Annotated in this window: 43 protein-coding genes (1 of these 43 running past the window's edge); 14 read left to right on the top strand and 29 right to left on the bottom strand. The window is 72.9% G+C overall.

The window, feature by feature from the left end; genetic code table 11:
• Positions 1–160: 160 nt before the first annotated feature.
• On the bottom strand, positions 161–340 hold the full coding sequence (locus tag ADK41_RS41655) for a hypothetical protein (RefSeq protein WP_158717663.1): 180 nt from the start codon (positions 338–340) through the stop codon (positions 161–163).
• Complete coding sequence (locus ADK41_RS12830; RefSeq protein ID WP_030824562.1) at positions 337–1,347, bottom strand: hypothetical protein; 1,011 nt, start codon at positions 1,345–1,347, stop codon at positions 337–339. Before ADK41_RS12830 ends, ADK41_RS41655 begins: the two co-directional genes overlap by 4 nt.
• A 132-nt stretch (positions 1,348–1,479) precedes the next feature.
• On the opposite strand from ADK41_RS12830, the gene ADK41_RS12825 reads away from it, so the two are divergent.
• A complete protein-coding gene (locus tag ADK41_RS12825; protein WP_030824558.1) occupies positions 1,480–2,136 on the top strand; it encodes a TetR/AcrR family transcriptional regulator in 657 nt (218 codons plus the stop codon).
• 515 nt (positions 2,137–2,651) lie between these two features.
• Here ADK41_RS12825 and ADK41_RS12820 read toward each other — a convergent pair.
• The 12 genes from ADK41_RS12820 to ADK41_RS12765 form a co-directional block, all read right to left on the bottom strand.
• Positions 2,652–3,467 (bottom strand): histidinol-phosphatase, encoded by an 816-nt coding sequence (locus ADK41_RS12820; protein ID WP_030824555.1) that lies wholly within the window; start codon positions 3,465–3,467, stop codon positions 2,652–2,654.
• Between the two features lie 4 nt (positions 3,468–3,471).
• Positions 3,472–4,260 (bottom strand): SDR family NAD(P)-dependent oxidoreductase, encoded by a 789-nt coding sequence (locus ADK41_RS12815; protein WP_030824553.1) that lies wholly within the window; start codon positions 4,258–4,260, stop codon positions 3,472–3,474.
• On the bottom strand, positions 4,257–5,258 hold the full coding sequence (locus ADK41_RS12810; protein WP_158717662.1) for a hypothetical protein: 1,002 nt from the start codon (positions 5,256–5,258) through the stop codon (positions 4,257–4,259). The genes ADK41_RS12815 and ADK41_RS12810 overlap by 4 nt, the downstream gene beginning before the upstream one ends.
• The gene (locus ADK41_RS12805) at positions 5,255–6,445 is read right to left on the bottom strand and encodes a methionine adenosyltransferase (RefSeq protein ID WP_199821866.1); all 1,191 of its coding nucleotides are present in this window, start codon (positions 6,443–6,445) and stop codon (positions 5,255–5,257) included. The genes ADK41_RS12810 and ADK41_RS12805 overlap by 4 nt, the downstream gene beginning before the upstream one ends.
• A 49-nt stretch (positions 6,446–6,494) precedes the next feature.
• On the bottom strand, positions 6,495–7,511 hold the full coding sequence (locus tag ADK41_RS12800; protein WP_030824545.1) for an NAD-dependent epimerase/dehydratase family protein: 1,017 nt from the start codon (positions 7,509–7,511) through the stop codon (positions 6,495–6,497).
• Positions 7,508–7,954 carry a type II toxin-antitoxin system RatA family toxin gene (locus tag ADK41_RS12795; protein ID WP_030824543.1) on the bottom strand — a complete coding sequence of 149 codons (447 nt, stop codon included), beginning with the start codon at positions 7,952–7,954 and terminating at the stop codon, positions 7,508–7,510. The genes ADK41_RS12800 and ADK41_RS12795 overlap by 4 nt, the downstream gene beginning before the upstream one ends.
• A gap of 66 nt (positions 7,955–8,020) precedes the next feature.
• On the bottom strand, positions 8,021–9,190 hold the full coding sequence (locus tag ADK41_RS12790) for an acyl-CoA dehydrogenase family protein (protein WP_030824541.1): 1,170 nt from the start codon (positions 9,188–9,190) through the stop codon (positions 8,021–8,023).
• Positions 9,191–9,379: 189 nt separating this feature from the next.
• Positions 9,380–10,033 (bottom strand): HAD family hydrolase, encoded by a 654-nt coding sequence (locus ADK41_RS12785; RefSeq protein WP_051843114.1) that lies wholly within the window; start codon positions 10,031–10,033, stop codon positions 9,380–9,382.
• Positions 10,034–10,077: 44 nt separating this feature from the next.
• Entirely contained in the window at positions 10,078–10,863 is a 786-nt protein-coding gene (locus tag ADK41_RS12780; RefSeq protein ID WP_030824536.1) for an ABC transporter permease, read from the bottom strand.
• Entirely contained in the window at positions 10,856–11,857 is a 1,002-nt protein-coding gene (locus ADK41_RS12775) for an ABC transporter ATP-binding protein (protein ID WP_037803928.1), read from the bottom strand. Before ADK41_RS12775 ends, ADK41_RS12780 begins: the two co-directional genes overlap by 8 nt.
• Entirely contained in the window at positions 11,847–12,407 is a 561-nt protein-coding gene (locus ADK41_RS12770; RefSeq protein WP_234318704.1) for a hypothetical protein, read from the bottom strand. The genes ADK41_RS12775 and ADK41_RS12770 overlap by 11 nt, the downstream gene beginning before the upstream one ends.
• Positions 12,404–13,444 (bottom strand): hypothetical protein, encoded by a 1,041-nt coding sequence (locus ADK41_RS12765; protein WP_030824527.1) that lies wholly within the window; start codon positions 13,442–13,444, stop codon positions 12,404–12,406. The genes ADK41_RS12770 and ADK41_RS12765 overlap by 4 nt, the downstream gene beginning before the upstream one ends.
• Before the next feature lie 239 nt (positions 13,445–13,683).
• On the opposite strand from ADK41_RS12765, the gene ADK41_RS12760 reads away from it, so the two are divergent.
• Positions 13,684–14,958, top strand: coding sequence for an aspartate aminotransferase family protein (locus ADK41_RS12760; protein ID WP_030824525.1), 1,275 nt, complete (start codon positions 13,684–13,686; stop codon positions 14,956–14,958).
• A 64-nt stretch (positions 14,959–15,022) separates the two neighbouring features.
• Positions 15,023–15,967 carry a class I SAM-dependent methyltransferase gene (locus ADK41_RS12755; protein ID WP_078661906.1) on the top strand — a complete coding sequence of 315 codons (945 nt, stop codon included), beginning with the start codon at positions 15,023–15,025 and terminating at the stop codon, positions 15,965–15,967.
• 29 nt (positions 15,968–15,996) lie between these two features.
• Here the strand turns inward: ADK41_RS12755 and ADK41_RS12750 are convergent, their stop codons facing one another.
• The 9 genes from ADK41_RS12750 to ADK41_RS41650 all read right to left on the bottom strand — a co-directional run bounded on the left by ADK41_RS12750 (position 15,997) and on the right by ADK41_RS41650 (position 24,624).
• Entirely contained in the window at positions 15,997–16,725 is a 729-nt protein-coding gene (locus ADK41_RS12750; RefSeq protein WP_234318702.1) for a helix-turn-helix domain-containing protein, read from the bottom strand.
• Positions 16,726–16,823: 98 nt separating this feature from the next.
• Entirely contained in the window at positions 16,824–18,110 is a 1,287-nt protein-coding gene (locus ADK41_RS12745; RefSeq protein WP_030824519.1) for a DegT/DnrJ/EryC1/StrS family aminotransferase, read from the bottom strand.
• The gene (locus ADK41_RS12740) at positions 18,107–18,634 is read right to left on the bottom strand and encodes a (d)CMP kinase (RefSeq protein ID WP_199822374.1); all 528 of its coding nucleotides are present in this window, start codon (positions 18,632–18,634) and stop codon (positions 18,107–18,109) included. Before ADK41_RS12740 ends, ADK41_RS12745 begins: the two co-directional genes overlap by 4 nt.
• Positions 18,631–19,602: a hypothetical protein gene (locus tag ADK41_RS12735; protein ID WP_030824515.1), complete on the bottom strand. Its 972-nt coding sequence runs from the start codon at positions 19,600–19,602 to the stop codon at positions 18,631–18,633. Before ADK41_RS12735 ends, ADK41_RS12740 begins: the two co-directional genes overlap by 4 nt.
• Positions 19,599–20,633: a phosphotransferase enzyme family protein gene (locus tag ADK41_RS12730; protein WP_030824513.1), complete on the bottom strand. Its 1,035-nt coding sequence runs from the start codon at positions 20,631–20,633 to the stop codon at positions 19,599–19,601. The genes ADK41_RS12735 and ADK41_RS12730 overlap by 4 nt, the downstream gene beginning before the upstream one ends.
• On the bottom strand, positions 20,626–21,738 hold the full coding sequence (locus ADK41_RS12725; RefSeq protein WP_051843112.1) for an inositol-3-phosphate synthase: 1,113 nt from the start codon (positions 21,736–21,738) through the stop codon (positions 20,626–20,628). Before ADK41_RS12725 ends, ADK41_RS12730 begins: the two co-directional genes overlap by 8 nt.
• A 507-nt stretch (positions 21,739–22,245) precedes the next feature.
• Positions 22,246–23,025, bottom strand: coding sequence for an SDR family NAD(P)-dependent oxidoreductase (locus ADK41_RS12720; protein WP_030824508.1), 780 nt, complete (start codon positions 23,023–23,025; stop codon positions 22,246–22,248).
• A gap of 25 nt (positions 23,026–23,050) precedes the next feature.
• Positions 23,051–23,533 carry an NUDIX hydrolase gene (locus ADK41_RS12715; protein WP_030824507.1) on the bottom strand — a complete coding sequence of 161 codons (483 nt, stop codon included), beginning with the start codon at positions 23,531–23,533 and terminating at the stop codon, positions 23,051–23,053.
• Positions 23,530–24,624 carry a hypothetical protein gene (locus ADK41_RS41650; RefSeq protein ID WP_030824505.1) on the bottom strand — a complete coding sequence of 365 codons (1,095 nt, stop codon included), beginning with the start codon at positions 24,622–24,624 and terminating at the stop codon, positions 23,530–23,532. Before ADK41_RS41650 ends, ADK41_RS12715 begins: the two co-directional genes overlap by 4 nt.
• A 1,334-nt stretch (positions 24,625–25,958) precedes the next feature.
• On the opposite strand from ADK41_RS41650, the gene ADK41_RS12705 reads away from it, so the two are divergent.
• From ADK41_RS12705 to ADK41_RS12680, 6 genes are all read left to right on the top strand, one after another.
• On the top strand, positions 25,959–27,185 hold the full coding sequence (locus tag ADK41_RS12705; RefSeq protein ID WP_234318698.1) for a low temperature requirement protein A: 1,227 nt from the start codon (positions 25,959–25,961) through the stop codon (positions 27,183–27,185).
• A gap of 567 nt (positions 27,186–27,752) precedes the next feature.
• Positions 27,753–29,633 (top strand): amidohydrolase, encoded by a 1,881-nt coding sequence (locus ADK41_RS12700; protein WP_234318706.1) that lies wholly within the window; start codon positions 27,753–27,755, stop codon positions 29,631–29,633.
• A 98-nt stretch (positions 29,634–29,731) separates the two neighbouring features.
• A complete protein-coding gene (locus ADK41_RS12695) occupies positions 29,732–30,394 on the top strand; it encodes a hydrolase (RefSeq protein ID WP_030824496.1) in 663 nt (220 codons plus the stop codon).
• Positions 30,395–30,441: 47 nt separating this feature from the next.
• On the top strand, positions 30,442–30,978 hold the full coding sequence (locus tag ADK41_RS12690; RefSeq protein ID WP_030824491.1) for a DoxX family protein: 537 nt from the start codon (positions 30,442–30,444) through the stop codon (positions 30,976–30,978).
• The gene (locus tag ADK41_RS12685) at positions 30,959–31,696 is read left to right on the top strand and encodes a YoaK family protein (protein ID WP_030824488.1); all 738 of its coding nucleotides are present in this window, start codon (positions 30,959–30,961) and stop codon (positions 31,694–31,696) included. The genes ADK41_RS12690 and ADK41_RS12685 overlap by 20 nt, the downstream gene beginning before the upstream one ends.
• On the top strand, positions 31,693–33,351 hold the full coding sequence (locus ADK41_RS12680; RefSeq protein WP_051843111.1) for an MFS transporter: 1,659 nt from the start codon (positions 31,693–31,695) through the stop codon (positions 33,349–33,351). Before ADK41_RS12685 ends, ADK41_RS12680 begins: the two co-directional genes overlap by 4 nt.
• Before the next feature lie 422 nt (positions 33,352–33,773).
• Here ADK41_RS12680 and ADK41_RS12675 read toward each other — a convergent pair whose 3' ends face one another.
• The 4 genes from ADK41_RS12675 to ADK41_RS12660 all read right to left on the bottom strand — a co-directional run bounded on the left by ADK41_RS12675 (position 33,774) and on the right by ADK41_RS12660 (position 40,206).
• Positions 33,774–34,790: a helix-turn-helix domain-containing protein gene (locus ADK41_RS12675; RefSeq protein ID WP_051843110.1), complete on the bottom strand. Its 1,017-nt coding sequence runs from the start codon at positions 34,788–34,790 to the stop codon at positions 33,774–33,776.
• Between the two features lie 392 nt (positions 34,791–35,182).
• The gene (locus ADK41_RS12670) at positions 35,183–36,436 is read right to left on the bottom strand and encodes a sugar ABC transporter substrate-binding protein (RefSeq protein ID WP_078661903.1); all 1,254 of its coding nucleotides are present in this window, start codon (positions 36,434–36,436) and stop codon (positions 35,183–35,185) included.
• A gap of 199 nt (positions 36,437–36,635) precedes the next feature.
• On the bottom strand, positions 36,636–37,367 hold the full coding sequence (locus tag ADK41_RS12665) for an alpha/beta fold hydrolase (protein ID WP_234318695.1): 732 nt from the start codon (positions 37,365–37,367) through the stop codon (positions 36,636–36,638).
• A gap of 94 nt (positions 37,368–37,461) precedes the next feature.
• Complete coding sequence (locus tag ADK41_RS12660; RefSeq protein WP_030824480.1) at positions 37,462–40,206, bottom strand: helix-turn-helix transcriptional regulator; 2,745 nt, start codon at positions 40,204–40,206, stop codon at positions 37,462–37,464.
• 711 nt (positions 40,207–40,917) lie between these two features.
• On the opposite strand from ADK41_RS12660, the gene ADK41_RS12655 reads away from it, so the two are divergent.
• The 5 genes from ADK41_RS12655 to ADK41_RS12635 all read left to right on the top strand — a co-directional run bounded on the left by ADK41_RS12655 (position 40,918) and on the right by ADK41_RS12635 (position 46,132).
• Positions 40,918–41,754, top strand: a complete 837-nt coding sequence (locus ADK41_RS12655; RefSeq protein ID WP_030824478.1) for an alpha/beta fold hydrolase — start codon at positions 40,918–40,920, stop codon at positions 41,752–41,754.
• Positions 41,755–41,962: 208 nt separating this feature from the next.
• Entirely contained in the window at positions 41,963–42,571 is a 609-nt protein-coding gene (locus ADK41_RS12650; RefSeq protein WP_030824475.1) for a dihydrofolate reductase family protein, read from the top strand.
• A gap of 40 nt (positions 42,572–42,611) precedes the next feature.
• Entirely contained in the window at positions 42,612–42,911 is a 300-nt protein-coding gene (locus tag ADK41_RS12645) for a hypothetical protein (protein WP_030824472.1), read from the top strand.
• Positions 42,912–43,409: 498 nt separating this feature from the next.
• Positions 43,410–45,323: an SMI1/KNR4 family protein gene (locus ADK41_RS12640; RefSeq protein ID WP_030824469.1), complete on the top strand. Its 1,914-nt coding sequence runs from the start codon at positions 43,410–43,412 to the stop codon at positions 45,321–45,323.
• A gap of 281 nt (positions 45,324–45,604) precedes the next feature.
• Complete coding sequence (locus ADK41_RS12635; RefSeq protein WP_030824466.1) at positions 45,605–46,132, top strand: hypothetical protein; 528 nt, start codon at positions 45,605–45,607, stop codon at positions 46,130–46,132.
• Positions 46,133–46,178: 46 nt separating this feature from the next.
• Here the strand turns inward: ADK41_RS12635 and ADK41_RS12630 are convergent, their stop codons facing one another.
• Together ADK41_RS12630 and ADK41_RS12625 are read right to left on the bottom strand one after the other, a co-directional pair.
• Positions 46,179–46,364, bottom strand: coding sequence for a DUF397 domain-containing protein (locus ADK41_RS12630; protein WP_030824463.1), 186 nt, complete (start codon positions 46,362–46,364; stop codon positions 46,179–46,181).
• Positions 46,361–46,432 carry the end of a helix-turn-helix domain-containing protein gene (locus ADK41_RS12625; protein WP_030824460.1) on the bottom strand. It continues 819 nt past the right edge of the window, so 72 of the gene's 891 nt are visible here — the last part of the coding sequence; the start codon falls outside the window, past its right edge; its stop codon occupies positions 46,361–46,363. Before ADK41_RS12625 ends, ADK41_RS12630 begins: the two co-directional genes overlap by 4 nt.

Genomic DNA, 46,432 nt, shown 5'->3' with positions numbered 1-46,432 from the left:
AGTGATCGCGGCGGGCAGGCAACCGCCGAGGACGCGTTCCAGCGGCGAGGCGGTGTCCACGACGGTGACCGGGATGCCGCGGGCGGCGCAGGCACCGGCGGCCCCCCGGATGAGCGTCGAACCCGTCCCGGTGAGCGCGTTCGAGTAGGTGGCGCAGGCGCTACGGCAGGTCCGGGCCGACTGCCTCCGCGATCGGCCGGCAGTCGCCCGCGACGCCCGGCATCAGTAATCCGCGCAGGTACGACACGCCGTTGGCCCGCAGGGCGCGGCGGCGGTGGACCGGTGCGAGGTCTGCGGCGAGTTCGGCGAACACCGCTTCCCTCTGCTCGGTGTCTGTCACCTCTGGTACCGCTGCGCCACTGCCGCGAAGGCGGCCTTGGGTTCCCATTCCATGTCGGGGTAGGTCTGCCCCCGGCGCCCTTCGAGGAGTTTGACGATGCCCAGGCCGGCCCGGTCCAAGTCGTCCCTGGGGTCGCCGTCCGGGCGGTGCGGGTAGCCGGGCAGGGCGAACAGGAACACGAACGCGCTGTCCACGCCCTCGGTCTCGAAGATCTCCAGCAGTTCGCTCAGATATGCGGCCTGACCGGCCTCGTCACGCTCGTACACGCCGTTCAGCCGTACAGGGGCCTTGGTCCTGGGGTCGTGCTCGACCACTTCCAGCACCCGCCCACCGCGGTCTCCCGCGCCGCGGTAGGCCGCGGTGCCGAACCCGGTGACGGCGAGTGGCTTCGGGCCCCGGGCCAGGGTGCGCACCGCGTCCCGGAACCGGTCGGCGACCTCGGCGGAGCGGATCAGCTCGAACGTCACCACGTCGAAGGGAGTCCAGTCGACCTGCTCGAACTGGATGGACGCGTAGGTGAGCCCGCCCTGGAAGCGCTCGCGGACCGTGGCCGCGGCGTCGCGGAGGAACGCGTTGATGCGCACGCCGAGTTCGCGCATCGCTTCGGCCCGCCGCCCGGGTTGGCTCATCAGCTGCTCGACCCGTTCCTCGGGGCTGTCTCCGGGCAGGAACCCGCGGTTCATCACGCTCAGCTCGACCCCTGCGACGAACACGACTGTGGCCCCCTGCCGCCGGAGCCGTTCCGCTCGCTCGGCGCAGTCGCGGAAGAGAGCGAGGATCCGCTCCGGATCCAGCTCCAGCGGATAGGGCGAGAACCAGACCTCCAGGCCGAGCTCGGCGGCGGCACCGGCGGCCAGCTCCAGCCGGTCCGGGTCGCCGCCGATGATCTGGACCGCGTTGCAGTGCAGGTCGTCGCGGATGATGGCGAGCTCGCGCCGGACCACCGCGGGGTCGAAGTGCTCGCGGGACATCCGGCCGTGCACGACGAATCCGGTGTCGTAGGTCATCCCTCTTGCCCGCATGGTGACGTCCTCTCTGTCGGTCTCGGTCGGGTCGAGACTGACAAGAAAAATGCGTACGCGCAAATTTACGCGAGCGCAACTTTGCGGGCGCGCAGCGCCGTATGGAACGCTGACGTCGTGACGACACCACCACGAGGGCTGCGGGAGCGGAAGAAGCAGGCCACGCGCGAGGCGCTACGCGAGGCGGCCCTGCGCCTGGCCGTGGAGCGCGGACCCGACCAGGTGCGGGTCGAGGACATCGCCGAGGCGGCCGGGGTCTCGCCGCGCACCTACAACAACTACTTCGCCAGCCGCGAGCAGGCGATCGTCTCCGCCGTCACCGCGGACCGGGAGGCGCGCATCGCGGCGGCGGTCGCGGCCCGGCCCGCAGGAGTGCGCCTGGCCGACGCCGTCACCGAAGCGGTGGTCGAGCAGTACACGAACACCGGCGAGCGCGAGCACAAGGCGCTGCTGCTGATCACCACCCGGACCGCGCTGCGCGACGCGTTCCTCGACACCGCCGCCGGCATCGAGCCCCCTCTCACGGCGGTGATCGCCGAGCGCCTGGACGACGCCGAAGCGCACACGGCCCGCGTCCTCGCGGCAAGCGTGGCCGCGGCAGTTCGCATCGCGCTGGAAGGCTGGCTCCGGCCGGCCGGGAAGGCAGAGGCCGCCGAGAGTCTCGCCGCCGGGGGACTGGTCGTGCCCTCCGGCTCACTGCCCGACCGGCTCCGCACGGCGCTGGCCCCGCTCGCGCCCGCGTTCGACGCCGCCGAACAACACACCCAGCCGTGAAGCCGACCCGACTACGGCCACGCACCAGCCGGCCGCGCCGCCGCCCTGAACGGACAGCACTCCCAGAGCCTGTCCGGCGGGCACGGGGCGGGACCCGCACCGCGCCGTGCCCGGCAGCGACGCTCCCCCGCACTCCCGCCGGACTCCGCGTGACCGTGGGCCGTTCGACAGCCGAGGTCCACCTGGCCGGCGAGCAGGTCCTCACCCTGAGGTTCTCCCCGCCCGGCGGCGGACCGTGGCGGCTGCGGGCCCGTACGACGGGGTCAGGGCGCAGCGAGTTCGCCGTCGTGGCCTGGAACCCGGCCCCGCAGGACATCCGACAGGGAGCCCGGCCGGCGCCCCGGGCAGCACAGTGTGCTTGATTCCCAGGCCGCACGCGGCCTGAAGGCCGACCCACCCGCACGCCGACGGGCCCCGCGCCCCCGTACCGCGTGGCGCGGGGCGACAGCCCCGCGTCCTGCCCGAGAGGCGGACGGTCCCCGGCGGCGCCTTGGGGACTTCTCCGCCGGCCGGCGTCAGGCCAGGGGGACCGTGCGGGGCACGCCCCGGCGGAACACCGTCCAGGTGCGGAAGCCGATGTCGTGCAGCACGCGCACCACGTCCGGGTACTGGTCGCAGACGCGCTCGGGGACGTGCGCGTCGGAGGCGAAGGTGAGGGGCACGCCGAAGTGGTGGGCGCGCTCCAGGAGGTCGTGCTCCGGGTACCAGCCGCCGTGCATCTTGGTGCCGCCCGAGGTGTTGACCTCCATCACGGCGCCGGCGTCGCGGATCGCCCGGAGCATCTCGTCGGCCGCGGCCGGCGCGGGGACGGTCCCCAGCCGCGGGTGGTTGCCCTTGAGGGCGTCCACGTGCCCCATGACCTGGAAGAGCCCCGAGCGCGCGCACTCCGCCACCGCACGGAAGTACCGTCCCTTGATCGCGGCCAGTTCGTCCTCGCCGTCCTCGAGGGTCTCCCAGCGGGTGGTGTCGAAGATGTCCCGGCCCTCGAACATGTGGACGGAGCCGATGACGTAGTCCAGCGGGTACCCGGCCAGCTCCCTGGAGTAGGGGTCCATCCGGCCCCGGAAGAAGTCCGCCTCGGTGGAGACGAGGATCTCGATGCTGCGGGCGAACTCCTCCTTCAGCGCCAAGGCCTCGGCTATGTACGAGGGGAACTCCGACTTGGGCATCGCCACCGGGGGCAGCGCGTGGTCGGCCTCCTCCGCGAACATGGGGGTGTGGTCGGACAGGCCGAGCACCTTGACGCCCTTGTCGAGCGCCGCCGTGACGTAGTCGCGCAGCGAACCGGTGGCGTGCCCGCACCGCTCGTGGTGCGTGTGAAGGTCGATCACCGGCTCACACCGCCAGGTATCCGCCGTCGACGGGCAGGTCGGTGCCGGTGATGAAGCTCGCCTCACCGGAGAGCAGGAACGCGATCGGCGCCGCGATCTCCTCGGGATCGGCGAACCGCTTCAGCAGGAACTTCCCGCCGTGTTCGGGCGCCGCCTCGGCCGTCGCCCGGTCCAGGCCCAGGGCCTCGCGGTGGAAGCGCTCGTTGTTGGCGTTCCAGACGGTGCCCGGGCTGACCGAGTTGACGCGGATGCCGCGCGGGGCCAGTTCCTCGGCCGTGCACCGGGTGAAGCCGAGTACGGCGGACTTCCCCGTGTTGTACGTCAGGTAGCCGCTCTGGGAGATGTGCGCCGAGATCGAGGCCATGTTGACGACGGCCGCGTCGGCGTCGCGCTCCGGGAGGCCCGCCACGAACTCACGGGTGACGAGCGAGAGTCCGACGATGGTCGGGTCGAGCGCGGCGTGCCAGTCCTCGGCGGTCGCCTCCAGCCCCTTGAAGACGAACCCGGCAGCCAGGTTGACCAGCAGTGTCGGCCGGTCCCAGCCGTCCGGGAGGTCCGCGAAGGCGGCCTTGACGGCCGCGGTGTCCATGACGTCGCCCACCGCGAGCCGGACCTCGTACCCCTCGGCCGTCCACTTCTCGACCGCGGCCCGGCCGTGCTCCGCGCTTTTGTCGTAGACCAGGACCCGGCAGCCCTCGGAGCACAGGCGCTCGACGACCGCGGCTCCGATGCCCTGCGCGCCGCCGGTCACCATCGCGGTGCGTCCGGCGAGTCCTCGTGCCCGGCCCCTCATCCTGCCAACTCCTTCGTGGTGGTCCATCGTGCGACGAGGCGGACGGCCTCGTCGCGGTCCAGGTTCTCGGTGGCTCCGTGCGGGGACAGCGTCCGCCCGGCGCCGTCGGTGACGTCCGGGTCGGTGGCGAGCGCGGCCACCGCGTCCAGATCCACGCCCGCCCGGACCAGGGCCCGGCCGAAGGAGGTGCCGTCCAGGCCGTCGCCGTCCCCGGCGGTGAAGTACCGCCAGTTCTGGAACATGCCCTCCAGGTGCCCCGCGGACAGGTGCACGGCGTTGCGCCCCTCCGAGAGCTCGATGCCGTGCTCGCGGGCGAGGGCCCCGAGGGCGCCCCGCAGCGATCCGGGTGCGGCGTGGAACGGGTGCAGGGCGCCGAGCACCTCGTCACGCAGCTCCGCCACGGGTCGCTCGCTGTGGCACTCCAGCAGGCCGACCGAGGCGTCCGGGGTGCGGTACCCCTGGTCCAGGGCCGGCAGGAAGCCGTTGAGGACCACCGTCGGCCGGCCGCCCACCTCGGTGACGGAGGCGTACGAGCCGGAGCCGAGCTTGTTGATGCCCGCCTCCCGGCAGCGGTCCTCCAGCGCGCGCGGCGACAGGCCGCCGTGCGCCATCGCCACGTAGGCCGGAAGGACGTCGCGGACGCCCGCTTCCTCCCGCAGGGCGTCGAGTTCGCGACGGGCGCCGGAGGTCAGCGCGGCGACGCCGTCGACGGCCACCCGGTGCAGGCGGGGATAGTGCAGCAGCAGATCGCCACGGGCGGCGAAGTCCGCGGCCGGGACCACCGCGCAGCGCAGGACGGTCACTCCCTGGCGGCCGAGTGCCTCCACCGCCGCCGCCGACATGTCGGCGGCGTGCGGGGCGGCCATGACCTCGGGCTTGACCACGACGGCGACGTGGCTGCCGCCGTCGGGCGCCGGCGCCTGCGGCCGGCCGCTGTCGGCGCGGCGCCGGGTGTCCGGCGCCGCGGCCGACAGGGCGCGTACCTCGTCGGGTGTCACCACAGGGTGATGCCCGTCTCTATCAGTTCCGCCGTCAGGTCGCCGGAGCTCGCGACCGTCTTCTCCACCAGCTCCTTCAGCGCGGTCTCGTCCGCGTCGGGGGAGGTGACGACGACCTCGTCCGGGGCCTCCAGCGGGGCTTCCTTGGAGGTGAAGATGTGCACCTGCGAGGGGCCGCCGAACCGCTCGTGGACCTCGCGGGCCAGGCGCATGGCCATCACGTTGTAGATCTTCCCGGTGTGGTCGAGCGGGTTCTTGCCGGCGGGCGCCTCGATGCTCATCGGGCGCATCGGGGTGATGAGGCCGTTGACGCGGTTGCCGCGGCCGACGACGCCGACGTCGCCGGTGTCGGCGACGGAGCCGATCGCGGTGAGGTACGGGCGGCCGTTGCGGTCGGTGGCGTTCATCAGCATCTGCACGTCCTGGATGCCGAGCGAGGCCACGTACGCCTCCAGCTCCTGCTGGATGACGGACTTGCGGGCCCAGTACTGGTCCATCGTCTCGATGTGGGCCGCGAGGAACGGCATGTTGACGACGAGGCTGAACGTGTCCCGGCGGCGGCTGCCGAAGACCTTGACGTCCCAGCCGGTGTCGGCGTGGCGCTTCTTGAAGTCGGCGCCGTTGATGAGGTTCTCCAGGCCGAGCACCACCGTCTCCAGGCGCGACAGCGGCGCGTAGCCGTGCAGCAGGTTGGTGTCGTTGGAGACGAGGCCGGGGGCCCGCAGCGGCACCAGGTCGGCCGCGGAGGCCGGCTGGTAGCGCGAGACGCCGCGGCCCGAGCCCTGGTGGTCGACGATGCCGAGCTCGACCACCAGGTGGCGCTCGGGATCGAAACCGGTGGTGACCTCGGAGAGGACGTCGGCGGCGGCACGGAACATGATGTCGTGCACCGGGATCTCGGTGGAGCCGACGCGGTAGGCGCCCTTGCCGAACACCTTGACGCGGTACGGGGCGGTGATCTCGCCCCGCCCGAAGTCGACGTCGGCGCCGCCGCCGTACAGCGTGACCTTGTCGAACCAGTGGTGGGCGACGCCGCCGAACTCCTTCAGGCAGTGCTGGGAGTAGTAGCGGGACATGCGCTCCGCCATGGCGTCGCACATGGTGTCGGGGTGGCCGACGCCCTTGCGCTCGACGAGCTCGTAGGGGAGGTCCTCGACGGTGCGGGAGTCTCGTTCGATCGACAGCATGGCCATCTCTTCTCGGGTGATGAGGGGGAGGTGGGAGAACGGGGGGCGGTCAGGCGCGCCAGGGGCGCGGCACCCGGCGGGCGGACGCCTCGTGGGTGTCGGCCCAGCGCCGGATCGACCGGTACAGCACGTCCCGCGTGTCGGGGACCCGGACGGTGACGTCGAAGGGGTCGGTCACCGACAGGTAGCCCTGGTAGGCGCGGAAGGCGGTCACCTTCAGCACCTGCGCCCGGTCCAGGTACTCCTCGGCGAACGGCAGGTAGAAGCGGTTCCACTGCTGGGGCGTCACGTACGGCAGCCGGTCCAGCGGGGTCACGTCGTGCTCGGTGCGCCAGTCGTTCAGGGCCTCGAGAACGGTGTCGAAGGCGTCGCCGACCCGCTGGGCGCCGTCGCCCCGGCCGAGCACCGACAGCCGGTGCCCCTGCGGTGGACCGGAGTCGAGCAGCCGGGTCACGTGCTCGGCGACGTCGTCGGTGCTGACCATGTCCAGCAGGCCCTTCTCCTCCGCGACGAGCGCGGGCACGGCGCCGTTGCACATCGCGGCGGGCAGCCAGAAGAAGCCGCTGTAGCGGTCGAGCGCGCCGTCCGTCCGGGAACCCATGACGATCGGGAAGCGCACGATGTCGGCGCCGTCCCGCTCGGCGTTGACGATCCGCTCGGCATGCGCCTTGGACCACTCGTAGGAGTTGCGGTAGGCGTCGCGCGAGGGCGAGGTGATGTCGCCCTCGAGGCCCGTGACGAAGGACGAGGACAGGTGGACGAAGTGGGTCTCGGGGCCGGCCAGGGAGAGCACCGCGTGCAACGGCACGACGTTGGCGTCCTCGGCGTCCTCGTCGGGGAGGTTCCAGCGGGTGTCGGCGGCGCAGTGGACGACGGCGTCCCAGGGGCCGCGCAGCTCCCGCGGCGGCTCCTCCGTGCCGATGTGCCAGGCCCAGTGGTGCTCCCCCTCGCCGCCGCGGCGGCTGACGCCGTGCGGTGTGCGGCCGGCCGCCCGCAGCGCGCGCATGACGGCGCTGCCGACGGCTCCCGTGGCGCCGGTGACCAGGATCCTCGCGGGCACGGTCACGAGACCGCCGTGATCCGCCGCTCGATGGCGTGCAGCATGTGCTCGGCGTTCTCCCGCAGTGCCTTGGTGGCGACCGGGTTGAGCATGTCGGCGAGGAGCGGGATGCCTATCTCGAAGTCGACGACGAAGGTGACGACCGAGGTGCCGTCGCCGGTGTCCTCGACGCGCCAGTACCCGTTGAAGACGTCGAGGTCCCCGGAGACCTGGTCGAAGGACATGACCCTCGCGTCGTGGTCGAGCGTGTCGGCCTCGATCCACTCCAGGACCGAGCCCTTGAGCAGGACGGACCACTCACTGGTACGGGCCCCGGTGTCGGTCTCGCCGATCACGGTGACCGACTCGACGTTCTCCATGTAGGCGGCGTAGTCCTCGAGGCGGGTGACGGCCGTCCAGGCCTCGGCCGCCGGGGCCTTGATCGGCAGGTTGACCTCGACATGCGGCATGGTGGTGTGTCTCCTTGTGTGGTGCCCGGGGTGGGTTCCGTGGCGTCCGGCGGCAGCGGCGGGGCGTCAGTCGGCCGGGTCGAAGGTGATCTCACGCCCTGTTCCGAAGCTGCCGACGACCTCGTCGCAGACCAGGAGGGACGGCGGGTGGTGGTGGGCGGCGAGCGAGTCGAGCGCGAGCCCGGCCGCCTGCTGTCCGCGCCCGTAGAGGCGGCTGCCGACGACCGGGGTGAGGAGGGACACCACCCGGTCGCGGGTGTCGCTGAGGGTGGCGCGCAGGCCCACCGCGGCGGCCATGGCCGCCGCTCCGTCCAGGGTGCCGCTGTCGATGTCCGCGGCGAGCTGACGGCAGGCGCTGCCGAGGGTCAGCAGTTCGCGGGTGGCGCGGCCGAGCAGGGCGGTGCGCGGGCCGAAACGCCGCGAGACGTTCACCCCGTGGTACGCCGTGTCCAGCAGGCCGCTGAGGACACCGTGGTACGTGGCGGTCAGCAGCACCGAGAACCAGGCCATGCCGGAGGTGACGTTCTCGTCGATGACGTCGGCGGGGCCGCGGTGGAAGACGAGCCGGTCGTCGACCTCGACGTCCCGCAGGACCAGCCGGGCGGTGTCGGACTCCCGCATGCCGAGCGTGGGCCACTCCCCCTCGGCGTCCAGTCCGGGCGAACTGCTCGGGATCAGGGCGAGGATGGTCTCGTCGGTGCCGGTGACGCGGGCCGTCAGGCAGACCAGGGTGGCCGTGGTGGCCAGCGAGCAGGGGTACTTGACGCCGCTGACGCGGTAGCCCTTGTCGGTCGGGACGGCCTCGGAGCGGCTGGTCATGAAGTTGGGGCTGCCGCCGGGCTCGGCGAACGCGGACGCCACGAGGGCGCCGGAGCGTGCGATGCCCTCCAGCAGCATCCACGTGGTGTCGCGGTGCCGTCGGAAGTAGTCGACCATCAGGCCGACCGTGAAGGCGTGCATGTTCAGGGCGACCGCGGCGGAGGGGTCGAGCCTGCCGAGCGTGCGCTGCGCCGCGGCCGTTTCGGCCAGGTTCGCGCCGGCGCCGCCGAGGTCCTCGGGGATCGGCAGCGCGGCGTATCCGCCCGCGGCGAGGTCCTTGATGCGTTCGGCGCCGGTGACTCCCTCGCGGAGCCGGGGCGGCGTCCACGCCGTGCTCCAGCCGGCGTCCAGCAGAGCCCGGTGCGGCGGCACGCCGTCGTCGGGGTGTCCTGCCGTGTTCTCGGCAGCCGTGCCCATGGTTCTCCCTTCGCCCGTCACGGACCGGCCGGCCCGGTGGCCCGCGTGCCCGGCTCGCCGTGACGGATCGACTCTAGGCAGCGCGGAGGCCGTAGTTCAGCGGGTGTTTCTTTGTGCGGAACGCGAGATCGCGCAAAGGCGGCTCCGCCGGTCGTCACCGGCCTGGCACGGGCCTCGCCCGGCCCGTCGTCACAGCCCGAGCAGGGTGAAGAACGCGTCCGGCACGGGAGCACCGGGCGTCACGCGGACGGTGTCCCAGCCGAGGGCCGCGGCGGGTACGAGGTCGAGTTCGGGCGAGTCGCCCACCATCACCCGGCGCTCGAAGTCGCCCTCGCCGATCCGCCGGAACGCGCGGGCGTCGGGCTTCTTCGGGCCGCCGTCGGCGGTGAACAGTCCCCGGTCGAAGATGTCGGGCGCCTCGGCCTGGCGCAGCAGATCCCACATCAGGGTGCCGGGCAGGTAGCAGTTGGACAGGAGCCGGAGCGTGTGGCCCGCCTCGTGCGCCCGGCGCGCGGCCTGCGCGACCGGCGCGCACAGGACGTATCCGTCGGGGTCGGCGCAGCCCAGCGCCCGCCACAGGGCCCCCTCCACCGCGGCCCGCTCCCGGACGGCGCCCTGGGCGCGCAGCGCGCCCTCCATCAGGTCGAGGGTGGCGGGCTGCGAGGCGCCCGGGTCCGTCATGACCTCGTACAGGGTGCCGTACACGGTGTGCACGACGGCGCCGGCGGACCCGGTGTCCAGCTCGAGCGCGTCGGCGAGGACGGCGGTGAACCGTTCCGGGCCCGGCAGCGGCCGGGACGTGACCAGGGTGTCGAAACAGTCGAAGACGACGAGCGCGGACATGGGTGTCCCTCTCTGACGGCGTCCCGGATCCGGCGGCGTACCGCTCAGGACCAGGAGAGTTTGCGGTGGTCGGCCCGGAAGAAGACGAGGGTGACGGCGGTGAGGCCGGCCGTGAAGGCGCAGAGGACGCCCGCCGGCAGCAGGACGTCCGCGACCCCGCCGCCGCGCAGGACGACCTCGTTGAAGCCGCGCATCGCCCAGTAGCTGGGCACGGCGGGAGCGAAGGGCTCCGCCCAGTCCGGCATCGCCGACTGGGGGGTCAGGGCGCCGCCGAGTCCCGCGAAGACCAGGGCCAGGATATTGGCGATGACGCTGAGCTGGGAGATCGTGCGGCACAGCGCGACCAGCGCCATGCCCACCATGACCACGCAGAGCGCCAGTGGCAGCGCCACCACCACCAGGGCGAGGAGGGAGCCCGTCACCCGCAGGTCGAACAGCGCTCCCCCGGCCCCGAAGATGACGGCGAGCTGGAGCACCGCGGCGGCCAGCGGCACGACGACGCGCGCGGCCAGCAGCTCGACCGGGCGGGCGGTGCTCGCGCGCAGCCGGTCCCAGGTGTTCCAGCCGTGTTCGCGGAACATGGCGAAGCCGACCACGTTCACCAGGAAGAAGAGGAACATCACCGCCATGCCGGGGACGCCCTGTTCGGCGCCGTTGGCGTCGGCGGCCTCGCCGCCGGCCCGCAGGGCGGCGCGGAACAGCGGCTGCATGAAGCCCATGATGAGCAGCGGCATGACCGTGCGGACCACCAGGGGCGCGGGGTCGCGCAGCAGCAGCCGGACGTCCTGCCGGACGAGGGCGGTGATCCGTGTCAGTGCCCCGTCACGCATGCTGCTCCGCCTCGATCCTGTCCGTGTTCGCGTGGTCTTCCCCGTTGCCGCCGTGCTGCCCTCCGGTGAGCCTCAGGAAGACGTTGTCGAGGCTGGGCCGGACGACGCGCAGGGCGGACAGCCGGGCGGCGGCGTCGCCCAGGGCGGCCAGCACCTGGGCCGTGACCAGGTGGGGCTGTTCCACCCGGACGAGGAGCGTGTCCCCCTGCCGGGTCACCGGCCAGGGCAGGTCGAGTTCGGGAGGCGCGCCGGAGAAGACCAGTTCCACGGCGCTGTCACCGTGCCGCCGGACCAGGTCGTCGACGGAGCCGCGGGCGATGACGCGCCCTCCGTGCAGGACCGCCACGTCCGCGGCGAGGTCCTCGATCTCGGGGAGGTAGTGCGTGGAGTAGCAGACGGCGGTGCCCTGCGCGGCCAGCTCCCGTACGTGGGCGACGAGGCGGGCCCGGGTCTCCACGTCGACACCCGCGGTGGGTTCGTCGAGGAGCACCAGCCGCGGCCGGTGGATCAGTGCCATCGCGGTGTGCACACGGCGCTGCTGGCCGCCGGAGAGCCGGGACGCGGGGCGGTCCATCAGCCCGGTGAGCGCGAGGGGTTCGGCGACCTCCTCGGTGCGCCGCCGGGCCTCCTTGCCGCGCAGGCCGGCCAGTTCGGCGAAGAACTGCAGGTTCTGACGTACCGTCAGGGGCGGGTAGATGCCCAGCTCCTGCGGGGCCAGGCCGAGTTCGCGGCGGGCCCGGCGCGGATGCCGCGTCACGGAGTGCCCCAGTACCTCGATCTCCCCGGCGTCCGGCCGCACGAGGCCCGCGATCAGGGACATCAGCGTGGTCTTGCCCGCGCCGTTGTGTCCCAGCAGGCCCACGATCGTGCCCTCGGCGATCTCCAGGTCGACGTGGTCGAGGGCGGTCGTGCCGCCGTAGCTCTTGCCGGCTCCGCGCACGGAGAGGGCCGGTGGCCGGCTCCGCGCACGGACCGGCCCCGACTCAGTCGGCACGGCGCGTCCAGGCGTCCGGCAGCAGCGGGGGCAGACCGACGCGGTCCATCAGAGGCTGCCAGGTACGGGCGAGTTTGAAGCCCTTCATCATGCCGCTGCCGGACCGGACGTCGGGCAGCGGTTCGGTGTACCCGAGCTGCGCCTCGGTCTCCGCGAGGTGGTCGCGCAGCCGCTGGAGCCACGCCTCGCCGCGCTCACCGGCCGCGTCCAGCCCCTCGGCGGCGAGCGCCGTCCCGGCCTGTGCCTCCTCGACGGGAAGACCGGCGAAGGGATCGAAGGCGGCCTCGTCGTGGCCGTACATCAGCTCGCCCTCGGTGCGCAGCCCGCGGATCGACAGCGACAGCTGGATCAGGTCGTACGCCATGAGGACGGCGACCTCGTCCTGTCCGGCGGCGACGGCGCCCTCGACGTCCTCCAGGCGGGCCCGGCAGCCCAGGAGGAGACGGGCGGCGCCGTGGCCGCGGAAGGTGAGCAGCCGCCGGAGGTCGGCGGACGCGTCGGCGGGGCCGGTGGCCGTGTCGCCGGTCACGGTCGTGGGGGAATGCGTCACGCGGGAACCTCCGGAGCCGGGTGGGCGACACCGAGCCACACCATGTTGTGCGTGAAGAGCGGAAGAAGATCCTCGGGGGGCGCGGCGCCGGCCGGCCCCGACCAGACGACGCCGTCGCTGTCGGCGGCCGGCAGGCCGAGCCGCCGTACTTCCAGGGCCCGCAGCTGCCAGCGGTCCACGACCGTGCGGTCGTCCAGTTCCGTGGCCCCGGCGCCGGTGGCCCAGCGCAGCACGGTGTGCAGCGTCCCGGCGGGGCCGACGAGGCGTTCGACGGCGTCGAGGCAGAACGGCACCCGCTCGCGGGGATCGGCGGGCGTCAGGACGGTGCGCAGCAGCCGCAGGTTCTCGTGGTCGCCGAGCACCTTCAGCTTCTCGCCCGCCCACTTGGCGGCGAAGTACAGTTCCCCGCCGTCGGCCGCACGGGCGTTCAGCGCGGCGACGACCGCCTCGCGGGCGCGGACCGCGGCCGTCTGCGGCTTGGCGTCGAGCAGCCAGCGGGCGGCCCGGGCGAGCCGGTGCGCCTCGACCACCCACCACTCCCGCAGGACTTCCGCGAGCCACGGCCCGCGCAGCCCCGCGTGCCAGTCGTCCCAGGGCTCGACGACCGCGAGGGGCAGTCCGAGGGCGAGCCGGGAGACGGTGCTGAGGGTACGGCGCCGGTGGTTCCAGGCGTCCTCGGTGACGCTCTCGAAGCGCGGCCACGGCTCGGCGGTCAGCGCGGCGGCACTCGCCCGGACGGTGCTCGCCCGGCGGATGCCGATGTCGATCAGCGTGCCGTGCTCGTGGGACTGGATGGGGAAGCGCTTGAGATTCTCGTTCTCGACGAGCACCAGGAGATCGAGGTCGCTGCGCACGTTGCCGAAGCCCGCGAGCACCGACCCGGCGGCGACCGCGAGGGCCGGCGTCCCCATGCCCTGGTCGGCCTCCTTGAGCACGGCGTCCTTGCTCAGTCCCCGCAGGTCGAGGAAGGCGGCGAGGCGCCTCTCCAGGACATCCGGTTCGGGGAACGCCGCAGCGCCCGGGGAAGTGGTCTCCATGCGTCGGTGCACCTTTCGGATACGGACGGCGAGGATGATCACCCTGTCAAGGGCGTCGTCCGGGTTCAACGCGTGTTCCGGCAGCCGGAACACCGCTTCACAGGGACGCGCGCGGGGGGCTAGAACCGTGTCCCGACAGCTGCGGACCGTCCGCCCCGCCGACCGGCGGCACTCCCGTGAGGGGCACCGCGTCGTGCGGTCCGCGATCCGCCGGACCACGGAAGAGGACGGCTGCGCACATGACCGCGAACACCGGTGACAGGACGGCCCGGGAGGCGCTCACCGCCATCCGGCGGCACCTCTCGCCGCAACTGGCCCTCGTCTACGGCATGAACGGCTCGGGCGCCGTCGAGGCGCGGGGCGAGGGCGCGCGGATGCACCTCTCCGACGGCCGCACCGCGCTCGACTTCGGCAGTTACGCGGTGACGCTGCTGGGCCAGCGCCACCCGGCCGTGGTGGCGGCGGTGCGTGACGAGCTGGACGCGATGCCGGTGTCCAGCCGGGTCCTGGGCAACCGAGCCACCGCGGCGCTCGCCGGGGCGCTGGCCGGCTGGGCCGACCCGGGCCGCCTGACGAAGGTGTGGCTGGGGCTGAACGGCGGCGACGCGGTGGAGGCGGCGCTAAAACTGGCCCGCCGGGCCACCGGCCGCCGGCGGGTGATCGCGGTCGAGGGCGCCTACCACGGCAAGTCCATGGGCGCGCTGGCCGCGACCTGGAACGCCCGCTACCGCGAGTCCCTGGAGCCGCTCCTCGGCGGGGTGACCCACATTCCCGCGGACGTCTCCGCGGTGCCCGGCGCCTTCGAGGGCGAGGAGGTCGCCGCCGTCCTGTTCGAGCCCGTGCAGGGCGAGGGCGGCGTACGGCCCCTGGACCCCGCGTTCCTGAAGGCCCTGGCCGACGCGGCCCGCGCCCACGGCGCGTTCGTCATCGCCGACGAGGTGCAGACCGGGCTGCGCCGCTGCGGCCCTCGCCTGGTCGGCACCGACCTCGGTCTCGAGCCGGACGCCGTACTGCTCGGCAAGGCACTGGGGGGCGGGGTGCAGCCGGTGTCCGCCGTGGTGGCGACGCCGGAGCTGTACGCGCCGCTCGCCGCGGACCCCTTCGTGCACACGACCACGTTCTCCGGGCACCCGCTCGGTGCCGCGGCCGGTGTGGCGGCGCTGCGGGTGGTGGAGGAACTCGCCCCGCGCGGCGCACGCCTGGCGGAGGTCCTCGGCTCCGGCCTGACCCGGCTGGCGGAGCGTCACGCCGGTCTGGTCACCGCGGTGCGCGGACAGGGCCTCCTGTGGGGCGTCGAGTTCGCGACGCGGGCCGCCGCCGGCGAGGTCCTGATGGAGCTCGGCCGCCGGGGCCTGGTCGTCTCGCCCTGTCTGGGCCGGCCGGAGGTGCTGCGGCTGCTGCCGCCGCTGGTCGCCACGGACGAGGACGCCGAGGAGGCGCTCGCCCTGCTGGACGCCGTCTACTCGGCGGTGCCCGACGAGTTCCGGACGCCGGCCGCCGCGGCCCGGCCCTGACCGTCCGACGCCCCGCTCCACGACCGTCCGGGCCGGGCCCCGGCAGCAACGCAAGGAGGACGAGATGAGCACGGAACCCGGCGCACCGGCCGGAACCCGGGACGCACGAGAGACACGGAGCACGCGGGAGACACAGGGGGCGCCCGACCAGACCGGCGTCCAGTACCGCTACCACCGCGACCTGTTCCCCGCGCTGCACGACTGGGAGAACACCGAGCGGGCCATCGTGGAGTTCACCGGCGAGCAGGGACCCGACGGGCTCCTGGGCCTGGACCAGATGGGTCACTTCGGCCCCCAGGGCTGCGACGCCGTGGTCGGCGCCGTCGTCGCCCGCCTGGGCCCCGGCCGTGCGGTGGACCTGTGCGAGCTGGGCAGCGGTTTCGGCGGCGCGCTGCGCTACACCGTGGACAGGCTCGCCGCCGCGGGCGTCGAGGTGCGGCGCTCCTACGGTGTCGACCTCGTCGCCGAGCACTGCGAGGTCAGCGCCCGGATCAGCCGCGCACAGGGCCGCACCACGATGACGGAGCTGTGCGCCTCGGCCACTGCCGTGCCCCTCCCCGCCGCCTCGCTCGACCTGGTGCTGGTCACGGGCTCGATGCCGCACTTCCCCGACCCGGGCGCCGTACTGCGCGAGGCGGCGCGGCTGCTGCGGCCCGGCGGGCTGCTGGTGCTCACCGAGGAGGTGAGCCTCACGCCGGACGGCGAGGAGCCCTCGGAGGCGTTCCGCGCGATCCATCCGCGCGGCGTCTTCTTCACCACGTCGCTGACCGACCGGACGGACCAGCTGGCCCGGGCCGGTTTCGGCGACGTGGAGCGCAAGGACCTGACCGACTGGGCCGTGGCACTGCTCGCCGACCGGCTGAAGGTGGTGCGCATCTTCCGCGGGAGCGTCGCGAACATCTACGGGGGAGCCTCGGCGGACCTCATCCGGGACACCCTGACCGCGGCCCGGGAGGAGTACCTCGCGGGCAGACTGCTGCCCACGCTGTTCGTGGCCGGGAAGCCGTAGCCGGGAAGGACGGCGGGTGCCGTACGCCGTCAGGAGGCGGTCAGCAGTTCGGGGTTGCGCTGCAGGGCGCGGGAGACGGCGGCGCACGCGGCCTTGAGGTGCGCGGCCGCCAGGCCCACGTGGAACCCGGCCTGCGGCCCCGCGACGGCCAGTGCCCCGGCGACCGCGCCGGATGCCGTCAGCACCGGGGCGGCGACACCGACCACGCCGGGCACGCCGCGGACGGCCGCGAAGCCCTGATGCCGCACACGGGCCGACTCGACCTCCCGGACGCGCGCGCCCCGGCCGGCCACGGTGTCGTCCTCGGCGCCGAAGGCACGGAACACCCTCGTCGCGGCCCGGTCGGAGGCCCGGGTCTCCTCCGTGCCCAGTCCGCGGCCGGGTTCGTGGGCGCGCCGTACGGCGTCCACCAGGACGGCGTCCGCACCGGTGGGGTCGGCGATGAAGACGAACGCGCTGCCGTGGGTGAGCCGGTGCAGTTGTTCCGCGTGCGGGAAGGCGATGTCGCGGAGCATGAGCTGGCGGGGCACCCGGGCCCCCAGCATGAACAGGCCCATGCCGAGTCTGAGTCCCTTCTCCCCGCGCTCCAGCATGCCCTCCTTGACGAGCTCGGTGATGATGCGGTGGGCCGTCGCCTTGGGCATGTCGGCCCGGCGGGCGATCTCGGAGAGCGGGAGTTCCGGCTCGCCGGACCGGAAGGCGCGGAGGACGCCGAGACCGCGCGCGAGCATGGAGCGGGAGCTGTTATCGACGGACAAAGGGATGACCTCCATGGCGGGGCGGAACGGTGGTGCGGTGCCGGCCCGGTACGCGACGGGGCGTACCGGGCCGACGCGGGCTCCGGGAGGGGGAGCCGCTACGCGGCGAGGGCGCCGGCGGCGTGCCGGTCGCGCAGTTCCTCGGCGTGGGTGACGACCTTGCGGATGCCTTCGGCCCAGGCGTCCATCAGGTCGGGGCGCTCGTCGGAGTACGTGGGCAGCCGCAGCGCGCGGGCGATGTAGGCGTCGACGCCCGGGAACTCGTCGCCCCGGTACACGCGGTAGGTGTTGTCCCCGGGGTGGTACGTGCCGGGGTGCCAGGACGGGCTGCGGAAGGCGGCCTCGCGGTGCAGCGGAGGCGAGGTGGGCCGGGTCAGCGGGACGCCCTCGGCCCTGACGGCGGCCGTGAAGACGTCGACGGGCAGGCCGCCGAGCTCCTCGGCGACGTAGAGGGGCTGGTAGCTGACGTAGTGGGCGACGCGGTCGACGTGCCGCTGTCGCACCGGCGGGGTGATGCCGGGGATGTCGTCCAGGAGGGCGCCGAGCCGGCCGTAGTTCCGCTCGCGTCCTGTCAGCACGGTGTCGAGCCGGGCGAGGGCGCCCCGGGCGAGGGCCGCGCCGACCGGGTGGATGCGGTAGTTGAGGCCGAAGCCGGTCCGGCCGTAGGCGCCGTACTCGTCGCTGGTGACGTCCTCCTCGCCGCGGTCGATGCAGTGACCGAGCATCACCGCGCGCTCGTAGATCCTGCGGTCGTCGGTGACGAGAACGCCCCCCTCGCCCGCCGTGACCTGCTTCTTGGCCTGGAGGCTGAAGGCGGCGACGTCACCGTGGCGGCCGACCGGCCGGCCCGAGCACTCCGCGCCGTGCGCCTGGGAGCAGTCCTCGACGACCGCGAGGCCGTGTTCGCGGGCGAAGGCGGTGATGCGCTCCATGTCGGCGGGGAAGCCCATCAGGTGGGTGACCACGACGGCCTTCGTGCGCGGCGTGAGGTGGGCGGCGAGCCCGTCGGGGTCGAGGATTCCGGTGTCGGGATCCACGTCGGCGAGGACGGGGACGCCGTTGCAGGTGAAGACCGGCATGGCGGTGGCGAGGAAGGTGTAGGCCGGGGCGATGACCTCGTCGCCGGGACGCAGATCCAGGCCGAAGAAGGCCGAGTGCAGGGCGGACGTGCCCGAGTTGACGGCGAGGGCGTGGGCGGCGCCGAGGCGCTCCCGGTAGCCGTTCTCCAGGGCCTGGACCTCGCCCTCGCTGCCGTTGTAGGTGATCTCACCGCGTCGCAGCAACGCGGTGACCGCTCCGATGTCCTCCTCGGTGATGTTCGGCCACTTGGGCCGCTCGGCCGGGGTCAGCAGGGGCTCTCCGCCGAGGAGCGCGAGTCGCGTCATGCCCGTTCCTTACTGAGTAGTTCTCGGATGTCGTGCGGGGTCCGCAACCGCAGGCAGGGCACGGAGCGGGCCTGCATGCGGGCGAACAGTTCGGTGTTGGTGCGCCGGACCACGGGGAACTCCCGGTGGGCCCAGAGCACGAGCTGCAAGGCGCTGCCGGGGCGTTCGCGGTTGCCGTTCCACAGCTCCTCCCGCGTGCGCAGCCGTCGTACGGTGCGACGCAGCAGCCGGGCCGTGGTGGTCCCGCGGGGCGGGTCGACCCAGACGACGGTGTCGGCGAGTTCCTCGAGGACCGGGTGGGCCGCGCCGTACTGCCCGTCGGCGATCCAGCCGTCGGTGCGGTCCAGGGCGGCGACGTCGGCGAGGAACTCGTCCTCGGGACGCCGCTGCCAGCCCGACGCCCAGAACATGGCGTCCAGCTCGTAGTGGGGCAGACCCCGGGCCTCGGCGAGGGCGCGGGCGACGGTGCTCTTGCCCGCGCCCGAGGGGCCGACCACCCACACCCGGCTACCGGTCGTGCTCACGTCCTTCGCCCTCCTTCCCTTGCCGGGGGCGGTACGGGGACGTCTCCGTCCAGGAGCCCGGTCAGCGCGGCGGTTCCGTCGTGCAGGGCGGAGAAGTCCTGCCGGAGTTCGACGCCGGGCACCTGTGCCGCCAGGCGGGCGAGGAGGTCCTGCCGGACCGCCGGCGGGACGGGGCCGAAGAACGGCAGCAGGAAGTCGGCGTGCTTGACCACGGTGGGCAGTTCGTTGGCCGTGAGCCGGGCCAGGGTCTCCTCCGGGCCGAGGGGCACGACACCGGGTTCGGGGTGGAACCGGGGGAAGACCAGGACCCCGACCGGCGCCTCGGCCAGCAGCTCAGGGCCGCCCGCGAGGTCGCGCAGTTCCGCCGGGTGGAGCAGGCGGTCGGTGTCGCCGGGCAGTCCGACGGCGGCGAAGGTGTCCCCGCGCACGGAGACCCGACGGGGCCAGCCCCGCCCGGTCCAGCCGCCGGCGTCCGCACGGACGGAGACGTCGTCGTTGCCGACGAAGCGGAGCCCGTGACGCAGGGCGGACAGGACGGTGGAGGTCTTCCCCGCTCGCTTCGCGCCCAGCACGAGCGCGCCGTGCCCGTCGTCCCGGGCGACCAGCCCGGCGTGCAGGAAGACCTCCGGTTCCTCCGCGTGCATCAGCCGCAGCAGGATGCGGGTGAACCGGACCAGGTTGTGCCACAGGAAGGAGCGCGGCATCGCCGGGTCGAACAGCACCTCGCGGGCCGTTCCGTCGTACCAGAGCCGGGTGGGGGGTTCGGTGGCGCTGGTGATGACCACCTCCTCCCCCGCCGGCCGCTCGCGGTCCGCGGTCCCGATCCGCCAGCGGGCGTCGTCGGGGCCGTCGGGCCCGGGAGCGACCCGGACGTAGGGGCCGAGCAGCTCCCGGACGTACGCGGCCGCGTCGCGGCTCACGTCCAACGCCACCGCGTGCCCCGGGGTGCGGCACACGTACCGCGTCATCGCGGTGTCCCCTGCGGAGCTGTGGCGATGACGTCGGAGAGGATGCCGCGGACCGCGCCGGCGCCCTCGGCCCGCCAGCCGAGGTACCACTCCAGGATGCCCGGGGCGCGCCGCGCGACCTGCCGGAGGTAGTCGGGCGACGGGACGAAGTTCAGCTCCAGCACCGGGATGAGGGAGCCGAGTTCCTCCGGTGTGAGCGGCTCGCGCGCCGTCGCGGCGGCGAGGACCGCCCGGGCCCGGTCCGGCAGGACCTGGAAGCCGCCGCGGGCCTTGCGGGGCAGGAACAGCAGTGCCCGTGCCACGTCGTAGACGCGGGAGCGCAGCTGCAGCGCGTCCCAGTCGAGGACGCAGGCCAGCTCCCCGCTGTCGGAGTACAGCAGGTTGGAGCCCGCGACCTCGCCGTGGGTGAGGACCTCGGGGAGGTCTCCGTACCCGGCGAGTTCGGTGCGGGCCCGGCGCAGCACCGCCGCGTAGGCGCGCCGGGCGCGGGCGCGCACGGCGGCGCTCACGTACGGGGCGGCTATCTCGTCGACCTCGTCCAGTGCCGCGTGCGGGGGCCGCTCGGTGGTGAGCCAGAACTCCAGGTTGCGGGTGGAGCTCTGGCCGTCCGCGGGCAGCCCGTCGACCGGGACGCGGTGCAGTGCCGCCAGGAAGGCGCCGGCCTGTTCGATGTCGCCCGGCCGGCCCGAGTCGAAGGGCCGGCCCTCCCGCCAGGGCCGCAGTTGCCAGACGGAGCCGTCGTGGACGGCCGAGCTGCCTCCCTCCGCCGTCGGCACGGGAACCGCGACCGGGATGCCGGCGGCGGTCAGCCGGGGCAGGGCGGCGTGCTCGAAGGCCGTCCACTGCGGGGCGACGTCCCGCCCCAGCCGCTTGAGCGCGTACTCCCCGCGCGAAGTGGACACGCGCCAGACGGTGTTGACGCTCTCCCGGTTCAGTGACCACGCCCGGTGGGCACCGAGGCCGTAGCTCCGGTCGAGGACGCGGGCCACGCCGGGGTCGCGATCGGGCAGCCAGGAGGCGGGGTCAGGCATTCCCGTCGACCGCCTGCAGCGCGTGGTGCTCGCCGGCCTTGCGCACGAAGGCCTGGAAGTCGTGCAGTGCCTCGGACTCCTTGGCCCCCGTCTTCGGGCTCTTGAACAGGAAGGCGCAGACGGGGTCGATGACGCCGACCATGCCCTGGCGGGAGGCGCTGTGCGCGGTGCGGACGGCGTTGGCCAGCACCGCGGCGGCATTGGGGCTGTCCTCGACCTCCAGGCGTACCTCCATGTGCACGGGGGCGCCGATGATGCTCTCGCCCTCGATGCGCAGGAAGCACACCTTGCGGTCGCCGAGGTGCTTGACGAAGCCGTTGGGGCCCGCGGCGACCTCGCGGGAGTCGATGCCGGCGTTGGCGAGGGCCTTGCGCTTGGAGACCTGCTTCGAGCGGGACCTGGCCGGGTCGGAGAGGTTCAGGAAGTCGGTGTTGCCGCCGACGTTGAGCTGGTAGTTGTCCTTGACCTCGACACCGCGGCTCTGGAAGAGCTCGATCAGGGCGGTGTGCAGGGTGGTGGCGCCGAGGTGGCTGCGCAGGTCGTCACCGAGGAGGGGGGCGCCGTGCTCGGTGAACAGGGCCACCAGCGCGGGGTCGTTGGCGACGGGCTCGGGGGTGGCGTTGACGAAGCCCGCGCCCGCCTCGGCGGCGGCCCTGGCGTACGTCTGGACGGCCGCGGTCGAGCCGGTGGGCAGCAGGCAGACCACGACGTCGGGTCGTGCGGCGGCCAGGGCGGCGGCCAGCGACTCCGGGGTCGCGACGGCGGTGGCGGGATGGGCGTCGACGGCGTCGCCGAGCGCGCCGTCGAGGCCGTCGAGCAGCGGGCCGGCCTGGACGGTGACGCCCAGGTGCGGCACGTCCACGTGGCGGACGGCGGCGGTGCGTCCCGCGTACACGGCCTCCGAGAGGTCCTGGCCCACCTTCAGGGCGTCGACGTCGAAGGCCGCGACGAACTCCACGTCGCCGAGACGGTGACCGCCGATGTACTCGTGCATCACGCCGTTGGAGGGGCCGGGCCGCTCCCGGTCCAGGACCACGGACTGCACGAAACTGGAGGCGCAGGAGCCGACGCCGGCCAGCGCGACCCTGATCACGTTGTTACTCAATGTATTCCTCCGGACGTATACCTGACGATCGTCAGGGATTACTCGGCGTACTGGGGCATCTCACGCGGCGTCGAGGCATCTCACTCGGCCGAGGATCGGTGCGAACAGTGGATCCGGTCCAGCAATGTCCGCCCGGTTTCGGCAAACGTATATCAGTGGACTCCATTTATCCACCAAGAGAATCCAAAGAAACGTGAGGGAATCTTTCCGGCATGCGCGACGACGATATTTCCACACGCGCCTCATCGCGCATCATGCTGAATTCGGGCACCCCACGCAGGCCCCGGAAAAGCATGGAGAAAGGGAGCGTGAATGGGCGTCGCGGATCGCCCGTGAACCCTCGGGAAAAAACGGGAGGGGTTTACGGCGGGTGTGGGTCCACGAGATCATCGGCGCCGGGTGAGCGGCGCCGGGGAAGAGAACGGGGCGGCGGCTCCTTTCCGGACGGAGCAGCCCCGCCTCACGATTGCCGTCGTGCCGTGGAGGCCCTCGCACGGCACGACGGCGTCACGTCACGGTGAGCCCGGCATCGACCATGAGGTTCTCACCGGTGATGAAACCGGCCTCCGAGGAGAGCAGGAAGGCGACGGCGGAGGCGATCTCCTCCGGGTCGGCGGTGCGGTGCAGCATGTGCCGGCCGCCGATGTCCGGACGGGCGTCCGCCTCCTCGCGCGACACTCCGTACTTCTCCTTGTAGCGGCGCGCGAGGTTGTCGCTCCAGACCGTTCCCGGGCTCACCGCGTTCACCCGGATTCCCGCCCCGGCCAGGTCGGTGGCCATACACCGGGTCATGCCGATGATGGCGGCCTTGGTGGCGCTGTAGGTGACGGACCGGGGCTGCGCGATGTGCGCGGAGATCGAGGAGACGTTGACGACGCTGCCGCCGCCGGCGGCCTCCATCAGGGGCGCGCTGTGTTTGACCATCAGGGCGTGGCCCATGATGTTGACGTCCGTGACGCGCCGCCACTCCTCCACGGTGGCCTCGATCCCGCGCGTGATGAACGCGGCGGCGCAGTTCACGAGGAGTTCGACACCGCCGAACGCGGTCCGTGTCGCCTCCACCGCGGCCACCACGTCGCTCTCCTCGGAGATGTCGCCGTGCACGAAGCCGACGTGCTCACCGCCCGGGCGCCGTGCCAGTTCCGCGACCGCGGACTTCCCGAACTCCTCGTTCGTGTCCATGATCATGACGCGGGCGCCCTCCTCGACGAGGCGCTCGGCGACCGCCCTGCCGATCCCCTGGGCGCCGCCGGTCACCAGGGCGGGCCGTCCTCGCAGTCCCTTCACGTGCTGGTCCCTCCGGATTCCGTGCTCAGCTGCCGACGACATCGGGCTCGGCGGGGGCGCCGTCGGTGAGCACGGCGCGAAGCCGGGGCGCCAGATCGGCGGGCACCAGCCGGTCCGTGGCGGCGTCCAGCTCGTCCAACGTCCACCACCGGTGACCGGAGACCGTGTCGATCTCCCCCTGGCTGAAGCCGCTGGTGTCGACGGAGAAGTGGGAGACGCGGCAGAGGTAGAACCGCTCGCGGCAGTCGTAGGTGTTGCCGCCCCAGGAGGCGACGGCCTCCCGGTACCAGATCTGGGGGCCGATCTCGAACTCCGTGCGTCCGGTCTCCTCCTCGACCTCCCGGCGCAGGGCGTCCTCGGGGGACTCCCCCTCCTTGATGCCACCGCCCACCGGGTACCAGAAGGTCTCGCCGTTGGCGTCGTCCACGCTGGAGAACAACAGGAGCCTGTCGTCCTCGTCCAGCAGCAGGGCCCGGGCGCTGTAACGGATCTGCGGGGTGGTGGTCACGAGGGGTCTCCTGTCTTCTCGGCACCGGCGCGCGGGGCGAGCCAGGCCGCCAGAACGTCGCTCTTGTAGGTGGCCGGTGTCCACGTGCCGTGCCGGGCGGGCACGGCGGCGGCCAGTTCGCCGAGCCGGCCCTTGACGTCGCCGGCCGGCTCGGGGCTCGGGTCCGCGGACAGCCACCGGCCGCGGTACGCCGTGTCGGGTACGAGGATGTGCTCGGCCAGGGCGGCCACGGCCTCCCCCTCGGCGACCGGGCCGGACAGGGGCCGGGGGGCGCCGGTGTTCTCGAGCAGCACCAGCGTGTCGATCCGCGTGGAGGCCAGGAACTCGACACCGGCCAGACGCCGCATCTCCTCGTTGCTGAGCGAGATCTTGCCCTTGGGGTCCGGTCTGCGGACGGCCGCCTCACCGTGTCTGATCAGTCTGTCCTTCTCGCCGGGCTCGATACCGAGACCGGCCGCCGCTTCCCGGGTGAGGCGGGTGGACAGCGGCAGACCGACCACGGCCCATTCCGGGCCGTCGGCCAGCAGCAGGCACCGGTCGGTGGCGACGCAGTGGCCGCCCGCGCGGGCGAGCTGGACGGAGGCCGAGGTCTTGCCGGCGCCGGAGGGGCCGGCGAGGACCACCCCGGTGCCGTCGGGCAGGACGGCCGCCGCGCCGTGCAGCATGAGCGCGCCGCGGTCGACGAAGTGCTCGCGCACCAGTTCCCGCATGGTGCGGGTGACGACGAGTCCCAGCTCGTGCTCGTGCGCGGTGACGATCTCCCAGGTGAGGAAGTCGGTGGTGATCAGGGCGTGCGGGAACTCGTGCCCCTCCTGCGAGACGAGGACGAACGCTCCGTCCTCGTTCCGATGGCAGCCGTACCACCAGCCGGCGTAGGACTCACGACGCTCGGTCGCCCGTCTCGCGGTCAGCTCCGCGAGTCGCGACGGGGAGCTGACGGCTTCGATGTCGATCCGTGTGGCGGCCCGGTCCGGATCCTCGCGGGCGAGACGGTGCTGGCTGCTGACGTAGTCGAGGACCCCGGGATCCTCGGCCCGGACCCGTAACTCCAGGTCGTGCCAGGTCGTCCGGGTCTCGCGTGGTAATCCCAAGGTGAAACGCCTCCATGACGCGGAAGAAGTGATCGTGCGGCACCGGCCTGCGGGTGCCCTATCTCCCTCGCGTACCGGAGCCGAAGGCGGTCACGATCGATCCTCCTGTGGCGGATATCTCCGCAGGAGCTGCTTCTGCGCAGGAGCGCGTTCTCTTCAGCATTCCGCTTCTTTCTGTTGCGACAGACAGCGATCACCTCGGCGGATATCCACTGCGACACTTGCCTTCATGTCACGGCAGATCCTCACCGCATAACCGGATCACCCCCTGAAAGGCATGGGAGGGACCGGGCAACAATTATCGGTTTTCACTGACTGGGCAGAGGGCGAACCGGCCGGTAAGTTACTGACCCGTTAGCCTCTGGGTCTTGCGTGCTGACCCCATGGGGTTTACGGACTGCAAGCGATCATCTCAAACATCATTGAAACTTTCAACGCTCCAGTTCCCTTTCGGCGCGGGCGAGTGGGGCAGTTCCTTGTACGAAGGACCACCGGCACGCCGATTCGGCCTCCTCACCCCTTCCGATAATGTGGCGCGAAATCGGCGCAGACTTGTCCGGTGTGGGCAGGTTCAACCTTTTCCGACCTCGGCCGAACGATGCCGGGCCGCCCCGGAGCCCACCTGACATGGCGCGGTTCTTGCCATGGGCCGGCGGTGAGGCGAGCGGCCGGCGGACCGACCGCGAGGCGCTGTCGAGCGTGAACTAGTGATGTCACTAGTCGGTCGCCGGAGGGGCACCGTCAAACCCGTCTCCGTGAGGCGGCCGTCCAGGAGGGGGCTGCGGTACCGGATATGACGAAGGCCACTTCCTGCGCGCCGCCCGCACGAGGGCCCGCGCGACGATCCGCCCCGATTTCCTCGACCGGGAGACGACCTCGCGGCCCGTCTCCGGGAGGACGCCGATGCCCAGGACACCGGCTCCCCTCGCGTGTTCGCCGGACCGGGACGTGTGAACGCCGGGCGGCGCCGGCGGCCGGAGGGGGCGGGCCGCCGTCCGGGCGGTCGTCGGCGGCGTGGCCGTCCGCACCGGCGTTGCGGTGCGGACGGCCGTGCGTGCGGTGAGGGCGCCGGCCGACGAGACCCCCTTCAGCGCACCGGAGCGACGACGTGACCTGTGCGGTCGTCATGTCCACCGCCGACCTGCGCCTGCACGACCAGCCGCCGCCGCGCGCCGCGCTCTCCTCGGCCGACGAGGTGGTGCCCGGCCCCCGGCGGACGTTCGCTCTCGTGCAAGCACCCGTGCACCGGTGGACTCCCGCCGTTCTCCGGTTCGTCCTACCTTCGGCGACCGACCGCACCTGGCGGACGGACCGGACGTGGAACGGCGATGAGCATGGACGAGCGAGCGGATGCGGTGGACCCCGGTCCGGGGCCGGGCGGCGGACACCTCGCGGGGAACACGGTCCCCGCCGTGCGCCGACGGCAGGCCATGACCGGCCGTGACCCCTGGGAGGCGCACCGGTCCGCCACGCCGCTCGAACTCTTCCTCGACCTCTGCTTCGTCGTCGCCGTGGCACAGGCCTCGGAGGGTCTGCACGAGGCACTGACGCACGGACACCACGCCTCGGGCGTCCTGCGTTTCGCGCTGGTCTTCTTCACCGTGTGGTGGGCCTGGATGAACTTCACCTGGTTCGCCTCCGCCTACGACCCCGACGACGCTCCCTACCGGCTCACGGTCCTGGTGCAGATCACGGGATCCCTCGTCCTCGCCGCCGGCGTCGGCCGTGCCTTCGAGCACGGGGACCTGCTCGTCATCACGCTCGGGTACGTGGTGCTGCGCACGGCACTGGCGGCGCTGTGGCTCCGGGCCGGACTCTCCGACCCCGGCCGGCGCAGGACGACGGTCCGCTTCGCCGCCGGGGTGACGTCCTGCCAACTCGGATGGATCGGGCTTCTGTTCCTCCCGGAACAGCTACGGCTCCCGGGCGTCGCCGTGATGATCGTGGCAGAGGTCCTGGTCCCCGCGTGGGCGCAGTCCGCCGGAATGACCCCGTGGCATCCGCACCACATCGCCGAGCGCTACGGGCTGTTCACCCTCATCGTCCTCGGGGAGTCCGTGGCGGCCGCCACGGTCGCCGTCCGGGGGGCGTTCGACCGGCATCACGGCACCGTCGCGCTGTACGCGCTGGCCGGCGGCGGCCTGCTGACGGCCTTTGCGATGTGGTGGCTGTACTTCACCAAGCCGGCGCACACGCTGCTCTCCATGACGCACCGGGCTCACCACAGACGTTTCACCTGGGCGTACGGTCACTACCTGATCTTCGCCTCGGCCACTGCGGAGGGAGCGGGGCTGGCCGCCTACGCCGACCATCTCACGCACCGTACCGGCACGTCGTCCGCGGGTGCCGCCATGGCGGTCACCGTCCCGGCCGCCGTCTTCCTGACCACCGTGTGGGCGGTACACCTGCGGCCGCACCAGAGGCGGACGGCCGAGTGCGTGCCGTTCGCCGTCGCCGCCGCCGGCGTCCTGCTGGCCTCGTGGTCCCCGGCGCCCGCGCTCGTCGCCAGCCTACTTCTGAGCGGTCTGGTCGCCGTGGTCACCGTGCGCCGGCCGGAATGAGACAAGCACACGCGAAGGCCGCGCGGACGTCCCTTCCGGGGCTCGCCGCGCGGCCTTCGCGTGTGCTGCCGTCGACCGCGGCACCAGGGGGTGGCGCGCGCCGCGTCACGGATCGGTTCCGCGGTTTCCCCCGCCCGGGGAACGACGACGGCGCGGGAAGCGCCGTCGGTCCCGACGGCCGTCGCCCCGGCCCGCTTCGCACCGAAGCGCTCCGTCTCCGGGTCGATCGTCTCGTCCGCGCCGGCCACGAGCGTCCGGGAAGACTCGGTCCGCCGCGCCGCGTCCGAGGCCCTCTGGGTGAACACCCGTGCGAACAGGGGCCCTTGCACACCCGTGCACCGGCTCCGACCCCGCCGTGCACGGTGGCACCCGCAGTGCGCTGCCGGACAAACTCCAGTGCGCTGACCAGAAACCGGACCGGTACGGCCCGACGTAGCGTCACCGACGGAGCGACCGCGGCACGTATTCCTCGTGCACCTCGCCGATGTCCCGTCCGGAGTCGAGCGCGCGGCCTTGGCGGAGATCCCACGCTGCACACCCTCAGGAGGTTGTCGAAAGGTGTCCACGATGCCGGTCGGCGGGCTGATTCCCCGCGCCACCGACGACGCGGCGGACCTCGTCGTCCGCAATGCCAAGATTCACACCGGTGACCCGCGCCTTCCCCGGGCGGAGGCGATAGCCATTCGCGACGGTGTCGTCACCGCCGTCGGCGACGACAAGGACGTGGCCGGCCAGGTGGGTCCCGCCACGCGCGTGGTCGACGCGCTCGGCCGCAGGATGGTCCCCGGTCTCAACGACGCCCACCTGCACGTGATCCGCGGCGGTCTCAACTACGTACTGGAACTGCGCTGGGACGGCGTCCGCTCGTTGCGTCAGGGCCTGGCCATGCTGCGCGAGCAGGCGGCCCGTACGCCCCGGGGCCAGTGGGTGCGCGTGGTCGGCGGCTGGTCGGCCGAGCAGTTCGCCGAACGGCGGTCGCCCACCGTCGCCGAGCTGAACGCCGCCGCACCGGACACCCCGGTCTTCGTCCTGCACCTCTACCAGTCCGCGGTCCTCAACCGCGCGGCCCTCAAGGCGGTGGGTTACGGCAAGGACACCCCGGAGCCCCGGGGCGGGCAGATCATGCGGGGCCGCGACGGCGAACCCACGGGCATGCTGCTGGCGGCTCCCAGCGCGCTGATCCTCTACTCGACGCTGGCCAAGGCGCCGGTGCTGGACGAGGAGCACCGCAAGACGTCCACCCGCCACTTCCTGCGGGAGCTGAACAGGTTCGGTCTCACCTCGGCGATCGACGCGGCGGGCGGGTTCCAGAACTTCCCCGACAACTACGGGACGGTGACGGAGCTGGCCAGGGAGGGCGAGCTGTCCCTGCGCATCGCCTACCACCTGTTCCCGCAGACCGCGGGGCAGGAGATCGACGACCTCACCCGGTGGATAGGCATGGTCCGGCCCGGGGGCGGCGACGCATGGCTGCGTCTCAACGGCGCCGGCGAGAACCTCACCTGGGCGGCGGCGGACTTCGAGAACTTCGCCCAGCCACGTCCCGAGCACGCCCCCGGCTACGAGGTGGAGTTCGAGAAGGCCGTACGCCTCCTCATGGAGAACGGCTGGGGGTTCCGCCTGCACGCCACCTACGACGAGACCATCCGCCGTGACCTGGCCGTGTTCGAGAAGCTCGCCGCGGAGGGCCTCTTCCCGGGCGGCAACCGCTGGCTGTTCGACCACGCGGAGACCGTGTCGGCCGACAGTCTGGACCGCATCGCCGCCCTCGGCGGAGCCCTGTCGGTGCAGAACCGGCTGTCCTTCCAGGGCGAGGCGTTCGTCCGCCGCTACGGGGCCGGCGCCGCCGCGGACGCCCCGCCGATCCGCGCGATGCTGGACCGGGGCCTGACCGTCGGCGCCGGCACCGACGCCACCCGGGTCTCCTCGTACAACCCGTGGGTCGCGCTGCACTGGCTGGTCACCGGCCGCACGGTCGGCGACCTGGCCGTCCGCCCACCGCACAACCGCGTCGACCGGGAGACGGCACTGGCGATGTTCACCACGGCCGGGGCCGCGCTCACCGGTGAGCAGGACCTCAAGGGTGTGCTGCGTCCCGGTTTCCTCGGTGATCTCACCGTGCTGTCGGAGGACTACTTCTCGGTCCCCGAACCGGAGATCGCGCACATCGAAGCCCTGTTGACGGTCGTCGGCGGCCGCATCGTCTACGCCGCCGGCGAGTACGAGGGCATCGACGAGCAGCTGCCCCCGGTGACGCCCGGATGGAGCCCGGTGGCCCGCTTCGGCGGCTACCAGGCGAGCCCGGTGCCGGGCGGGCCGGGAGTCCGCCAGGCCGAACTCCTCGGCGAAGCCGTCGCGGAGTCGGAGCAGCACCGCCGGTGGCGCGCCCGCCGCGGCCTCCTTCCCGAGCACGACAGCCCGGTCCTCGATCCGTGCTTCTCCCCCTGAGCCGGGCGTACCGCCTCCGGGCCCGGCCCCGGACCTTCCCTCCCGGATCGCGGACGACCGTCCGTGACCGTCGCACCCTCTCACCGAAAGGCATACCCATGGTCGACATCGCCGAGGTCACCGCTGCTCCCAGCCCCGACCTGCTGACCCCCGACAACTGCGCGGTGCTGTTCATCGATCACCAGCCGCAGATGTTCTTCGGCACGGGCAGCGGCGACCGTACCGCGATCATCAACGCGACGGTCGGTCTGGCGAAGGCCGCCAAGGTCTTCGACGTACCCGTCGTCCTGAGCACCGTGGCCGCCGAGTCCTTCTCCGGCCCGCTCATGCCGCAGCTGGCGGACGTCCTGCCCGACCAGAAGATCATCGACCGCACCACGATGAACGCCTGGGAGGACGTCGCCTTCGTCGAGGCGGTCAAGGCGACCGGCCGGAAGAAGCTCGTCGTCGCCGGCCTGTGGACCGAGGTCTGCGTCGTCCTGCCCGCGCTGTCCGCGCTCGCCCAGGGCTACGAGGTCTACGTCGTCACCGACGCGTGCGGCGGCGTCAGCCCGCAGGCACACGAGCACGCCGTCCAGCGGATGGTCCAGGCCGGCGTGGCGCCGGTGACCTGGGTGCAGGTGCTCCTCGAGCTCCAGCGCGACTGGGCGCGCACCGGCACGTACCCGTCCGTCATGGACGTCGTGAGGGAGAACGGCGGCACCTACGGTCTCGGGGTCGTCTACGCCCAGGCCGTCATCGGCGAGCACGCCGCCGGCTGACCCGCTCCCCACGGTTGACGACGGACGTCAGGAACAGGCACATGGCAATGGACGACGGACTGTTGGTGCTCCGACTGGTGGTGGGACTCCTCATCGCCGGGCACGGAGTGCAGAAGGTCAGTTTCCGGCTGGGGGGCAGCGGACTGGCCGGGGGAACCGAGGAGTTCCGCCGTGACGGCTTCCGCGGCGGGAGGCTCACCGCCCTCGCCGCGGGCGGCAGCCAGATCGGTGCCGGTCTGTTCCTGGCGGCCGGCCTCCTCACTCCCGTGGCGGCGATGGCCGCCGCGGGAGTGATGACGGTGGCCGGCACCGTCAAGTGGCACAAGGGGCTCTGGGTGCAGAACGACGGCTACGAGTACCCGCTGGTCCTCGTCACCGTCGCCGCGGCCCTCGCTCTCACCGGCCCGGGCCGCTGGTCGCTCGACCACCTCCTCGGGCTGCTCCCGTGGCCGCTCTGGGCCTCCCTCGCGGCCGTCGTCATCGGCCCGGGCAGCGGCCTGATCACCCGCTCGGCGCTGCGGCACGCGCCGGCCGCGGGTGACAGGACGGACGAAAGGACACCGCATGCGCGGGCTGCTGACTGACGCCACGCACACACTCGTCCCTCCGAAGGGCGACCCGCACGGCCCCCTGCCGCCGCTGATGCTGGTGCTGACGGTGGTGACCGGTCTCATCGACGCCGTGAGCTACCTGGCGCTCGGCCGGGTCTTCGTCGCCAACATGACCGGCAACGTGGTCTTCCTGGGCTTCGCCCTGGCGGGCGCGCCGGGGCTGTCCGTACCCGCCTCCGTCGTCTCGATGGTCTCGTTCCTCACCGGAGCTCTGGCGGGAGGGCGGTTCGGCATCCGGTTCGCGGCGCACCGCGGCCGGCTCCTGACCGCGACGACGGCCGCCCAGGCCGTGCTCGTCGCCGGCACCGTCTCCGTGGTCGCGATCGCGCACGGCGAGGTGTCCGGCCCGGTCCGGTACACCCTCATCGTGCTCCTGGGCATCGCCATGGGGACGCAGAACGCGGTCGCGCGACGCCTCGGGGTCCCGGACCTGACCACGACCGTCCTGACGCTCACCCTGACGGGGCTGGCCGCGGACTCCTCGCCGGCCGGCGGGGCCGCTCCCCGCCCCGGCCGGCGTCTCCTCTCCGTCCTCGCCATGTTCCTCGGAGCCCTCGCGGGCGCCCTGCTCCTGGGGCACACCGAGCTCCTCCTCGTCCTGGCTCTGGCACTGCTGCTTCTCGTGGTGACGTCGGTGGTGGCCCACCGCCTGTCGGCCTCCGCCCCCGCCTGGGCCGGGCCACCGTCATGAGGCTCGCGGACGGCTCGTCCTGGGCGCCGCTCGCGGCGCGCGTCTTCCGCGCGTTGTGGATCGCGCAGCTGGTGTCCAACACCGGCACCTGGATGCAGACGGTCGGCGCCCAGTGGCTCCTCGTCGGGCACAGTGCCTCCCTGATGACGCTCGTGCAGACGGCCGCCAGTCTCCCGGTCGTCCTGCTCGCCCTTCCTTCCGGTGTGCTGGCCGACCGCTACGACCGTCGCAAGGTGCTCCTGGCCGCCCAGTTCTCCCTGCTCGCCGTCTCGACCGCGCTGACGGTGCTCGCGTTCCGGGGCACGCTCGCCCCCGGTCTCCTGCTCGCCCTCACCTTCCTGCTGGGCTGCGGCACCGCGCTGACGGGGCCCGCCTGGCAGGCGATCCAGCCGGAGCTCGTGGAGCGCGAGCAGCTGGGGCAGGCGGCGGCGCTGGGCGCGGTGAACATGAACCTCGCCCGTGCCGTGGGCCCGGCCCTCGGGGGCGTGGTGGTCGCCGCGGCGGGCGCGGGCTGGGTCTTCGCGTTCAACGCCCTGTCGTACCTGGGCATCGCGACGGTGCTGCTGCTGTGGCGACGGCCGGTGGCCCCACGGCCCGCCGTCCGGGGCGAAGGATTCCTGGCAGCCGTTCAGGCCGGCCGCCGCTACGTCCGGCACGCGCCCGGAGTCCGCCGGGTCCTGCTGCGCACGGCCCTGTTCGTCCCGGGCGCGGCCGCCCTGTGGTCGCTTCTCCCCCTGGTCGCGAGCCGTTCCCTGGGACTGGGGCCGGGCGGGTACGGGGTCCTGCTCGGCGTCGTCGGCGTCGGCGCGGTGGCCGGCGCCTTCGCTCTTCCCGCGGCCCGCCGCGGGCTGGGGGTCAACGGCACCCTTGCCGCGGGCTCGGCGGTCTTCGCCGTGACACTGGTGGTGCTGGCCACGGCTCCTCCTCCCTGGCTCGCGGCTGCCGCACTGCTGCCCGCGGGTCTCGCCTGGATCGGCGTGCTGTCCACCCTCAACGCCGCTGTCCAGCAGCGGTTGCCCGGCTGGGTCAGAGGCAGGGGACTCGCCGTCCATCTCATGGTGTTCCAGGGCGGGCAGGCGCTGACCGCGCCGGTGTGGGGGGCGCTGGCCGACGGACCGGGACTGACCGTCTCACTGCTGATCGGCGCCGGCCTGCTGGTGGGCGGCGCCCTGAGTGTGCGTCGCCTGCCTCTGCGCGCCGCGGACGGGGACGACCCGAGCCCTTCCGACCACTGGCCCGTTCCGCCCCTGGTGTTCGAACCCGGACCGGCCGACGGTCCGGTCCTGGTCTCCGTCACGTACCGGATCGCTCCGCAGGACTGGTCCGCCTTCACCGACCGCATGCGGCACGTGGCCCGTTCCCGGCGCCGCATCGGAGCCCTGACCTGGGGTCTCTTCCAGGACGGCGATGATCCCTGCCGGTTCGTCGAGAACTATCTGGTCGCCTCCTGGTCGGAGCACCTGGCCCAGCACCACGGCCGGCTCACGGCCGACGACCGCCGCTTCGAGGAGCAGGCCCGCGAACTGCTCGCCGAAGGCGTCGCACCGGAGGTGACCCATGCCTTCGACGCGACGTCCGGGCCCGTCGTCACAGCCGGCGGGCATGACGCGGACGGGCCTCCGAGGACCGGTCCGCCGGCGGGCCGTCGGCGGTGAGCGCAGGCGTGCCGTAGACGCCGCGGCGCCTACGGCGGGGCCCCGCACGCTGCCGGGGCGGCGAGGACTGCCGGGACGTGCGCCACTCGCCGGGTGGTGCCCGGGAACGTCCTGCGGGAAAGGTACGACACCGGTGAAGCCGTACTGGTGGTCGCAGCCGAAGCGGTTCCGTCCGCGTCTTCACCGGCCCCTCCTGCCCTGGCCCGAGGACGTCACGGTCCTGGGGCCGGACGCGACCCGGCACGACCGGGGGCCCGGCGCGGCACGCCGCTGCTCGGAGGGCACGCGTTCAGTACTCCGCGCCGCAGGCCTCCAAATCGTGGCCGGCCCGGTCGTCGGCGCGGCCGTCCAGGCCCTCGGCGCCCCGGGCCCGACGCGGCTGCGTGGGCGGCGGCGGCGCGGGAGGAAGGCGCTCGTCGGTCTCAGGCGTCGAGGAGCCGTGCGGACGTCGGGGCCTGCCGCGTCGAGCGCCGGGCGCCGCGCCACTCACGGGGGGACATCCCGTAGGCGGCCCGGAACACCCGGCTGAAATGGGCGGCACTGGTGAAACCCCATCGGTGTGCGACCGCGGCGATCGTGGCGCTTGCGTGGCCCGCCAGGTCGCGTCGGCACTCCTCCAGACGACGTCGCTGGATCCACCGGCCGACCGTGGCGTCCTCGCTCTCGAACAGTTTGTGCAGGTAGCGCAGGGATATGTGATGGGCCCGGGCGATCGTCTGCGGGGTCAGACCGGGGTCCGCCAGGTGACGGTCGATGAACGCCTGGATCCGCAGCAGCAGGGCCCGGTTCCCGCCGGGCGTGTCCGCGGTCGACCGTCCGAGGACCTCGTCGGCCAGCACACCGAGCAGGTCCACGACATTGCGGGCCATCAGCTCGCCGGTGCGGGAGTGGTAGTTCCCGGCGCCTTCCACGAGCCCGGCCAGAAAGGGCGAGAGCAGACCGCCGAGGGAGGTGTCGGGGCCGAGCGGGCAGGCCGTGACGCGCGCCAGGTCGGCCTCCCCCAGGCCCAGTACGTCTCTCGGCAGGACGAGCGACTTGGTCCGGAAGGACTGGGGAAGGTCCAGTCGGAGGGGGCGCGCCATGTCGTAGACGAAGATGTCCCCGGGGCCGAGGAGGGCTTCACGACCGTCCTGTTCCAGGCGGGCCACCCCTCTTTCCAGCAACTTGACGACGACGTACTCGTCCTGGTCGTCCTGGCTGACGAGCCGGCGCGTGCGCAGGGCGGACAGGCAGTCGCCGTCGACCGTGACGGCCTGGAGCCGGCCGAGTGGTATCGCGTGGATCGCCCCGGAGTACACCTCATCGGGGACGGTCATGTTCACGGCGCCGAAAGTCCGGGACAGTGCTTCGCGCCAGTACGCCCGCCGGTGCGGGACGGGCAGTCCGTCGGTGGTGTGGAAGCTGCCGGGGACACTTCCCTCCTGAACATACGGCGCCATGGTCTCCGCCCCTCGACTGGTGTGTGCCTACCGCACCACCGTGCCAGCCGGCCCCGGTGCGGCACATCGCGCGAATCCGCTAGATCGGCGCGACGTGGGCGGGGGCGTCTCGCGGGCTCGCCCCTCGGAGCGTCCGGGCGCGGCGACCCCGCGTCGCGGGGCCGGCTCCGTCCGGCTTCGCCGTCTCGTACGGGTGCGCGGGACCTCCCGCGGACCACCGGCGGGGACCGCGGCGCCGAAGGGGCCCCGATCCGGATGCCGATGAGGTGGGCAGGCGCGTCGTGGCAGGCGTGACGAAGGCCGGCTGCGCCGGCCGCCCCCGTGGCGCCCCGGGGTGCGCTGCGGGACCCGGCCTCGCCGTCCCCCCGGCCGGTGTCCTCCCGGGGGACGGCTCAGTCGCCGGTCGCGATCCGCTGCGCGTCCCCGAGGGCTTCCTCCGGAGTCCGCTCCCCCGCCAGCGCCGACTGGACGGCGGTGTAGATCCCGGTCGCCGCCTCGGGCCACCTGACGCCGAGTTCGCCGGTGCGGACGCGCGCCGTTTCCACGCTCCTGGTGAAGACCGTCATGGACGGGTTCCGCTCGGCGTACCGGGCGGCCACCGCGGTGCGGGAGGGCACGGTGAAGTGCTGTTCGGCCAGGGTGAGCATGTTCGAGGAGTCGTTCAGGCAGGCGAGGACCCGGGCGGCCTTCTCCTGCCGGGCCTCGGAAGAGGTCCGCGGGACCGTCCACACCTCGCCGCCGAGGGGCGTGACCGGGGTCCGTCCCGCACGGGGAACGGGCACGGGGGCCACTCCCCAGCGCAGGTTCCCGTCCTCGTTCAGGGCCGGGATCCGCCAGGGACCGTTGATCATCATGGCCGTCCTCCCGGCGGCGAACTGGTCGTGGACGTCGGCCTGGGTCCAGTTCAGCACCGACTTCGACATGGATCCGCTCTCCACCAGGTCGACCCACAGCCGGAGCGCCTGAGCGGCCTGCGGGGTGTCCAGCTTCTTCTCGTGTCCTCCGTTGGACCACAGGAAGGGCAGGAACTGCCAGCTGCTCTCGAAGGTGGCGCTCGCGTCGACCGCCATGCCGTAACGCCCCGGGCCGGTCAACTCGGCTGCGGCGTCCTTCAGTTCACCCCAGGTCCGGGGGACCGCGACGCCGGCCTCGGCGAGCATGTCCTTGTTGTAGAAGAGGGCGACCGTGCTCACGTAGGGGGCCAGCCCGTAGACCTCTCCCCGGTACGTGCCCGCGGACAGGATGCCCTCGGCGAAGCCGCCGGTGTCGACGCCGTACCGGTCCAGCGGGGTCAGTGCGCCGGTCTGCGCGATCCGCTGGAGGTCGGGGTTGTCCAGCATCAGCAGATCGGGAAGGGTCCGCGAGGACGCCTGCCGCAGGACCCTGGGGACGAGCGACGCCGGCGGGACGCTCGTGTGCTCGATCCTGACGCCGGCGGTCCTGCCGCACGCGGTGAGCATCTCCCCCCACTGGGCGTGCTCGGACGCGTCGGTGTAGTAGTCGAGCACGGTGAGGGAGTCGGCCTTGTCCGTGCCGGACCCAGCGCCGGTCCCCCCGGCGCATCCGGTGACGACCAGTATCAGCGCCATGGTTCCGGTCAGGCGGGCGGCGATGCGCCGCCCCGGTCGTCGGGCTGCTGGAAACATGCTGGCGCCTTATCGGGTGACTGTCTGTGGCGAAGGCCGGTGTCGCGGATCGGCGGACCCGGGAGGCCGTGGGAGCGGCCTCGACGGCGCCTTCCGTCCGAGCGCATTCTAAGCACCCGGGCAGCGCACCCCCGCGGGGTGTCCGGAGCGGTGCCCGCCTGTCCAAAAGCCGAGTCGCGCACGGTCGTTGCCGCTGTGGTCACCGTCCCTGCCCGGCCGCTTCGCGGATCATCGCCGCCACGCCGTCGGGCCGCGACAGCACGACGGCGTGGGAACCGTCCAGCACGTGCTCGGTGGCCGCCATGCGTTGCGCCATGAAGCGCTGAGCAGCGGGGTGGAGTATCCGGTCGGCGGTCGCGACGGCGTACCAGGACGGTTTCGACGCCCACGCCGGCGCGCCCGACCTGTCGGTCAGGGCGGCGCAGGCGATCGGGCGTTGCGCCGCCGAGAGCACCTCCGCGAGACCGCGTGGCAGATCGGCGGCGTACACCTGCGGGAACCGTTCCCTGCGGAGGTACAGCTCGTCGGCCGGGTCATCGTGGATCCGCGTGGGGGCGGCGGCGGTGAAGGTCGCGTCGGCCACCGGAGTGGGGGCGAAGCGGTTCATGATGTCCAGGACGGACTCCCCCGCGTCGGGACCGAACGCCGCGACGTAGCACAGGGCCACGACGTTGTCGGCGTCGGCGGCGGCCTGGGTGATGACCGAACCGCCGTAGTCGTGACCGACCAGCACGACGGGTACGTCGAGGGCGCGCACCGTGCTCCCGAGGTGCGCGGCGTCCTGCGCCAGCCCCCGCAGCGGGTTCGCCGGGGCGCGCACGGTCATCCCGGCGGTCCGGAGGAGGCCGGTGACCCCCGCCCACGACGAGGCGTCGGTGAACGCACCGTGCACCAGCACGATGGCCGGCGGTACGGGACTGGATCCGTGCATGCCGGTGACCTCCGACCGGGTGAGGTGAGGTGAGGTCCCAGACAAGCGGGTCCGGGTGCGCCAGGGCATCGCGTGAACGTACCAACCCGTCCCCTCAGTCGTCGGGCAGGGCCATGACCAGGTTGGCGAGCTGCACCCGGGAGTTGACCGACAGCTTGCGGAAGACGGACGTCAGGTGGGTGTTGACGGTGTGGGGGGAGACCACGAGCAGGTCCGCGGCCGACCGGTTGGTGTGCCCCTGGGCGACGAGGCGCGCGATCTTCTCCTCCGAGGGCGTGAGCGCGCCCCAGCCCCGCACGGGGCGTTGCCCGGTCGCCGCGCCGCGGCCGCTCGCCCCCGCGTCCTCGAAGGGACCCCGCACCTGTGCCGCCATGGCGTGGGCGCCCGACTCGGCGAACGCGTCACGGGCCCGGGTCAGCGCGTCCACCGCCCGGCGTCTGCGGCCCGCGGCCAGGAGCGCCTGTCCGAGGTCCGCGTGCGCGGCGGCCCGGGCCAGGGGGCGAGGACTCGCGCCGAGCAGTCGGACGGAGTGCTCCAGCAGCTCCGGATCGTTCTTCACCAGCCCGAGGGCCTGCGCCGCGATGCCCGTGGCGGTCGGCACGGCGGGGTTGCGTTCGGCGTGGGCCACGGCCTGTGCGGCCAGGTCCCCGGCGAGTTCGTGGTCCGCGCCGCGCAGAGCCGTGCGTATCGCGCAGTCGACCCAGTCGCGCAGGAGCCGCCAGCGCATGAAGGGGCCCTGCCGCTGCACTTGCCGGATCCTGTCGACGGCACGGCCGATGTCCCCGTCGGCCTCCGCGTGGACCGCTTCCAGGAAGCGCACCGCGGCGGTGTTGCCCCGGTTCGGTTTGACCGCCAGCCGTTCCCGCGCCGCGGCCAGATGCTCCCGCGCCGCCGCCGGGTCGCCGCGCAGCAGGGCGAGCCGGGAGCGGATCACGCGGCCGTTCACCTGCTGGACGCACACCTGCACCTCGTCCTCCAGACGCTCCATGGTCTCGAAGTCGGCGTCGGCGTCATCGAGCCTGCCGCGTCCCAGGTCGTGCTGGCCCTGGGCCCACAGCAGCATGGCCTGGCGCGTCGCCCCGGCGTCCGTCGCCCGCAGGAGCAGTCGTTCACCGGACTCGAAGTCGTCCATGTGCAGGTGCGCGACGATCTCTTCGGGGAGGAAGGCGGAGTCGAGGGCGCTCAGCGCGGCGAATCGTTCCAGCGCGAGTGCGTTCTCCCCCGCGTTCTGCGCGATCTCGCCGAGCCCGGCCAGCGCCAGGACGTGTGCCTCCCGGTCGCCGACGGCGCCCGCGGCGCGCAGCGCGGTCTCGCCGGCCGCACGCGCCGCGACCAGATCGTGCTCCCGGGACATGGCCAGGGCACGCAGGCCGGCCAGCCTCGCCTCGATCTCCGGCGCGGTGCCCTCCATGGCCAGGGCGGCTTCGGCCCGGCGGCGCAGCTCGCTGGCGAGATCCAGGTTCCACAGCGTTCCGCCGAGGGCGGCCTGCAGCCGGCCGAACGCCTCCAACGGCGGCCGGTCGGCCAGGAGCCGGTCGCCCGTCGCCAGGGCCTCCCGGTTCCTGCCCGCCCGTGTCAGGCAGAGGATCGCCTGCTCCCCCACGGCGAACCGCAGCGGACGTGCCGACGGCACGAGCTCCAGTGCGCGCGTCGTCAGGTCGGCCGCGAGACCCGGTGTGACCGCCAGTACGGCGTCGGCCGCCTGCCGCAGCAGCGCCACGGCCTCCTCGTCCCCGGGCAGGGCGCCCCTGAGGATGTGCGGCACCGCGTCGATCGGCTGGCGCCCCGCGGCGACGAGGCCGCGGGCGGCCTCCCGGTGCAGCGCCTTCCGGGCCGACGGCGGGATGTCGGCGTAGACCGCCTGGCGCAGCAGGTCGTGCCGGAAGACCAGGTGGTCGCCGTCGTCGTCCAGGAGTCCGGCGCGCACGGCTTCTTCGAGCACCGGGATCAGCGTGGCGGCCGGCTGTCCGCAGAGCGCGGCGGCGGCGTGGAACTCGAACCGGCGTCCCAGTACCGCTCCCATCTGCAGGAATCGCAGTGTGCCGGGCCGCAGGGACCTGAGTCTGCCGCGCACGCCCACCACGAGTCCCGGCGGGACGAGGTCGTCCGATGCCTCGTCGGCCCGCAGCCCCGCGAGCATCTCGACGGCCAGGAACGGGTTTCCGCCCGCTCCTTCGAGCAGGCCCCGTACGCGTTCGCCGGCGGCTGCCCCGAGGGTGTCACCGGCCAGTTGGGCGATGGCCGCACCGGACAGGGGCCCCAGGGAGAAGGTGACCGTGGGCAGGTGACCGGTCGCGGCCGCGACGATCTCCTCCGCCGGACCCGCGGGTTCCCGTCGCCCGGTCAGCAGCCACAGCACGGGGGAGCTCCGAAGGCGTGCCGGAAGCTGTTGCAGGGCGAACCGGCTCAGCGGGTCGGCCCACTGCACGTCGTCCAGACCGATCAGTACCGGCACGCTTCCGGCTCTGGTCTCGATCGCCTCCGCCAGGCGCTCCACCAGCCAGATCCGCTGATCGTGGTTGCGGGCCAGATCGGCGAAGGCGTCGCCGGACAGCAGCGGCCGGTCGCCGTGCAGCACGGAGGCCGCCAACGACGAGAGCGGCACGATGTGATGCAGCTCGTCCGCCTTGCCGACACCCGCCGAGAATCCCGCTGCCACGGCCTTGGAGACCGCTTCGGCGAGCAGCGTGGTCTTGCCGATGCCCGGTTCGCCCTGGATGAGGGCCAGTCCGCCGCTCCCGGTGCCGGCCACGGAGGCGATCAGCGCCTCGAGCTCTTCGAGCTCGCTCTCCCGGCCGCGCAGACCGCTACGGGACAGCGGACCGCCTGTTCCCGCCATCTACGACCCGTTCCTCCCGCACGCGTCCGTCGCCTCCGGTCCCCGTCCGTGCCCACGGGGGACCGCTCTCCTCTCCGGGACGCGCTCTCCCCGCGCCCGGCACCGCGTCGCCGGAGTCGGGTGCGGCGCGGCCGTCACCGGCACGGCGAGCGCGGCGGGACCCCGGATCCGGCGGCAGCCCGTGCTCCCGCCCCGCGGTAGCCGGGCCGTGCCAATCACGTCCCTCGTGGGCGCCCTCCGGCCGGCTGTGTCCGGGGACGGACGGCCACCGCGCGAGCGGCCGGCCCGTCCGCCACGTCCGGCCGTGGCGGACGGGACGCCCCAGGTGGTCGGTCCGACGACCGTACGGCGGCTGCGGGGAGGCTACGTGCTGGTGGACCTTGTCCCACAGTGCACTCTAACCGTTCCCTGCGTGCACTCGGACCGCGGTGGCCCGGGCCGGGACGGTGACGCGGGGGGCGCCGGACGCGGTGGAAACGCCCTGCCCTCCGGCGTACGTCCACCGGCCGGCACTTCTGGGCAAGAAGCGGTGCACTCGGGAACAACACGGGGCCAAAGGCCCGCCTTAGCGTGATGCCACTCCGTGCCGCGCACCCCGCGAAGCCCCGGACATCGGCCGTCGAGGAGCCGATGCCGTCCGCACGACGCCCCGCCGCATCGAGCCGGGGCGCGCCCCGCGCGCACCGGTCACACCGAACGAAGGAAGAGACCTTGCCTTACATCACCGTGGGTCAGGAGAACACCACCACCATCGACCTCTACTACGAGGACCACGGGGCCGGGCAGCCGGTCGTCCTCATCCACGGCTTCCCGCTCGACGGTCACTCCTGGGAACGGCAGAGCGCCGTGCTGCTGGACGCGGGCTACCGCGTGATCACGTACGACCGCCGCGGGTTCGGGCGGTCCAGCCAGCCGACGACCGGATACGACTACGACACCTTCGCGGCCGACCTGAACACCGTGCTGGAAACCCTCGACCTGCGGGACGCCGTCCTGGTCGGCTTCTCCATGGGCACCGGGGAGGTCGCCCGGTACGTGTCCGCCCACGGCTCCGCCCGGATCGCCAAGGTCGCCTTCCTGGCGTCGCTGGAGCCCTGCCTGCTGAAGAGCGACGACAACCCCGACGGGGTCGCCCCCAAGGAGTTCTTCGACGGCGTCGTCGCGGCCGTCAAGGCGGACCGCTACGCGTACTACACGGACTTCTACAAGGACTTCTACAACCTCGACGAGAACCTCGGCACCAGGATCAGCGAGGAAGCCGTGCGCAACAGCTGGAACGTCGCGGCGGGCGGCGGCTTCTTCGCCGCGGCCGCCGCGCCGTCCACCTGGTACACCGACTTCCGGGCCGACATCCCGGCCATCGACGTACCGGCTCTGATCCTCCACGGAACGGGCGACCGGATCCTCCCGGTCGAGGGGACCGCGCGGCCGTTCCACAAGGCCCTGCCGTCCGCCGACTACGTGGAGATCGAGGGCGCCCCGCACGGACTGCTGTGGACCCACGCGGAGGAGGTCAACGCCGCGCTCCTCGCCTTCCTGGGGAAGTGACCCCGCTTCCGGCCACCCGTGGGGTCCGCCGGCCGGTGGCGCCGCTCCGGCGGAGTCCAGGATCCGCGCCGGACGGCGGGCGGCGCACCGGCTCCGGTGCGCCGCGGGGAGCCGGGGACCGTCCGAACCGTCCGCGTGCCGTCCACCGATGAGTTCCGGTGGGCGGCACGGTCGTATCCGGTGTACGCACCCGGATCCGGAGGACACCATGCCGCGGAAGATCACCGCCAGTCTGTTCATCTCGCTCGACGGCGTCGTCGAGGCGCCCGACCAGTGGCACTTCCCGTACTTCAACGACGAAATGGGAGCCGCCGTCGGCGCGAGCCTGGACACCGCGGAGGTCCTGCTCTTCGGCTGCAGGACGTACGACAGCTTCGCCGGCGCCTGGCCGGATCGGGAGGCGGCGGGCGGCGAGGACGCGGGCTTCGCCAAGCGGCTCGGCGACCTGCGCAAGATCGTGTTCTCGCGCGGCCGGCCCGATCTGGGGTGGCGGAACTCCGAGCAGGCGCGGGGGGATGTCGCCGAGGTCGCCGCCGCGCTGAAGAGCGAGCCGGGCGGTGACGTCTCGCTGAGCGGCTCGGTCTCCGTCGTCCGCCAACTGCTGGCCGCGGGTCTCCTCGACGAACTGCACCTCCTCGTCCACCCCGTCGCCGTGCGCAAGGGCATGCGCCTGTTCGACGAGGGCGAGCCGTCGATCCCGCTGAAGCTGCTGAGGTCGGAGACGTTCACGACGGGCGTGCTGAACCTCGTGTACGGTCCCGACACCGCGCCGCCGACGGGCGGTTACGAGGAGGCCGCCGCCACGCTCGGGGGGTGAGGGCCGCGCTGCGGCCCCGCCGTCCCCGGCTGGAGTGGATATGAACGGAACGAGCGTCAAGGTCACGGTCATGAACCTCGTGGTCGCCTACGCGGTCCTGGTCGATGCGAGCAACGACTGTGACGCCGTCGACGAGGTGGTGGTGGCCGCGGACAGCTGGAAGTCGGCCATCGAACTCATGCGTGGGTGCGGTTACCGGAAGGTTCCCAGGCGGCCCGCCCGCCGCACCGTCGACGACGACGCGGCGGAAGCGGCGTTCGCGTCGCCCGGCACGGTCTTCCGTAAGCGCTTCGGAAGTGACGCACCGTGGGCCCCGCGCTCCCACGGCGGAGGGGAGTGAGCCCATGGACGTGCACATCGCCCTGGAGCAACTGATCGCACTCTGCCGCAGCACGCCCGATCGATGTGCGATCCGGATTCGGCGGGGGAAGCAGGTGCCGACGCCTTTGCGGCGTCGCGTCTCGCAGCGGTCTCCTACGGCAGATCCGTACGGGAGACGACCGGCTGGGACAGTCCGTTCGACGAACTGGAAGAGCTGGAAGAGGTGGAAGGGCTCGATGGTCACCGAAGGGGAACGCGGCGGCGCGGCCGGCCGATGACACGTGCGGCCGTCCGGCGGGTGAGCGGGGCAGGCCCTGGGCCTGATCGCCCGGGCCACCGTGCGCCGCCGAGCCGCGCTCGGCGGCGCACGGTGGCCCGCAGGGCCGCGTTCAGGCTCCTCTACCTGGACGCGACAAACGGCTCACCGCGGCCGGAGGGGGACGGAGGAGGATCGCGCCACGGCCACCGGGAGCCGAGTGCCCGCGTCGTTGTCGGTGGCGGCTGCCACACTCGGCCCGTGACCGAGAAGAGCGAGAAGACCGGGGACCACGTCGACTGGCAGCGGTTCCTCGGGCGTTGGCAGGAGGAATGGGTCCCGGGCGAGGACGACGCGGTGGACCTGGCGGAGGGCGGCACGACCCTCGCCGACCTGGCGCTCTCCGCCCCGCCCGCGACCGAGTCGGAAATAGCCGCCGCCGAGGAACGCCTGGGCGCCCGGCTCCCCCCGTCCTACCGGCAGTTCCTCGGGGCCAGCAACGGCTGGCGGCTCGACGAGGGGTCCGTCTACCGGCTGGGCGCGGCCCACGAGATCGACTGGTTCGGGGATCCGTTCGACATGACCCCGCTCTACCGGCAGGGGCTGACCGAGCGATCGACCGAGCAGGAGGTGCTGCTGGCCGGGATGTGGCGGCGGGCACTGCAGTTGGAGACCGACTCGGACATGTCCTACGCCCTGCTGGACCCGGGCGACACCGACGAGGACGGCGAGTGGGCCCTGTACGTCTACAAGGGGTGGAGCGGCGAGTTCCCGGACCGGTATCCGTCGTTCCGCGCCTATATGCAGGAGATGTATCAGGACTTCCACTCCGCCCGGGCCGGTCTTCCCGGCTTCGTGAACGACACCACCCGCGCTCTGGACGCCGACGTGGAGCGGGCGCGGGAGGAGGCCCTGAGCGGGAGGTGGGAGACCGCCCGGGAACTGCTCGCCGAGGCGGAGCGCTACGGGCGGCCCCGCGCCCGGGGCATGCTCCAGCAGTTGGCGGCGCTGTCACACGGCGGCGGGCACTACGGATTCGGTGGACTCGTCGCCGATCCGCGGTACACGGGTGAGCTGGTGCCCGTGACGGCCGCCGCGCACCTGCGGGACGAACGCCCCGGTGCCTCTCCCCGCCGGTTCCTGCCGGGCGCCGCGACCGACGACGGCGTCACGGCGGCCGCGGACACGATCCTCGCCCAAGTCCGCGACGGCTCCTACCGCTACGCGCCGGACGGCGCCTTCGGGAAGGCGGTGGCCGAGGCGTGGGAGTCTGCGAGGTGGGGGGACACGGACACGGCGTGGCGGTTGATCCGTGCCGCGCTGCCGTCGTGGTCGCCGCCGGGGCCGGACCTGCTGGCGCCCCTCGGCCTGCTGGGGGACCCCGTGCTGGGTCCGGTGGTGACGCGGGAGCGCGGCCTGGAACTGCTGGCCACACCCCGGGCGGACCGGCCGGGCCCGGCGGCCGATCCGGTGCCGGACCTGGATCCGCCGGGACTGTGCTGGCTGGCGGAGCCCCTGCGGTGGAACGCCCCGCACGGCTCCTACCGGTGCCTGTGGGTGGAGGGCGCGGAGCCGGAGGCACTGCCCGGCCTGGTCGGGGAGGACGGGGGTGCGGGTCTGACCGCTCCGCCCCGCCGTCCCGCCGGGTGGTTCCCCCACGACGTCAGGCGGCGGGACGACTCGGCGCCGTGGGAGGACCGGGCCGTGGTGGCGGTGGGCCGGACGGGCTCCGGGTGGGCGTTCGGCTTCGACACGGCCCCGCGGCCGTCGGAGCCCGGGAACTTCTTCGTCTCCCCGGCCGCCGCCGCCTCGCGCGACGGACGCGCGGTGGTGCTGTGGGTACGCCGCGGTCGCGACGACGCCCCGGCGGTGTTCCACCTCTCGGTCGCCGAGCGGGGCGAGGAACTGTACGCGTACACACTGCGCGGCACGGACGTCGAACGCTCGGGCCCGGTGCCCGCGGCCCTCGACCCGGAAGAAGTCCTGCACAGCGTCGACGACGCGGACCGCGAGCGGCGCCTGCTGGCCGCCGTGCAGGACGAGTTCGGTCTGTCCCTGCCCCGGCACGCCCTGGCCGAGGGCATCCTGCCGCACCTGACCACCCGGTCCTGGAACCGCGCACCGCGGGAGGGCGAGGTCTACGCGTACGCCACGGTCCACTTGGGACGGCGATGAAGCCGTACGTGGCCCTCGCCGGATACGTCACCCCCATGCGAGCGGTAACACGTTGACAACATAAACGTATGGGGAAGCGCTCACCGGGATGGGTAGGTGTACGTTCCCTGCACGAAGTACTCCTCCCGCATGAGCCAGACGGAAGAGGAAGGGACACGCAGGGCCGGAGACGGCCAAGGCGATGCCGACCGGCGGCACCGTCGAGATCCTCGACTTCGGCCCGGGCTCGATCGCCGACGGCCCCGGGAACGCCCCATCGCTCGACCAAGGAACCAACGCACGTGGTACGTCGAAGCCAGAGCAGCAATCCCCGTTCGGTCGTCGTCCTGACCTCGGGCACGGACTGGGGCACCCGGGCCGCCGGGCAGCGACGGAGCAGCGGGGCCGAATCCGAGATACCCCGGCGGCAGCCCGCGAAGATCAAGGCCTTGCAGCAGGCCGTCAGGCTGGCGAATCTGGCCGTCGACAAGAAGAACTGGGGCACAGCGCGTTACGCGCTCAGCCGGGCCCGCGCTCTCACCGACGCCCTTCCCGCGAACGTGGCCGTCCGGGAACGCGAAAAACTCTCAGCGGTCCGCAAGAGGTACGCCGCGCGCAACACGCCGGCCGCGAAGAACGCCAAGCAGGCGAAGGCGACCCCGGCCAAGCGTGCGAGCGGCAAGAAGCCCGCCCCGAAGAAGTCCACGGCGAAGAGCGCCGCGCAGCAGCCGAAGCCCGCGCCCGTGCGCGACCTCGGTGACCGTTTCCTCAACCGCGCGGCCCTCGGCTACGGCTCCACGGACGAGACCAAGCGCCCCCGAACGCGCTGAAGGCGTGCCGTCCGCTACTCCAACGGACGGCACGCCCTCAAGTCGCTCAGCGCTCCGACGCGAACCGCACGAATTGTCCCCAGCCTTCACGGCCGACGGCGAAGGCGGGGCGGGTCACGTCCTTGGAGTCCCTCACGTGGACGGCCTGTTCGGTGATCGCGATCTCCACGCAGTCGTCGCCCGAGCTACCGCTATAGCTTGACTTGAACCAGGCGAGTTCCGTCGTGTTCATGCCTCTCCTCGCAGTCGCTCCAGCAAGGCCCGGGAATCTTTGGGGTGCAGGGCCTGCGACCGCAGTGT

The sequence above is a fragment of the Streptomyces caelestis genome, from assembly GCF_001279005.1.
In the GTDB taxonomy this organism is placed as follows: Bacteria; Actinomycetota; Actinomycetes; order Streptomycetales; family Streptomycetaceae; genus Streptomyces; species Streptomyces heliomycini.
The sequence above is the reverse complement of the archived record's forward strand: the minus strand, read 5'-3'. Positions and strand labels throughout refer to the sequence as shown.

Bases quoted from the DNA above. Each gene is read 5' to 3' on its own strand.
- ADK41_RS12630 (WP_030824463.1), bottom strand. From the start codon at position 46,364: ATGAACACGACGGAACTCGCCTGGTTCAAGTCAAGCTATAGCGGTAGC.
- ADK41_RS12650 (WP_030824475.1), top strand. From the start codon at position 41,963: ATGCCGCGGAAGATCACCGCCAGTCTGTTCATCTCGCTCGACGGCGTC.
- ADK41_RS12685 (WP_030824488.1), top strand. From the start codon at position 30,959: ATGCGCGGGCTGCTGACTGACGCCACGCACACACTCGTCCCTCCGAAG.
- ADK41_RS12675 (WP_051843110.1), bottom strand. From the start codon at position 34,790: ATGGCGCCGTATGTTCAGGAGGGAAGTGTCCCCGGCAGCTTCCACACC.
- ADK41_RS12705 (WP_234318698.1), top strand. From the start codon at position 25,959: ATGGACGAGCGAGCGGATGCGGTGGACCCCGGTCCGGGGCCGGGCGGC.
- ADK41_RS12785 (WP_051843114.1), bottom strand. From the start codon at position 10,033: ATGTCCGCGCTCGTCGTCTTCGACTGTTTCGACACCCTGGTCACGTCC.
- ADK41_RS12670 (WP_078661903.1), bottom strand. From the start codon at position 36,436: ATGTTTCCAGCAGCCCGACGACCGGGGCGGCGCATCGCCGCCCGCCTG.
- ADK41_RS12695 (WP_030824496.1), top strand. From the start codon at position 29,732: ATGGTCGACATCGCCGAGGTCACCGCTGCTCCCAGCCCCGACCTGCTG.
- ADK41_RS12730 (WP_030824513.1), bottom strand. From the start codon at position 20,633: ATGCCTGACCCCGCCTCCTGGCTGCCCGATCGCGACCCCGGCGTGGCC.
- ADK41_RS12645 (WP_030824472.1), top strand. From the start codon at position 42,612: ATGAACGGAACGAGCGTCAAGGTCACGGTCATGAACCTCGTGGTCGCC.
- ADK41_RS12660 (WP_030824480.1), bottom strand. From the start codon at position 40,206: ATGGCGGGAACAGGCGGTCCGCTGTCCCGTAGCGGTCTGCGCGGCCGG.
- ADK41_RS12765 (WP_030824527.1), bottom strand. From the start codon at position 13,444: ATGGAGACCACTTCCCCGGGCGCTGCGGCGTTCCCCGAACCGGATGTC.
- ADK41_RS12795 (WP_030824543.1), bottom strand. From the start codon at position 7,954: ATGCCGCATGTCGAGGTCAACCTGCCGATCAAGGCCCCGGCGGCCGAG.
- ADK41_RS12790 (WP_030824541.1), bottom strand. From the start codon at position 9,190: ATGGGCACGGCTGCCGAGAACACGGCAGGACACCCCGACGACGGCGTG.
- ADK41_RS12830 (WP_030824562.1), bottom strand. From the start codon at position 1,347: ATGACCTACGACACCGGATTCGTCGTGCACGGCCGGATGTCCCGCGAG.
- ADK41_RS12760 (WP_030824525.1), top strand. From the start codon at position 13,684: ATGACCGCGAACACCGGTGACAGGACGGCCCGGGAGGCGCTCACCGCC.
- ADK41_RS12815 (WP_030824553.1), bottom strand. From the start codon at position 4,260: ATGAGGGGCCGGGCACGAGGACTCGCCGGACGCACCGCGATGGTGACC.
- ADK41_RS12700 (WP_234318706.1), top strand. From the start codon at position 27,753: ATGCCGGTCGGCGGGCTGATTCCCCGCGCCACCGACGACGCGGCGGAC.
- ADK41_RS12690 (WP_030824491.1), top strand. From the start codon at position 30,442: ATGGACGACGGACTGTTGGTGCTCCGACTGGTGGTGGGACTCCTCATC.
- ADK41_RS12780 (WP_030824536.1), bottom strand. From the start codon at position 10,863: ATGCGTGACGGGGCACTGACACGGATCACCGCCCTCGTCCGGCAGGAC.
- ADK41_RS12735 (WP_030824515.1), bottom strand. From the start codon at position 19,602: ATGACGCGGTACGTGTGCCGCACCCCGGGGCACGCGGTGGCGTTGGAC.
- ADK41_RS12805 (WP_199821866.1), bottom strand. From the start codon at position 6,445: ATGCTGTCGATCGAACGAGACTCCCGCACCGTCGAGGACCTCCCCTAC.
- ADK41_RS12680 (WP_051843111.1), top strand. From the start codon at position 31,693: ATGAGGCTCGCGGACGGCTCGTCCTGGGCGCCGCTCGCGGCGCGCGTC.
- ADK41_RS12665 (WP_234318695.1), bottom strand. From the start codon at position 37,367: ATGCACGGATCCAGTCCCGTACCGCCGGCCATCGTGCTGGTGCACGGT.
- ADK41_RS12745 (WP_030824519.1), bottom strand. From the start codon at position 18,110: ATGACGCGACTCGCGCTCCTCGGCGGAGAGCCCCTGCTGACCCCGGCC.
- ADK41_RS12755 (WP_078661906.1), top strand. From the start codon at position 15,023: ATGAGCACGGAACCCGGCGCACCGGCCGGAACCCGGGACGCACGAGAG.